Raw genomic sequence first — 52,189 nt, 5'->3', positions numbered from 1 at the left:
ATCCCGTAGGCCAAGCGGGATTCCTTGGCCTTATCATGGTCAATGTCCTCGTTGGACGTGAACGCCATCTCGTGGCACCGCTTCATACCGCCGAGGGCTTCCGAGACCTCTTCAGCCTCCTGGGCGATGTGCTCCGCCTGCTGCTCGCCCGTCAACTCGCCGAGCTTCGCCATGGCGGGGAACCTGTAGAATCCCGTCATTCAGCATCACCGTCCAATACGCCGTTTATGACGTCTATCATCGCCGTACCGCATGTTTTGCACAGGTCGTAGGTGCGCACGATATCGTCAGATGCGTAGGTCGATGTATGCCTCTTCACGCGCATGGACACGCCGTTTACGTGCTCCGACATGTCTCGACCGCACCTGTCGCACACGGTTATAAGCTTCTTAGTCATCTATCTCCCTTCTCGAACTTAGCGCCGCAGTTGCGGCAGTACCTGTCGGCATCGCCCGGAACGACCTCGTCGCAAAAAGAGCAGCACGGCAGCTCCCAGTAGGGGTCTTCGTCGCCGAGCACGTTCCTCATGACCACCTTGGCAGTGAGGTGCTGGCTGTCCTGAGGCTCCCACTGAATCAGGTCGTCCATCAGCCTGCCGCCTCGCTCTTCAGCCATTTGAGCGCCTCGCTTCCGACGCTGACCACCGACATCTTCAATCCTGCGAGCGGATACTCCTTGTCGGCCTTCTCTTGCAGGGCCATGACGTAAGCGTCTACGAACGCCTCGATCACCAGGGCGGCACCCTCGGGCGTTGCCATGCTCTTCTCGAAATTGGTGGCCATTAGTCCTCTTCCTCGCTTTTGGTTATGTTCCGTGCCGCCGATACGAGGCTCTCCCTCGTGCAGTGGCCCATCTCGCGGCAGTCGGCCCACCGCTCCCAGGGGACGCAGTAGCTCTTCTTGCCGTCGATGACGGTGCCCTCATCGGGGCAGTCGCCGGGGGCCATCCTCGTACCTCCACTTCCATCCGTAGGCGGACCAGCCGGTGCGGCAGGCGCGGCATATGTTCGTCTGGTCGCCCAGCACGTCGTCGGCTGCGGCCTCCACGGACTCGTAGCGCCTGCCGTCCTCGCGCACTACCGGGCGCTTGCGTCCCCTTGGCACGCCATCACCTCCCTTCCCGGCCATTCCCGGTGCTCGGCCCCGGGAACCTCCGCCACGTCGCTGCGCAGCCTCCGGTGGTTCGCGGTCATTCGCATGTTGCTCATCGCTCTCTCCTCTCTCCCAGGTGGCAGTACCCGTCGCACGGGACGCGCCTGTGCAGCTTCTCGCACCTCGGCATGCCGCCCTCGGGCGTCTCGTCGGCCCATCCGCAGTCGCGGCAGCGCACCAGAGGCTCGGGGAACTGCGTCAGGTAGGTTCCGTCCTCTTCGGGGCCGGCCTTGATGATGTAGTCGCTCATCGCTCCTCCTCCAGCCACTCGTCCACGGTCTTGCACGGTATGCCGCACGCCTCGGCCACGGCCTTCTCCAGGCGCGCGCCCTCCGACTGCTCCCAGCCGGGGAGGAGGGCAAGGCCGTCGTAGTATGGCGCGGGGTACCTGATGCCGGGTTTCTGGGTGCGCTCGGTAAGCTCGTTCATGCCCGGCCTCCTCTCAGGTCGCGCCCGCACATGGGGCAGTGGTTGACTGGAATGGAGCAAAAGTCGTAGGAGAGATCGCAGCTGCGCCCGCATTCGTGGTCGATGCCAAGACGGCCATCTCTGGGCATGAGCCGCACCGTGAAGCTGCCATTGTCGATCATCGCGTGGCCCTGCACTCCCTCGCAGTACTCGCACATGGCTACTCGCCTCCCTTCTCCGGGCAGTAGGCCGCGCAGCACTCCGGGTCGTAGTCGGGACAGCTCGCGTTGAACCGGTTGTGGCCGAACGGGGTCGCGAGCATCCACGCCCTCGGGGCAACCGCGCTCAGGCCGGAGGTATCGCACGCGACCGCGGTGCAGCCGGTGGTGAAGCACACGAACACCTTGCCGTCCCGCACGGACGCGACCCGCCCGTAGTCGCCGTCCCCATTGGCGTCTACGCAGATGACGTAGGCGCCCTTCTCGAATCCGCTCATTCCGCGCCTCCCGTCCGCTTGTCCAGCTCGCGCTGGCGGCGCAGCAGGTCGAAAATCATGGCCTCGCGGCAACCGATGAAACCGTTGCCGCTGTTGTACCGTTCGCTCGGAGTCGCCCCATCGACCTTGGAAGGGCATTCTGCGCACTTAAAATCGGAGCAGTCCCAGTACCCGGTCATCAACTTCAAGACGTCAGCGTCGATGCGCTCCTGGGTGTCGGGAGGGGTGTGGGCGAGGTAGCACCCATCGAATCGCTCGTTCCCGCCCCCTGGCACCGAAACGCGCACATTGTCCTGGTCGAGAACGGCGAGCACTTTGCATGGCTCGCCGATGTGCGATCCGTAAGTCGGGTACACCGTCTCGCACGTCACGATGGGCTTCCCGTCGGCTCCCAGCACCTCGGGGGCGGGGCGCTTGATGGTGTCGAACTCTCTGTTGTAGCGGTACTCGCGGGCGTGATCTACGCCAGTGAAGGAGAGCAGCCATACCGACCAGTTGTTAACCGTAACCTCCTGCAAACGGCCCTTGTCCATCCCTCCGCTGCGGTAGTGCAGCTCGATCTCGTCTCCGAACTGCACGGGCTCGTTGCAGTCGTCCACGGGCTTCTTGTACGCGCACCGTTCGAGCCATGCGCCGAAGGTCTCGCCCTCGCGGAAGCCGGGCCAACCATTGGTTACCGCCCATATCGCCGCGAGGTCTCTCAAATCGGCGGCGTGGACCTGGGCCAGCTCGGCGTCGATCTTGTCGGCGAGGGCGAGGCACCACCTTTCGCAGGAAACGTCGTCGCTGCATTCGAGCGAGAACGCTTCCTGGCATAAGGTGCATTCGGGAACTCGCCCCGTGGCGGAGTTCCTTTCGGCCGCCCACCGCAGCAGTTCCGATGCGGTCATGTCTACCACGTCCATGCCTCGGCCTCCTCCCGGGTGATGAAGAAGTGGATTCCGCTGGCGCACTCGTCGAAGCGGTCGTCGCAGAACGGCTCCTCGGGCTCGACCACGGCCCCCTGCTCGTAGGAGAACGATTGATCGCGCAGGGACGCGAACCGGCAGCCCTCCGGCACATCGCCCAGGGGCTCTATCACCAGAACCTCGGCCCTGGAGCAGCGGCACTTCCGCCCCGTGGAGTTGGAGCGCGCGGCGTCGGCGGGCACCCGCAGCTTCGCGATGGCCTCTCCGGCCTTATCGCCGTCATCGTCGAGCGCCACGACCTTCTTCCACCCGATCAGCTCTCCATCGGGGACGATCACCGTCATCGCCTGGGCGAGTTCGGCGCTCTTCGCACGGCTCAGGTCGGCACCGCTCAGGTCGGCACGGCGCAGGTCGGCACCGCTCAGGTCGGCACGGCGCAGGTCGGCACCGCTCAGGTCGGCACGGCGCAGGTCGGCACCGCTCAGGTCGGCACCGCTCAGGTCGGCACCGCTCAGGTCGGCACCGCTCAGGTCGGCACGGCGCAGGTCGGCACCGCTCAGGTCGGCACGGCGCAGGTCGGCACCGCTCAGGTCGGCACGGCGCAGGTCGGCACCGCTCAGGTCGGCACCGCTCAGGTCGGCACCGCTCAGGTCGGCACCGCTCAGGTCGGCACCGCTCAGGTCGGCACCGCTCAGGTCGGCACGGCGCAGGTCGGCACCGCTCAGGTCGGCACGGCGCAGGTCGGCACCGCTCAGGTCGGCACGGCGCAGGTCGGCACCGCTCAGGTCGGCACCGCTCAGGTCGGCACCGCTCAGGTCGGCACCGCTCAGGTCGGCACCGCTCAGGTCGGCACCGCTCAGGTCGGCACGGCGCAGGTCGGCACCGCTCAGGTCGGCACGGCGCAGGTCGGCACCGCTCAGGTCGGCACGGCGCAGGTCGGCACCGCTCAGGTCGGCACCGCTCAGGTCGGCACCGCTCAGGTCGGCACCGCTCAGGTCGGCACCGCTCAGGTCGGCACCGCTCAGGTCGGCACGGCGCAGGTCGGCACCGCTCAGGTCGGCACGGCGCAGGTCGGCACCGCTCAGGTCGGCACGGCGCAGGTCGGCACCGCTCAGGTCGGCACCGCTCAGGTCGGCACCGCTCAGGTCGGCACCGCTCAGGTCGGCACCGCTCAGGTCGGCACCGCTCAGGTCGGCACGGCGCAGGTCGGCACCGCTCAGGTCGGCACGGCGCAGGTCGGCACCGCTCAGGTCGGCACGTCTGCCGCCGTCCTCGTCGTAGAGCCATTTGCGGTGGAGGTCGAGGATGCTCTGAAGCTCCTCTGCCGTGTAGGTCTTTCGGTAGGTCATCGTCTATCCTTCCTCCCGCATCATGTCGACGCGGGGGTCGTCGTCCTCGTTCTGCTCCCAGGCTTCCGGGGCGTCGCCCTGGTTCCACGGGGCCGCAGGGTCGCCCTCCCAGGTGCTATCGGGGTAGTTGCCCATGCTGCCTCCTGTGGGCGCACACGGACTGGTGGTCGCAGAACACCGTCACCGCGACCTTTGCAGCGCCGCCGATGCCGCCGATAACGTCCTCCTCGACGCCGATTTTCGCGTAGGGGCACTCGTCGGGGCACCCCTCAAGGCAGTCGTCAAGCTCGACTATCATGCTTCCTCCCGTCACCAGAGCACCCGGGACAGGTCCCACAGGTACTCCCTCTTTCCGCTCCTCATGCGCACCAGGCGCGGGCACTCGGTGCCCATCTGGCGCGCCTCGTCCATAGGTATGGACTTCCTGCCGTGCTCGGCCTCGTAGACGGCCACCTTAGACACGGGGACCATCACGAGCGCCGACTCCATGGGGTGCCCCTTCGCCCTCCATCCGAGCGCCACCCAGCCCTCGAACTTGATTGACAGGCCGTCGAAGGCCGCGAGCCAGTCAATCTGATGGCCCGCGATGCGGCTCAACCTGAAGGGCTTCCCCTCGGCAGTCTCCTTGCACTCTATATAGCAGCAGCGCCCGGAGTTGCCGAAGAACGCGAAGTCCGCCGGCTGCACGTTCTTGGCGCTGCCGCCGCCGTCCTCGATTCGGTGGGCAAGCGCGCTGCAGTCAGCCGAAACGGCGGGCGCGAGCGCGTGGAGCGACCTCGCGAACTCGGTCTGAAGCCATTCGCCTTTTCTCACTGGCCGTCTCCTTCCTCTATGTAGTTCGCCCCGAACTCCCGCATGAACTCCTCGCGGGTGCCGCCGTTTGCCTCGAAGGCCCGTTGCGCCGCGATCTTCAGCGCGCTCTCCAACTTCTCCCACGGCGGGCAGTGGTCGTGCATCGCCATGTGCACGTCATGGCGCAGCCACACCCACAGGCCGTTGCGCTCGGAGGCGTTGCGGCGGCTGCCCTTGAACACGTGGTGCCGGTCGAGATGGATGCCCGCGCCCGTTGCGTAGCACTTCCTCTCGTCCTGCATGATGCTGGGTGTCATGGCCTCACCGCCCTGAAGCTCACGGCCCGCTCGTCGTCCATGACGCGGCGTATCACGGCCTGGGCCGTCTCCGGGTCGCCGCCCCCCGCCACCAGCCTCGCGGCCAGGGGGCCGCGGTCGTACTGGCACGTGAATATGGTCGGCCTCTTCGCCGAGTAGCGTCTGTTGATGAGACGCCACAGCATATCGAGCGCCCGCTGGTCGGGACAGCTCCTGCCCAGGTCGTCCAGCACGAGCAGCCACGGCGCTGCATAGCGACACATCACGTCGTCCTCGCGGTCGCGGCTCCCCCAGGTGTCACGCATCTCGCAGAGCGCATCGGGCTCGCTGGCGAACAGCGCCAGGGCGGGGCGCTTGGCGACCACAGCCTTGAGGGCGGCGCAGGCGGCGTGGGTCTTTCCCGCCCCAGCCTCGCCCACGATGACGAGGTTAAGGGCGTCGCCGACTGCGCAGCGCTCGGCGAACTCGGCCACCTTCGGGTGGCACTGCGAGGCATCCGCCATGCGGTACCGCTCTGGTATCCCGGCCCCGGCTATCCTGCGCCGCACGTCGGCCTCGCGCCGCTCGCGATTCCATGCCGCAACGGCCTCGTCGGACGCAGTGGCGCTAGAAGGCGGAATCGTCGGGCTTAGCCCATTTGCCGAGATCGACACCGGCACCACCCCCTATCTCGTTCACGTAGCTCTCGAAGTTGCCCGGGGCGAAGAGCGTCTTGGGCCTGAGGTAGGGCCTCATGTCCTTCTCGCCCGGCCTCGGCTCGCGGTTCCACTTGGCGCACTTGACGTCGATGACGTGGAAGAAGTCGTCGAGCGTGTACCCCTCGGCGAACCTGCCGTTTATCATCGAGCGGGTCTGGGCCGAGTCGGCGCGGAACTTGGTGCCCGCGGCCTCGTTGAGCCTCGCCACAATGGCCTCGTAGGGCAAGGCGTCGGCCTCCCCGGCCGACAAGAGGGTTTTTTCTCCCTTCATCTTCTCTTTCATCTTCATATTCATATTCCTAGGCTTTTGCTTGACCGTTTGCTTTTGCTTTGCTTCGCTTTTGCCAGAGGCTTGCTTGTCGGTTTTCTTTCGGCTTGCCTCGGATTTGGCAGCGTTCGCGGCCTTGGCCTCTCCCCCGTCCCTGCCCGCGCTCGCGCGCTTGCGGGACAGCTCCACGCTGGGCTTCGAGGCGGTGAAGGCAATGCGGGCCTCGGCGCTCGCTATGTCGGGCACCTCCCCCGTGTGGAAGAAGTGCACCAGAGCGCCCCAGTACTCGCACCGCGCCTCCCATGAGCCTATCTGCTGCCCTGTGTCGAAGTAGCCCTCGAAGAAGTTCATGGCGGCTCCTAGAATGGGATATCGTCGTCGTAGGGAGGCGGCGTCGGGCCAGGGTCGGGCGCGGGCGCGGCGGCGCGGGTCGCTGAATACCCGCCGCGTGATTCGCCCTGGCGGCTCATGAACTCGATCTCGTCCACGATGACGTCCAGCTTGCTGCGCTTCTGCCCGTCGCGCTCCCACTGGCTCCACCGCAGCTTGCCCTCGATGGCAACCTTGGTTCCCCTGGACAGGTACGGGGCCACGCTCGACGCGCGCTTCCCGAACATGGTGCAGTCCACGAAGTTGGGATAGTCCTCCCACTCGTTTGTCTGCGGGTTCTTGCGGCGGTCGTTCACCGCCACGCCGAAGCCGAGCACGTCCGTCCCGGACTGGGTGCAGCGAAGCTCCGGCTCGCGGGTCAAATTTCCGCTGATGATCACTCGGTTGATGCTCATGTCATCTCCTATCGGGTTCTGCGAACCTCATCTTTGCTATCTCCTCCGGGGTAGCCACGTCGATGCCCTGGGCCTCGCACTCCTCCCTCATGCCGTTGATGAGGCGGGAGAACTCGGCCGAGTCCATCTGGGACGACCCCTTGTAGACCTTCACGATGTTCCGCTCCATCAGGGGGTCGTGGCCCGCTATGTCGAAGTAGCGGAAGTAGTCGCCGCAGGGAACGCGGTCGTCCACGCTCACCACCTGGGAGACGCCCCACTCTCGGAGCATTCCCAGGTGCACCTCGGACTCGGGCATATTGAGCTTGGCGGCGAGCTGGCCCAGCATCGACCAGTAGTAGGCGTTCTGGGTGAGGCTGCGCGACTTGCGAACCTCCTTGACCTCGTAGGTCTTATCGGGGTCGGCCTCGCGCAGCCACGCCATCAGCTCGAAGGGCCTACCCCTCATCGGGTGCCTTCGCATCCAGCTTCGCCTTGTCTGCTATAAGCTGGCGCACATGGGCCTCGCATAGGTTCACGTCTCCTGGTGTGTAGCTCTTCATGTCCTTCTCGAACGTGGCGTCCATCCACTCTTTGATGGACTCCTCGCGGATACCCGCCGTCACGGCCTCGGCCTTGAGGCGCTTGAACTCGTCCCACTTGCCGGGGCGTTTCGGCTGTGGCGATGCCTGGCGGCGCTGGGTCGCTCCAACTGTGGCCGCCCCGTCGTCGTCCTCGCCCGCCAGCCCGAACGCGCTGCGGAGCGCGTATCGCCTCATGTACGTCTCCCAGCTGCCGGTGGCCTGGGCGTCGGGGCAGTCGTGGAGAGGGCGCGTGTCCATGACGATCTCCTCGTCCCCGTCGAACACGACGGTCTCTAGCGCGTAGCTGCTCGTGTGCTCGCTCCACACCTGGCGCTGGGTGAGCCCTATGCCGTTGTCCATAAGCGGCGGCCTGACGGCGGCGAGAACCTGGTCGAGGCTCTCGTAGTTGTACTGGTAGCTCCCGCCGCTCTTGGTGGGCACCTTCGCCGTATTGGACTTCTTCGGATTGACCATCTCGGCCATTGCGACGACGAGCCGCGCCTTGAGGCTCGTCGGCTCCTCGGCCTTCTTCTCTGCCATCTATACCTCCAATGCTCTTCCGTAGTTGCAGAACGGGCGGCAGTCGCAGTACTCGAGGCACTTCTGGTCTCTGCCGGGGCGGTGCTCCACATGGCACTTTCGGCCCGTGTCCTCTTGCAGCCGCGCCGCGTAGCGCACGGCGTCCTGCTCGTTGTCGAAGTTCTTGCTGGACTTCTTGTTGCCCTGCTTCATGACCGCCCAGGTGTCGGGCTTGGCCCACCGCTCCTTGGGGGTGCACAGGGGAAGCTCGTCGTCGGGAAGGGCCTCGCAGCGCTCGATCTCGCGGAACTTGGCCTCGACGCGCTCGCCGAACTCGGCCAGCTCCTCGTCCGAGAAGTCCCAGCCGATGACGTAGAAGGGGTGCTCGGGGTAGTTGGACTCGAACTTCGCCTTGGCCTTCGAGTGGTCCTTGAGAATCGCCACTATCTCGCCCCGGCGGGCGTCGAAGCCTATCCGGCGCAGCATCCAAACGTAGGAGAGCAGCTGCTCGCGGTAGTCGTCCCAGTCCCCGAAGATGACCTTCCACACCGTGGCCGACTTGTAGTCGGTGACGGTGCCGGTGGCGTCGTCGTACAGGTCGAAGATGCCCGACAGCACGTAGCCGTTGGGCATCTCGGCGGTGACGTAGTTCTCCTTGAGCTGGGTGGCGCTCTCCTGCGACTGCTCAAGCAGCAGGTGCATGGAGGAGCCGAAGATGGTCCACGCCATGTCGGCAACGTCGCTCTCGATCTCGTCCGAGTGCCGGCGGGCCAGGATGGCCTCGCGCGGCCCCTTGAGCATCTGGGTCACCGAGTAGCGCTTCGGCGTGTACTCGTGATCGCACGTGGCGGCGTCAACGATGGGCTGGGGAAGCCCGAGGCGGTTAGTCAGCTTCATGGCCGCGAAACCTCCCCTGCATCTCGTCCAGCAGGACGCGGATGGACTCGAAGTGGTAGTCCACGGCGAATCCGGACTTCTGGGCAAACTCTTCGGAGATTCGGTCGGTGCTCAGATTCAACATGGCCAAGTCGTCGGGGCCAAGCTCGCCTCCGACGCCGCAATAGCAAATTCCGTCGTCATCGAGGACGGCGACGAGATACGAAGACCCCCTGTAGCTGGCTTCCTCTCCGTTGCCGAACACCGTCACCGACACGCAGGGGCGATCCTCGTCCAGGGGTGCCGACTCGTCCTTAACGATCATTCCTCTCTCCAATCTCGGGCAGCCAGGAGACCGGCAGAAGCCCGTAGCAGTCGATATAGCTGTCGCCCATCTCGATCACCGTGCCCACGAGGGACGGGTCGTAGAGGGCCAGGTACCGCTCCATGGCGGCCCAGTTCGCGTTGGTGAGGCCCCGCTTGCTCCCGGCGAAGGATATGCCGTTGTCCAGGCAGAAGACGGACACGCGATCCCTCATGCGCCCCTTCGTCCCCGCGTCCCTAAGCCCCGCCAGGAAGCCGTGGACGGCCATGAACTCGTCTCGCGCGCCCTCCATCCACGCCTGGGCCTCAAGGGCCATCTGGCGGCCCTTGGCGATGGTCGCGCCGTTCTTGATGAGGCGCGTCCGCTTGTGCGGCGACGGGATCGGCCTCATGCGACACCCGCCATGTGCAGCAGCGCCGCGAGGTTGGGAACCCCGAGGCACAGGCCCAGCGCCGTGACGGCGAGGGCGATATCCGTTACAATCTCGTCGGATCGCTCGCGATCCGCAACCGTGGGACGCCGCGCGCTCCGCCAAGAACCGTCGCGGCGCTCCCCTCTTTTGGGAGGCATCGAGAACGGCCTCACAGGGCCAGAGAGAAAACCTCGCATACCTTCTCCTTCCATTCCACGAGGGCGGCGACGTCCCGCCGAAGCCTCGCTATCTCGGTCTCATCCTCGGAGGCCCTTCCTCCGGGCGGGTCGTCGGCGATGCGCCAGACTGACCCGACCTTCGAGGCGCGGAGCTTCCCGCGCTCGCACAGGCGGCGAACGGTCTGCACGTCGATTCCGTAGCGCTCGGCGTATTGGGCCGTCGTCAGGTACTCGGCCATGGGTCACCTCCCGTCTCTCGTTCAGTCTTTCCATTCCATGGAGTCGCTTTTCCGGCCAGCGTGTCCATCGGCCATTCGGTTTTCAAGGTGCTCGGGAGCTAGGCCCCGTCCAGCGCGCAGGGGACGGTGATTAGGAGTTCCGTGACACAGCAGCATGGTCGTGTCCGATGCGCGCTGGGCGCGGCCTGCTCCCACGGCCAGGCTCCGATTCCCGCGCACGGGCAGGGGGTAAAAGGGGAATTCACGCAGAAGAGAGAGGAGTAGGAGGTGAATGTCCCATGCGCGGGGGTCGGAAGCTGGTCGGGTGGTTGGCGCGCCGGGAGTCGAACCCGGGTCTGGCAGTTATAAGCTGCCGGCTCTTCCGTTGAGCTACGCGCCGTGTTGGCGCCCTCCCCGGGAGTCGAACCCGGATCGCCCGCTTAGGAGGCGGGAGCCCTGTCCATTGGGCCAGGAGGGCTGGTAGAATGTCGGAGTCGGATAGTTGCTTAGGAGGAAACGTGATCAGGCTCAACCACGACCTGCGCCGGACGCTCGCCGTCCTTCTGCCGTTGAACAACATCCACGGCGTGTTCGCCGCCATGGAGTCGGGCGATTACGACCTCCGCGGCATGAGCACCGAGGAGATAGCCCGTCACATGGAGGAGATGAAGCATCTCGGCCTGCTCGTCGTGGAAGAGGAGGACGACGGCAGCGATCTCTTCGTGCATCTGTCGAGCGATGCGTCGTCGTACTTCTACGACTCGAACGCAGAGAGGGCAAAGGCGGCGCTCAAGTTCGCCGGCCAGCTCCTCACGGGCGCGTCGGGCGGTGCCGTGGTGTACGCTCTCGGTCACCTCCTAGGCCAATAGCGCCGAGCAAGCCAGATACCCTAGCGCTCCACCGACGCCGCACAGGAAAGCCATCAGCAGGTCTTCCTTCCTTAGGCGCTTCACCTCTCACTTCCTCTCTGCGGGCTATGCCGCGCCGTCCTCTCCTGTCTCCTCTGGCGGTTGCCAGCCGACTATGGCATCGATGGAGATACCCATGGCCTCCGCGAGTTTGAACGCCTGGTCTAAGCCGGGCGTGGTTGCGCCCGTCTCGTAGCGGGCGATGCTGTTCTGCCCGACGCCGGACGCCTCGGCCAGCCTTTCCTGGCTCCAACCGCGCTTGACGCGCTCAACCTTCAAATTGCGCGCGACCTTCCCGTTGCTGTAGCTCACTTGCCGTCACCTCCTCTCCGCTTTCCAGCGATTCGCCAACCCGCAGTCACGCCGCAGCACATCAGGCACATACCGAACATGAGCGTCGCCGTGTGTGAGTCGCCCTGACTACAGAAGAACATCTGGAGCACGAGGAACACAGCAGATAGGAACGTCATAAGCGCGGTGACAAGCGTTTCCGTCGCGTCGCTCTGCATGTCTCTCCTTCCTTCGCGACCCCTTGTTCGAACCGAATGCCCTGCGGGGCGGCTGCCTGGTAGAATCACCTCGGAAAGGAGGTGATGGGTATGCTCAACGATTTCAGCAGCTTCGAGGCGCTGATCCGGCAGAGGAAGCCGGCCATCGTGACGAAGCTCATGGCTACCAAGTACGGGGCGAAGTCGGAGTCTGCCGCCGACGACGCCCAATACAAGCGCGAGATAGAGGTTGCCGTTGATGCGGCGGTCGAGGTCTTGCGCGAGTACCGTCAGTGGGCCTCGTCAAGATAGGCACCGTCGCCCAAGCGCCGCTGGTCTTGCTCGTACCGGAACTGGCTCATTCCCATGTACGACTTTGCGAGATCGGCGGCGAGCGCCATCTTCTCGGAGGCGGCTTCGCCAGTTAGGTTCTCGCAGATGAAGGCATCAATGGCCTCCATTGGGTTCTTCGCTGCCATTAGGCCTCCCTTCCGGCGGCCGCCTCGCAGGGTATTCGGTTGTCAACGTGCGGGGAACCTCCACGGGTTCTCCTTGAAAGTTACAGTAGCTCTGTAACTATTGGGCATGATATTCCATTAACTATGAATCTGTCAACCGAATTTGTTCAGAAATATTGAAACTTTTACATTCACGATGTACTATTTGGAACCATCGAGAGGAGGTATCCCAGTGGAACTGCAACTACAGCAAATACGTAAAAGGGCCGGATTGAGCCAGCAGCAAATGGCGGATGCCTTAGGAATCAAAAAGCGCACTTATGGGTCATGGGAAAGGCAAGAGGTTTCGCTTAGTCTTGAGCAGGCCTACGACTGCGCGGTGATCCTCGGCTGCTCCATCGATGCCATAGCGGGCTACACTCCTCCCGTCTCGTACGCAGACCCCGCCCAGGAGGCGCTGAACGGCTACTGGCAGTCCATGAACGACGACGGGCGCGAGCGGCTTTTGGGGATAGCCGAGCTTGCGGCGGACTCGGGCAAGGTCAGAGTTCAAAAAAATGCCGGGGATCTACGAGTACCGGCCGAGGTGGGAAGGAGCGCGTAGGTGAGGGTGGTGGAGTTTGTGCGAAACTGGGGAGGCTTCCTCTTCGGCCTCTGCGGCTTCCTGTGGTGGCTCGGCATAACGCCCGAGAACGTGGGCCAGGCCGTATACGATGCTAGCTACTGGATAGTGCCGCCGCTGCTCCTGGGGTGTGGAGTATGGATCGGCTGGTCGCTCAAGACGCGCCAGATGGAAAAGGAGGGCATCGCCTCGCGGAACATGGCCGCTAGGAAGCATTCGAGCAAAGAGATCGCGGCTTTCTGCTCGGTCATGTCGAAACGAAAGAAAGCCATTTTGCTCGAAGCCCTGGAAAATGGGGAGGTCGTTCTATCCCCGGTCGATCCCGATGCTTGCAGCCTCGGAGATATGGATCTGCTGAAGACAAGCCCTGTGGGATTCCGAACGCTCGGCACATCTTGGTTCGTCAATCCCGAGCACATCGCGACTCTCAAGAAGCACAGAGGCAAGTGGCTTGGCGATATTGAAAAATCGGATAGGCTGAAGGTCATCGGTATAGAGCAGGCAAACTATTAGTAATTTTGCAAACCTCTAGCAAAACCATAGCAAACCTGTAGCAAACCGATCAAAAGAGAACGAAAGAAAAGAAAGAAAGAACCAAAGAAAGAAAAGAAAGTAAGAGAAATGTCCCAGAGACTGTTTTCGCGAGGTTCCGGGACGGGTAGAATCGACCGGCGAATCCGTTTCAGGTCGTGACAGGAAAGGAAGGAACCATGAAGAAGATCGCAGCAATCGCCGCAGCGGGAGCGCTGGCCCTGGCGCTGGCCGGGTGCTCCGGCACGGAGGCGCAGGATGCCCAGGAGCAGCCCCAGGCGGCACCCGCCGAGCAGAGCGCCGCGCCGCAGCAGGAGGCCCCCGCTAAGGAGGAGCCGAAGGCCGAGGCGCTGAACCTCGACGGAACGTGGAAGTCCATCGACAACGAGTCCGACGACGCATGGCAGGAGGCCGTCATCGAGGGAGACGCGATCACCATCAACTGGGTGAGCGACGGAGGCGACACGAAGTCCCTCTACTGGGCCGGCACGGTCGACCCCACGGACGGAAAGACCGTGGAGGACGTGTTCGCGTGGGACTCGGCGAACGACACCGACCAGACGAGCAAGGCGCTCCTCGCCTCGGGCGACGAGACCAAGGCGTTCACCTACGAGGACGGTCAGATCAGCTACGAGGCGTCGGCCATGGGCACCACGAAGACGGTGCGGCTCGAACGCGTGAGCTAGCAAAAGAGAGAACCCCGCATCAGTTTGGCGACGGGCGCGGGGTTCCAAAGAAGTACCAACCGAATAAACGGAAGGCAAGGTGAATTCTACACCATGGCTGGGAGGAAAGTCCACGGCGACGGCGGCGTGTACCGGCTGGACAAGTCCGTGCCAGCGTCGAAGTGCCGCAGATGGCAGATCCGCATATCGCTCGGGAAGAACCTGGCGACGGGAAAATACGACCGCATAAGCCGCGACTTCGCGGGAACATACCGCGAGGCCCAGACCGAGAAGCGGCGCCTCATCGCCGAGATCGAGCGCGGCGACGTGCAGCGGCGAAGCGATATGACCTTCGAGCAGTACGCGGACGCTTGGCTGGAGGAGCGGAGGGAAAGCTGCGCCTACGGTACGTGGCGCAAGAACGGCGATCAGATGAAGTGCGCCAAGATGCACCTCTCTAAGGCCCGATTGGACGAGATACGGCCCCAGACACTCGAAAAGTGCTACAAGGCCCTCATGGACGGCCACAGCCCCTCAGGGCGGCCCTTGTCCGGCACCTACGTGAACAGCATCCACGTGGCGCTGCACCGGATGTTCCGGCAAGCGGTCAAGGACGGCCACATCGCATCGAACCCGTGCGACTTCGCCGACGCGCCGTCGGTGGACACGCGCGAGAAGAAGGCGCTGCGGCGCGATGGCATCGTGACGCTCATAGAGAAGCTCGATCCCAGCGACCCCATTCAGTTCGCGATACGGCTCATGGTGAAGACGGGCATCAGGCGCGGCGAGGCCCACGGGCTGTCGGTGGGCGACGTGGACAGGAAGTCCATGGTGCTGCACATCCGTCACAGCTACGACGACGGCGGCAACCTGAAGGAGCCGAAGACCAAGGCGGGGGCACGAGACCTCCCGCTCACCGAGAGCGCCCTGGCCGACATAGACGCCCGCATCGCCGACATCGAGCGCCGCTACCGCAACACCCGCAAGCGCCTGAAGACGGACGGCCCGGTGCTGGGGCCTGACACGCCACTAGTTGGCGACGGGCTGGGAAACCGGATGCTCCCCCACTCCTCCACGCGCTGGTGGACTCGCGAGCGCAAGGGGCTGGGCCTTGAGGGGTGGACGTTGCACGAGCTGCGGCACAGTTACATCACGGAGCTTGCGAGGAGGAAGGTTGACCCGAAAGTTCTCCAGACCATCGCCGGGCACGCCAAGTTCTCCACGACCATGGACATTTACACCCACGTCGATATGGAGGACAAGAAAGACGCCCTGAAGGTGGTGGATTGGTGAGTCCTCGGAATTATTTGGCGTTTTTTTGGCATTTCGGGTTTTCGAGACAAAAAAGAAGGTCGGAAGAAATGCCTTCCGACCTGGTGTTTCATGGTGCGCGATACAAGATTTGAACTTGTGACCCCTACCGTGTCAAGGTAGTGCTCTCCCCCTGAGCTAATCGCGCATTCAGGACTGCTGCGTCCGTAGCAGCGAGTTAGTAGTTTAACAGATTGCCTTTGGCTGTCAAAGGGTTTTTTAGGATTCCTTCGACTCGGCGGCAGACGGCGCGGAATTTCCCTTGGAAACCCCCTCGCCGGCATCGCCTCCGTCCGCGGGCAGCGCCAACGCCTCGCGGGGGGCAATTCTGTCGTAGTTCCAGCCGTTCACGTAATTGGGAGCCGGCGTGACCGCGTAACGGGCGCCGCATTTATCGCACACGACCACCTTGCCCTTTTTCGGACGGAACATCCACCACACCACGCACGCCGTGATAATAGTGACGGCCACAGCGAGCAGGATGAGCATATCCATGAAGCCCGCTTCGGCGATATCGCCCGTCGTGAGCGCTGCGAGGGCGACGAGAACCCAGAGGCCCACGATGTATATGGCGAACCCCGCCACCAGCACCTTGGCGATACCGCGCGTCGGCAGCATGCCCTCGTATTGGGTCGCGCGCGCCTTGCATTCGCGACATTTGACCTTGCTCGTTTCCATGGGCACCGCCTCTCACGGCCTGTTTGCTCGTCATTAGGCCCATGGTACCACAGGAGCGTCCCTGGTTTTGTGCAGGTGAGCAACAGATGAAACGGCTCATGAAGTGCCTACAGCGGGGAGCAGCCGCGACTCCGCCCGCAGCAGGCAACGAAAAAGCTCCCCGAAGGGAGCTGTAGATTCTGGAGCGGACAACGGGATTCGAACCCGCGACCCTCACCTTGGCAAGGTGATGCTCTACCAGCTGAGCCATGTCCGCAGTTAGGTTCCAGGTTGGAGGCGACGCCCGGATTCGAACCGGGGGTGAAGGCTTTGCAGGCCTCTGCCTTACCACTTGGCCACGTCGCCAATCCCTGGCGGCTGTCATTATAAAGGCCGGTCAAACAAGCGCCTGACCGGCCTTCTGATGACAATGGAGCGGACAACGGGATTCGAACCCGCGACCCTCACCTTGGCAAGGTGATGCTCTACCAGCTGAGCCATGTCCGCATCGCGAGGTCATATATTAGTGGAACCTCAACGGCGATGCAAGTACTAATTTGAGAAATTTCTCAGTTGTCCGCAAACGGCTGCAGCATGCCCCGCAACGACCCGGCGCTCGCCGCCGAAAGACCGGCCCTGCCACTGCTGGAAACCCGGCTTCCTCGTCGGAGGAATTCGCCGCTAGCCTACGCGCTCGGCGCTCTCGATGGCCGCATCCACGCGCGCCTTGGCCTGTTCCCCGACCTCTACGGGCGCCGCACCGCCCTCAGCCTCGCGCACCGCCGCATCGATGGCCTCGTCGGCAAGCTCCTTTTTCCACGCATTCAGACGGGAATTGAACGCCATCTGAATGAACTCGAGGACGACGGCAAAGATCATGGCGAAGTAAACCATGATCTTCTCCATGTGCATATCGAGCACTTCGATATCGGTGTGCAGACCGGCGGAATCGAGCACGAGCAGAATGCCGATGGCCGTGATGAACACGAGCGCCAGAATCTTCATCTCCGGATGCGTGTTGATGAAGTTCGAGATAGGATCGATGAACACCATCATAATAACGACGGCGATCATGACGGCGAGAATCATGACGATGAGATGCTCGGCCAGGCCCACGGCGGTGATGACCGAGTCGATGGAGAATACCAAATCCATCACCATAATGGTGCCCACGGCCTGGGGCAGCGTGATGAGGTGCTTGGCTTTGTGCTCCTCAGAGGTCTCGGCTTTGATCTCGGAAAGGGCGAGCACGTCCATAAGCTCGCGAATGCCTTTATAAATCAGATAGGCGCCGCCGACCAGCATGACGATATCGCGCACCGAGAAACCGTGGCTGTACACACCGAGGCTCACCGTGAAAAGCGGATTTACCATGTGCACCAGATACGATGCGAAGCACAGGAACAGGATGCGCATGACAAGCGCGCCGGCTAGACCGAGCTTGCGGCCGATGTGCTGCTTTTCCCTCGGCAGACGGTTGGTGGTGATGGAGATGAACACCAGATTGTCCACACCGAGCACGATTTCCAGGAAAATGAGCGTGAGAAGGCTGATCCAGGCCTCCGGTGTCAGAAATATCGAAACGTCCACGGCTTTCTCCTCTATCCGTGCGAGCCGGCTCATCCGACCCACAAAAAAAGACTCATAGTGCAGATCTGACCATTCGCCGTCAATTCTGCACCATGAGTCTCGCTATTTAAGGCTCGCCAGGCCCGGCGTCACCGCGCTTGCGGCCAACCGTGACCATGATGTTGAACGAGCCGCGCTGCGCATGCGCCAGCTACTCCCCCATGGAGTCCGTTCATCCTAACAGAGAGCCAGGAGGTTAGCAATGGTATAATCGGCAGCAATGCCGTGACGTTCAGGAGTACCGTTCATGACTCAAGAAGACAATCTGCGCGATGCCGACGAGGTGAACGAGGCCGCGCTCTCCCCTGCCGAAGAAGCCCGTCGACGCAAGGCGAGCCACAGCCACGGCCACGCGGCCGGCTTCGGCGAGCCCAAGGCGCGCCGCGTCAATTTCAACCCGCTTGCCCGCGAGCCGAAGAGCACGGTGCAAATCGGGGACGTGCGCTACTTCGACGGCGCCGAGCTCTCCCGGCCTTTGGAGATGCCCCCGCGGGTGAGGGCCATCATGCTCGCCGCCATGGCCGTGGCCGCTATCATCGGCTGCGTGTTTCTGGGCCAGTACCTTGACCAAATCATGAACGAGCCCATCCGCCAGCAGCAGGCGCTGCAAGAGAATCTCGCCCGCGAGTCCTCCTACGATTTCCCGTTGCTCGCCTCGCTCATGCCCCTTTCCGACGAAGAGGTCATGGGCGCCCTCACCGAGGCCGGCTACACCCTCTACGAGCGCACGCCCGTGGGCACCGACCCCGACGGCGGCTTCGAAGTCATCAAGCTGCCCGCCGATGTGTCCCTCGAAGAGGCGGGGCTCATGTACGTCAAGGGCATCGACAAGCTCTCGGCCGCCGATGCGGTGAAGTTGCTGAAGGGAGCCTGGACCCTTACTGTCTCGCGCAAGACCGGCGATGACATGCGCCTGCGCTACGCGGACTTCGCCTCTGGCACTATCGAGAAGGCCGTGCAGGGCGCCATGCAGGTAGAGGGCCTCGAGAATGCCGAGGTGACCGACAGCGGCGTGGACGATTCGGGCAACACCTACCAGACCGGCGTCATCTCCACCGACAACGGCACCTACAACTGGCGCGTCTCCGTGATCGAGCTGGACGAGGTCTACGATATCTCCGGTCTGCCGAACACCGCCTTCTACGTCGGCATCCGGTTCACCGCCCAGGCCTAAAGCGACCGCACCTTCTCCACGCGCACGCGCCCCGTCGGCTCGAGTCGGCGGGGCGCTTTGCCCTACCCCTCAGCGCGTTCGGCGGCCGTATCCGGCTCGATGTGCACGAGCACTTCTTTCACCTGGGGGAAAGCCTCAGCGATGGTCTTTTCCACCTCGTCGCCCAAATCGTGGGCGGCCATCACGGTCATCTGCGGGTCGACGAGCACGTGCAGGTCGCAGTAGACCTCGGCCTCGGTGCCCCGGGTGCGCACCGCATGCACCGAGCGCACGCTTAAGACCCCCTCCGCCACCGCAGCCACCTCTTCGGCCGGAATGCAGGCATGGTCGGAAAGGGTGCGGAAGCCCGTGCGGAACACTCCAACCGCCGAAGCGAGAATGGCCACGGTCACAAGCAGCGCCATGATGGGGTCGGCCATAGGGAAACCGGCCATCACGAAGCCCAGGCCCACGATGACGCCGATGGAGACGAAGGCGTCAGAGAGCGTGTGGGCCGCATCGGCCGCGAGGATCTCGCTCTTGAGACGCTTGCCCGCGCGGCGCTCGTACATCGTCACAAACAGATTAACCACGAGCGTGCCCGCCATGACCACAAAGGAGACCGGGGTCACCTGGGCGGTATAGGTACCGCTTGCGAGCTTCTCGATGGCCGAAGAGCCCACCTCGAAGGCCGCAAGCAGCAGCAGCACGCCGATGGCAAGGGACCCATAGGTCTCGAACTTGGAATGGCCGTAGGGGTGCCCCGCATCGGCCGGGCGCGCAGCAAGGCTGATGCCGATGATGCCGATGACGTTTCCCAGCGAATCGAACACCGAGTGAATGCCGTCAGCCTGCATGGACGCCGATCCCGAGGCCAACCCATAAAAATACTTAGAAGCCGCCACCACCAAGTTGAGCACGAGAACGATCCAGAGAACTCGTTCCACCTGGCGACCATGCGTTGTCTTACTGTCCGTCGTCATTGTGGCTCCTATACGAAAAAGGAGCCCGTTTGGGCTCCCTAACATTTTCTGGTGTCGGAGGCGGGATTTGAACCCGCACACCCGGTATATGGGCACTAGCACCTCAAGCTAGCGTGTCTGCCGTTCCACCACTCCGACATGCTTTTTGCAGCGACGAATATTCTAGCAGAACCCTTCCTCGTTGCAAGAAGAATTTTTCAATTACTGGGTAATGGTTCCGTGGGGGTAGATGACCATGAGAACCACCAGGGAGAGCAGGAACACGATGGCGCATCCGATGGTGATGCGATCAAGGTTCTTCTCGATGATGCTCGTGCCCGTCTGGGTGGAGTACATGGAGCTCGCGATCATGTCGGAGATGCCCGTGCCCTTGCCCGAGTGCATGAGAATGAAGATGATGAGGCCGATGCCGGACAGAACCAGCAGAACCAAGAAGACGATTACCAGGGGATTCAACGTGTCACGCTTCCTTTACGTTTCCAGTGTCTTGCGTACGCAAGTTGACTAGTATAGACGATGCTGCCAGGGCCTTCAAGAAGCATCTGGCAGCATCGCGACAAAATCAGCCCAAAAGGCTCTCGCCCGTCATGGCGGCGGGCTGGGACAGGCCGATCATCTCCAAGAGCGTGGGGGCGATGTCGGCCAGACGGCCCTCCTTGCCCGATAGCTCGAGGTGCGCGCCACTCGCATCCACGAGCACGAGCGGCACCGGATTGGTGGTATGAGCCGTGAACGCGCCGCCGTCCTCGGCGATCATGCAGTCGGCGTTGCCGTGGTCGGCCGTGACTAGGGCCACCCCGCCCTTGCGCTTGATAGCATCGAGCACCTTGCCGACGCCGGCATCCACCGCCTCCGTGGCCGCGCGGGCCGCATCCACGATGCCCGTATGCCCCACCATGTCGCAGTTGGCGAAGTTCACGATGTACACGTCGGCCTCATCGGCGTCGATGGCCGCCGCCAGGGTAACGGCCACCTCAGGCTCGCTCATCTCGGGCTGCATGTCGTAGGTGGCCACCTTGGGACTCGCGATGAGCTTACGGCTCTCCCCCGCCTTCTCCGCTTCACGGCCGCCGTTCAAGAAGAAGGTCACGTGAGCATACTTCTCCGTCTCGGCGATGTGGTACTGGGAAAGCCCCGCCTCGGCGAGCACGTCGGCGAGCACGTTTTCCGGAAACTCCTTGGCATAGGCCACGGCGGCGGGAATGCTCGGGTCGTACTCGGTGAGGCACACGAAGTGCACCTGGGGCCACTGGACACGCTCGAAACCCGCAAACGCCGGATCGGTGAGCGCGCGGGTGATCTCGCGGGCGCGGTCGGGGCGGAAATTGAAGAAGATGACCGCATCTCCGTCGCGCATGCCCCGCTCGTCTAAGGCCACCGGTTCCACGAACTCGTCGGTGATCTCGGCGGCATAGGAGGCCTCCATGGCCGCCACGGCGGAAAGCTCGCGGTAGGGCCTCGCCTCTACGATGGCCTCATAGGCGCGGTTCACGCGCTCCCAGCGGTTGTCGCGGTCCATGGCATAATAGCGCCCCTCCACCGAGGCGATGCGCAGATCGGGCATCGTTCCCTCGGGGGCCCGGACCGCGGCGCGCTCCAGATAATCTACGAGCTCGCGCATGTACTCGGCACCGCTGGCCGGCGGCACGTCGCGCCCGTCCATGAAGCAGTGCACCATGATGCGCGCCACTCCGGCAGCCACCGCCGCGTCGATGAGCCCGTAGAGGTGCTCGTTGGACGAGTGCACACCGCCATCGGAGAGCAGGCCCATGAGGTGCAGGGCCGCTCCCGGCTTCTTGGCCGCCTCAAAGGCGGCCACTATCTCGGGGTTCGTGGCGATGGACCCGTCGCGGCAGGCGCGGTTGATGCGGGTGAGCTCCTGGAAGACCACACGCCCCGCGCCGATGTTCAAATGCCCCACTTCCGAGTTGCCCATCTGGCCTTCGGGCAGGCCCACGGCCTCGCCGGAGGCCGCCAGGCGCGTCATGGGGGCCTCGGCGAAGAGGCAGTCGAGCACCGGGGTCTCCGCCAGCGATATGGCGTTGCCAGGACCCGGCTCGGCCAAACCGAAGCCGTCCATGATGATGAGGCAGGCGGGAAGGCGCAGGTTCTCGCGCAAGGCCGCCGTCGTTTCGCGGCACTCCATTTAGCAGGCTTCCTTCACGATCTGGATGAACGAGTCGGCCTTGAGCGCCGCGCCGCCGATAAGGCCGCCGTCGATATCGGCCTCACCGAGCAGCAGCGCCGCGTTGCCCTCGTTCATCGATCCGCCGTAGAGCACGCGCAGACCCTCGGCCACCTCGGCGCCGAAAAGCTCGGATGCGGTAGCGCGGATGGCGGCGCACACCTCCTCGGCCTGCTCCGGCGTGGCGGTGCGGCCCGTGCCGATGGCCCACACCGGCTCGTAGGCGATCACCGTCTTGGCGGCGTCGGCCTCATCCATGCCCGCGTAGGCGGCGCGCACCTGGGCCGTGACGAAATCGAGATAGGTGCCCGCGTCGCGCACGGAAAGCGACTCGCCCACGCAGATGATGGGCGTGATGTCGGCCTCCACCAGGGCGCGGGCCTTCAAGTTCACATCCTCGTTGGTCTCGCCGAACAAGTTGCGACGCTCGGAGTGGCCCACGATGCAGTACGTGCAGCCGATGTTGTCGATCATGGCGATGGAGATCTCGCCGGTAAAGGCGCCCTTCGGCTCCCAATAGACGTTCTGGGCGCCCACGGCGATATCTACGCGGTCGAACTCGAAGACGCTTTTCACGGGCTTGAGGTCCACGTAGGGCGGGCACACGGCCACGTCCACCAGCTCGAGCCAGTCGCGCTCGATGCGGTTGGAGATCTCCTGGGCGAGCACCACAGCCTCGGCGACCGTGTTGTTCATCTTCCAGTTGCCGGCAATGAGGTTCTTGCGGGACATAGCGGTTCCTTTCTAGCGAAGGGCCTCGACGCCGGGAAGCGCCTCGCCCTGAACAAGCTCCATGGAGGCGCCGCCGCCCGTGGAGATGAAGGTCATCTGGTCGGCGAGGTCGAACTTGTTGACGGCAGCCACCGAATCGCCGCCGCCGATGATGGTGTCGGCCTCGGTAGCAGCAGCCACGGCCTCGGCCACCGCCCGGGTGCCGGCCTCGAACGAGGGCATCTCGAAGACGCCCATAGGGCCGTTCCAGAACACGCTTTTCGCCAGGGCGATGGCCTCGGCGTACAGTTTCGCGGTCTCAGGGCCGATGTCTAAGCCCATCATGTCGTCGGGGATCTCGTCCACCGGCACCGTGGCCAGATTCGCGTCATTGGCGAAGGCGTCGGCGCAAACCACATCCACCGGAAGCAAAAGCGACACGCCGCGCTCTTCGGCCTTCTTCATCATGTCGCCGGCGCGCTCGACCCAATCGGCCTCCATGAGCGAGGTGCCCACGGACTTGCCCTGGGCCGCCAGGAAGGTGAAGCACATGCCGCCGCCGATGATGAGGGTGTCGGCCTTCTCCAGCAGCGCGTCGATGACCTTGATCTTGTCGGAGACCTTCGAGCCGCCGAGAATGGCGACGAAGGGGCGACGCGGGTCATCGAGCATACCCGTGAGCGTGGCCACCTCGCGCTCCATGAGGTAGCCCGCGTACGAGGGCAGAAACTCCGCCACACCCGCCGTGGAGGCATGGGCACGATGGGCCGTGCCGAAGGCGTCGTTCACGTAGGCATCAGCCAAATCGGCCAGGGCGCGAGCGAACTCGGGGTCGTTTTTCTTCTCGCGCTTATCGAAGCGGATATTCTCCAGAAGCAGCACGTCGCCGTTTTCCATCCCATCCACGACCTCGGCCACCTCAGGCCCTATGAGCTCGCGGGTGAGCACGATGTCGCGGTCGAGCAGCTCCTGCAGGCGGCGTGCAATGGGGCCGAGGCTGAAGGACTCCTCGAAGCCCTCCCCCGCCGGACGGCCGCGATGGCTCGCGAGGATCACCTTGGCGCCATCATCGATGAGCTTGTTGATGGTGGGCAGCGCCGCGCGGATGCGGGTGTCGTCGGTAACGTTGCCCGCACCGTCCACCGGCGCGTTGAAGTCGACGCGCACGAGCACGCGCTGGCCCGCGAAGTTCGCGTCGTCGATGGTCTTGATATCGGCCATGTCTCGTCCTTTCCTCTTATACGGGAAAACCCAGCCCGAAGTGAGCTGGGTTTCCAAAGGCAAATCTTAGGCAGGGTTACGGAAGGAGAATCTTCACCAGATCCTTCACGCGGTTGGAGTAGCCCCACTCGTTGTCGTACCAGCTGATGCACTTGACGAAGTTGCCCTCGCCGCCCAGGCACATGGTGAGCTGGGAGTCGAAGATGGAGCTGGCGGGGTTGCCCACGATGTCGATGGACACGATGGGGTCCTCGGTGTACTCCAGGATGCCCTTCAAGGGGCCCTCGGCCGCGGCCTTCATGGCGGCGTTGATCTCCTCGACGGTCACGGACTTCTCGAGCTCCACCGTAAGATCGACCATGGACCCGTCGGGGGTGGGAACGCGGGTGGCGAAACCGTCGAGACGGCCCTGCAGCTCGGGGAGCACGAGCGCCACCGCGCGGGCAGCACCGGTGGTGGTGGGGATCATGGACACGGCGGCCGCACGGGCGCGGCGCAGGTCGCTGTGGGGCAAATCCAGGATCTTCTGGTCGTTGGTGTAGGAGTGGATGGTATTCATATAGCCGCGACGGATACCGAAGTTCTCCAGCAGCACCTTGGCGAAGGGAGCCAGGCAGTTGGTGGTGCAGGAGGCGTTCGAGATGATGTTGTGCACCGCAGGGTCGTACTGGTCGTCGTTCACGCCCATGACGATAGTGATGTCCTCGCCCTTGGCCGGGCAGGTGATGACCACCTTCTTGGCGCCGGCATCCAGGTGTTTCTGGGCCAGCTCGCCGGTCTTGAAGATGCCCGTGGCCTCAACGACGACATCCACGCCCAGCTCGCCCCAGGGCAGGTTCGCCGGGTCGCGGTCGGAGAGCATGGTCACGTGCTTGCCGTCCACGATAAGGCCGTCGTCGACCACCTCGATATCGAAGTTGCGAATACCGTGCACGGAGTCGTACTTCAGCAGGTGAGCGGCGGTGGCTTTCTCGCCCAAGTCGTTAACGGCGACCACTTCGACCGCGGGATCGTCGGCCATGGCGCGGAACACGAGGCGACCGATGCGACCGAAACCGTTGATGCCTACCTTGGTTGTCATGCGTATCTCCTTTCACAAGATACTCGCGATGCCCGATGGGCACATACCAGCTGAATGAGCTTTGACAAGTTTACTACGAAGCTAACCATTTCCCCACGCAATCAAGCAGACGGCCCCGAAAACCGTTTCACCTGCACAAAAGAAGCGGCCGATGCCAGTGGATCGCTCACGAGACGGAGCGGCTCTCGCGCAGGCCGTTCGTTACCTGGCAGAAAAAATCCACCGACCAAAGGTCAAGGCTTCTCCGGTCGGCCAGAAAAGGCTCAACATCGCGGCGGGCCTCCTTGAAATCAATCACCGAGAAGCGATCTTGCAGCAGGGCCTGCAGGTCGCCGAGCTCCAAAACGCCATCGCTCAACGAGCCCGTTTGCTCCATCCGGGCGCGCAGGTGCGCCAAATTCACCGGCGTGCCTCGCCCCAGGTAGAAAAGGTAGTCGTACAAATCGCGGCCCTTCACGCGGTTTTTCCAACCGCGACACAGCACGGCATGGATTTTCCCCGCGAAAAGCGACGGCTCGTCGTAGAGGTTGATCTCGTAAGGCGCGGGCAGAAGCCGAAAGGCGCGACTGAATCCCGCCCCGGCAGGCGGGTTCACGTCAATCTCGAACTTTACCTTGAGCTTCTCATCTGCAGGAACTCCCGACCACGGCCCATCATGGGGATAGAACAAAAGCAGATGCTCCCGCGTGTTTCCCTTGAGGAAAGCCGATTGAATATCGGATTCCCCCGTCTTTTCCTTCATTCTCACCTCGGCATTTACGCCAAAAGAGCGCGCCTCGCTCTGCACCGCGTCGAGATAGCGTGCAAGATCGAAGCCCTCATCCGGCTCCATGAGCGAGAAATCCAGGTCTTCAGAAAAACGATCGAGACCGTAAAAGATGCGCAGGGCCGTGCCACCGTAGAACGCGGCCTTGTCGAAGAAGCCGGCGCGGGACAGCCCGCACAGCACAATCTCCTGGATGACTTCCTTGGCGGCGTTTTTGCGGTCGAAGGCATTAACGGGTTCATAAGAAGCGAGCATGTGCTCGATAGCGCTATTCATCTTGCAGTCCGTTCTTAAGATAGGCGGCGAGCTTCCTCACGTTGCGCGAGCGGTATTTCTCAGCTAAATAGGCAACGTCTTCAGCGCTCAGGTTGGCCATGTCTTCCCTATCCAGGCGCAGGTCCTCGTAAAGTAGCGCCTCGAGCTCGCCTCTGCTTGCCACCGGAGAGACCGCGTATAGCTTGTCGCAAAGGGCCTTTTCCGGCGTTGCGATGCGGAAAACGGCGCCGCCTTCTTCCTTGATTTCAATGCCGTAGGGAAAAGCCTCAGCTGGAACATCCCGGAACAGGAAGGCTCCGAAGACGGTGTCGTAGGCCTTCGACCTTCCCTTTTCGAACGTAGCGCTCGTGACAGCGCGCGTTGCCTCAGGAATAAGCCCGTAGTAGGAAAGCGCGCTTTCGAAAGATACGTACGAGGGCCCATAGATGCAACCGGCAAGCGCCCATGGGGAGGCTTGGGCGTCCGTTTCGTAGAGGCCCCGGACCACAGGTACGAGTTCGCTATCGCGCACCATACGGGCAATCTTGTTCGCACGGTCGCGATAGACGCCGAGTTCTTGGTTCAACATTTTCGTTGTCTTTACCATATTTCCTCCATTAAGTTGCATTATACACAACTTACTGGAGGAAATATGATACAGTTTTGCTTCAGCTCGGCAGCCATCGACTCGATGCGGCGGACAGGATAGCCGAACTGTCTACGAACCACAGCCTCAGCGCCAAAACAAAGAAGTCGGGCGGATTTTCCCGCCCGACTTCCTATCACGTGCCGGCACCCGTTAGGGAGGGGACGCGGGAGCTCGGCAACATCCTACCGTGCGGCGTTTAGTCCAAACGTCGCCGATTCGCTTTGAATGACAATCGACTCAGTCGGACAGTTCAACCAGCACTGGCCGCAGGTCATGCATTGGCTCACGTAGGCTATGACTGACTTTCCCGCAGCCTCATCGATGCGCATAACATCCATGGGGCAGATTTTCGCGCAACTGCCGCACCCGATGCATGCCGACAGGTCTTTTCTCTTTACGGACATTGTTCAACTCCTTCTTTGCAATCTAAAGAGACGTATGGCTACTTTTTGTCCTTCGGTGCGTACTTCTCGTACTCCTCTGGCGTATTGAACGTGGGGTAGCGCTCCTCGTGGGAGGCGCTTAGATCGCCCTTCCACGCCTCAGGGATATCAACGTGCTCGATTACGGGATTACCGTCATCACCCTTGGTCTGCGTGATATAAAACAGCCAGTTATCGTCATTGAAGGGATAGTCAGTGCGGTAGTGGTAGCCCCGCGACTCCTTGCGCTCCAAGCCCGCGCGAACCTTCAGCTCCATTGCGAGCAGCTGATGCTCGACCTCGTGGGCAAGGCGGAGGTCATGACCGTTTTGGGCCACCATCTTGCCAGATGCCTTCCGCTTGAGCTCGAGGATTTGAGCAAGTCCCGCCTGAAGCATGGTCTCGTTCTTTGCAATAGTCATCCAGCCCGGGGCCATGATTCCGTGCAGGGCCTCCCTGACCCAATTCGGCGTGAAGCCCTGGGTCACCTGGGTGGGAGCAAGCGTGTAGGCAACAAGCTGCTCGACCTCTGCGGAAGGCAACACAGGAGCGTCAACGCCATCGGCATAGTGAGCCGCAGCAGTGCCAGCGTGGTAACCCTGGAGCGACACAAAGCTCGAAGTGGAGCCGCGCTGACAACCATAGTTGGGACCGCCCACCATGCAGCCATTCGTTCCATCACCGGCCACGTACATTCCCGGTAACCCAGAAGCACCCTCCAAGTCGTCAGGACCGCACCATACACCGCCGCAAAGATGCGTCACCATGCCCACAGCGGCACCATAGACATGACCCTTGGGATTCGGGCTCGTCCACTTCCCCTTGCGAATATCGTCCACTTCGTCGAAATCGTGAATGCTCTCAGCTTTCTCGATGCCCTTCTGCTCCAGATAATCAGAGCACATCCGGGAGCAAGTCGCGGCTTTCTCGGCCCCGTCCATGAGCGTGTTGTCATTGTATTTGAGAATGTCGATGCCCTCGAGATAGCTCTTCACACGATCTTCCACACCAGCGCGCTTGGTCATGTGCTTGGCATCGACCGTACCTCCAGTGGGCCAGATGTTCTCAAGGTACTGCCAGCTGTTGTGCATAAGGGCGTTGGTGGGAGCATAGTTCGTTGTCATGTGGAAGTCGTCGAATTCCATGCCGGTGATGGGCAGTCCATGCTGATAGCCGATCCAGATGCCGTCGAAAGTATCTGCGCCGACAGGATAGCCCATGGGCTTGATAACGCCGTTGCCCGTGCAGAGCACCGTCGCCTTCGCGGCGATGGTGACGGGAGTTTGGCTTCTGTAATGAAGCGCGACGCCGCCGACGCACGTGCCCGCATCCTCGATAACGTCGATGAGCATCATGTGATCAAGAATCGTCACACCCGCCTCTTTCAAGACCTTCTCGAAAATGACATGGCGGTTGTTCGCGGCGAATTCTTGGCTGTAGCCGCGCAGGTCATCATGGAACATGATTCCGTCGACATAGTACGCAGTGTCCTCGCCGCGCTCGTGGCTCTCGATAAAGCCCCATTCCGTCAAGCGGTCGAACACTTCTTTAGATTCCTCGCACCAGAGCATCTCCCAATTAAGGTTCGCGAAATTGAAGCATGAGAGAACCATGGCCTTCTCCCAAGTCTCCAGGTCGCAATCGCGCTCCGGATCATAATAGGCGGTGCAGCTGGGCCAAGCAGACAGACCGGAGTAGCCCGGCGTCCCCTTATCGATGAGGATTACGTCCTTCCCCTCCTTTGCCGCAGCCATAGCGGCATTCAAGCCAGCCAAGCCGCCGCCGACTACGAGAACGTCGCAGGAGTACTCGGTTTGGGAGGGAGTCGGCTCGTCTGGAATAGGAAGCTCCTCATTCTGGGGGATGTAAGTAATATCCGTGCTGAGATCGGGGCTGTTGCCCGCCGAGTCTGCAACGAGACACTCTTCGTCAGAAGCCCCTGTTTCCGAGAGGCTCTCCTCAGGGCCCTTTTTAGCCTCGGATGGCGCGCAGCCACTGAGACCGAGCGCGACGCCTGCGGCTCCAAGCCCGCACAGGAAACCACGTCGAGACACGCCCTGCGCGACAGTGCTTTTTCCAGCATCTTTCATTTCCATCTCCTTCTTCGTTGACGGTTGCTTGCCGTTGCGGAAAAAACTCTAGCCACGACAGGGCCGCTCGAGAATCAATGAAACTGATAGTTAGAAGCTTATCGCCGAATATAGATGAAATTGATAGGGTGATTAAAAGCCGTGGAGCGGGTAGAATATCGATTCATGAGAGCAAGGAGGGCGAAGGTGCCTCAGGTAATTCGGGAATCCGATTCGACAGCGACGCGAAAGGGGCTCGCACGTCACTTCGGAAGAGACGAAATCGTCGGATGCCTCGGTTTGGCCGCCATGTGGCTGTGCCTGCAGGCGTCGGGCTACTACCCGCTTTCTCTGGCAGACTACGCAGGAGAAACCTCCTCGCAAACCATCGCTTTCTATCACCTGATCTACAACCTCGCCCTCATCGCAGTATCCGGAGCATTCGGCCTATCCCCCCTTCGAACGCTACAACTCATGGCTCGTCCTTGGCTTATGGGAGCGGTAGGAGGTGCCGCACTACTCGCCCACTTCCATCTCGCGCTGTATCCCATAGACGCTCAAGAAGGAGGCCTGCTCGCCGCCTCTATGCTTGCTATAGCCCTCTTCGCAGCCACTATGGTTGCGCTTTGGGCCATTTGGCTTTCTTCGCGCGCTGTCAATTCAGCTCTCACCCTCATCTCCCTTTCCTTTCTCGCAGCTCAAGTCGTTACGATGGTGTCTTCTTTGGCCGAAGTACCCCAAAACACCGTGCTGCTGGGGTGCGTGCTCCTCGAGACCCTCTGTATTGCGTTCGCTGCCCGGCAGCTCGGACCGCACGACAGCTATTCGTCCCAGAACGAGGCAAGCCTCTCCTTCGATAAGCAGCTCTGGGGAATGCTCATCCCGACGCTTTTTCTTATCTATTTCTGCGACATCTTCATTCGACTGAGAATCGGCGCTTATTCGGGATCGGTCGAGCCTCTTCGCCAATTCCTCACAGCCGCAATTTCCTTTTCAACGTTCGCCATCGTCGTATTTGTTCAGAAACGATTGGGGAAGAAGGATAGCGAAGGCGGCCTCATCATGACCTTCGCCTGGCTAATGCTCGCCTATCTAGGAGCTCTCATCGTCATGCTGCTTTTCGATGCAGAGAATCGCTTCATCACCAATCGCATACTCGTCTCGTGTTCTCATTGCAACGAGGTGTTCCTCTGGATGATGCTCATTCCGGCAGTGCGTGGCAAAGGTCAGCGCGCCGTCCGCTGTTTCTCGCTTCTCGCCATTGTGGCAATCGCCATCCCCTGGGCGCTCTCCTTCGATGCGTACTATCTCCTTGGGTTCGATCAGATCTTCTCCGGAAAAGATATTTTGGTATATGGCATCGCCCTTGCGGTGGCTGTAGCCGCAACCGGCACCATTGGCTTCCTCCTCATGTACGCCCTTCGCTCAAACAACCAAAAGGTGGCAGACAGCAGCGCTTCGGCCCATCCGCTTTCGGAGGAATCCATTGTGCGCATGTTAGAGCCCTTCTCCTTGACTCCGCGAGAAAGAGAAGTAGCTCAGTACCTCGCACGGGGTTACAGCGCCAAGAAAATCGCAGAGGAACTTTACCTATCGGAAGCGAGCATTCGCGCGCACACCATGCATATCTACAGGAAAATGGACATTCATTCCAAACAGGAGTTCATCTCCTACATTCATGAACATTAGCTCTGGGCGGCGCCCTGCAGCTCGGCAGCCATGGATTCGATGCGGCGGACGCGGTGGTAGACGGCACTTTTGGAAAGGGGCGGGTTGGCGCGCTCGCCGAGCTCCTTGAGCGACGCTTCCGGGTAGGTGACGCGCAGGCGGATGAAATCCTGCAGGGCCGGGGGCAAGTCCTCCATGCCGTAGTGCTCCACCACGGCGCGAATGGCGTAGATCTGCCCCACGGCGGCGTTGGAGGCTTTCTGCTGGTTGGCGAGCTCAGCGTTGATCTGGCGGTTCACGTCGTTGCGCACCGACTTCACCACGCGCTCTTCTTCCATGGAAAGAGCCGCTTGGTGGGCGCCGGTGAAGGCGAGGAACTCGGTGATGGCGTTGCCGCTCTTCAGATACACCATGTACGAGCTGCGCCGGTTCATGATGCGGGCCGTGATGTCCTTGCGCGCCATGAGCGCCACGAGGCCCTCGGCCAGCGCCTCGGACTCCACGGTGATCTCGAAGTGGAAGTCGCTTTTGGGATTGGACACGAAGCCGCTGCCGAGGAAGGCACCGCGCAGATAGGCCGCCGCGCAGCAGGGCTTGGCCACAAGCGCCTCCTTGATGCCCATCTCCAGGCCGCCCTCGGCCGAGAGCACCCCCATGTCGCGCAGGGCATCGGCCAGATGAGGCTGGGCCGGCACCTCGATGAGGTAGTTCGGGGTCTTGTGCAGCACGCTGCGGCGCATGGTGAGGTTGGTCTTCAGCTCGTAGATGGAATGGAGCAGGCGCACCACCAAACGCGCCACGGCCGGGGCGTCGGTGGCGATCTCCACGCGGTAGCGAGCCGGTCCACTCACGAACAGCGTGCCCTCGATGCGCACGAGCGCCGCAAGGGTCGCCTTCTCGCATTCGGGGCAGGCCGGCACCACGCGGGCCAGCTCGTCTTTCACCTCCGACGTGAACGACATGGGCTAGCTCCTGCGCGCCCGCGAGAGTTTGATGACGTTTTGGAAGGCGTCGCGCAGGGCGAAGGGCGAATGCCATGTGGGCTGCTCGGCATCCACGAGGTTGCGGCTGATGACGATGGGTCCCCGAGACTGAATGGCGAGCATGTCCGCATAGGAGATGGAGATGGGGCGCACCCCCTTGATGAGCTGGTCGTCGGTAAAGTCGCTCGTGGAGGCGTGCTCCAAATCGGCGCCGGATATGGCCGCGAAGCTGCCCGTGGCCGGGCTCTCGGCCCGCAGCGGCACCTTCGAGTGCACGAGCATGTAGTCGATGAGCCCCTCCATGCCGTGGGCAGCCAGCGCCTCGAAGTGCTCGCGGGCCGTCAGTCCCCAGGTCTCCCCCTGCACGTCGGCCAAAGCGCACACGAACAGCACCCGCCCCCGCGAGGCGCGGATGGCGTCCACAACACCGGGAATGAGCAGGTTCGGGATGATGGAGGTAAAGAGCGACCCCGGACCGAGCACGATGAGGTCGGCCTCGCGAATGGCCGCCAGGGCCGGCTCGAAGGGGCACGGCGCCCTGCCGTCCTCGGCAGAAAGCCACACCTTCGCGAGCGCCGTCTTCGAATGGCAGGCCACGGCCTGGCCGTCAAGGATGCGGCCGTCTTGGGTCTGGGCCGACAAAATCACATGGTCGAGCGTCGAGGGATACACATGCCCCTGGGCGTCGACAAGCTTCTCGCAGATGGCGATGGCCTCGGGGAACGAGCCCGTCGCATCTTCGAGCGCGGCCAGAAGCAGATTGCCAAGAGCGTGGTCGCGGGCCACGGCGAAACGGTACTTGAGCGCCCGCACGAGCGGGTCGGCCGGGTCCTTCGCGAAGGCCACGAGGCACTTGCGGATGTCGCCGGGGGGCGTCACATCGGCCTCCTCGCGCAAAACGCCCGTGCTGCCGCCGTCGTCGGCCATGGCCACCACGGCGCTGGTCTGCACGCCCAGGGAAAGCAGAGTGCGGATGGATACCGGCGCGCCGGTGCCGCCGCCGATGACCACGGCCTTTAAGGCCTTGTCGTCCTCGTCGAGCTTTCGCAAGTTCGGAAGCGCGCTGCGCAGCGCCGAGAAGGCGGCCGTGGCCGCCGGATCGACGCGGAACGCCTCGGCGCTCCTCTTGGGGCCGGCCACCTAGGCGTCCTTCCCGCCGCTGGCGCGCTCGTCCAGCACGTTGTCGCTCTCGCGCCGCACATCGTGCCCGCGCTCGGCCAGGCGCAAATCGCGATGGGCCACACTCACGCGGTAGCCCTTCGATTTCAGGTAATCGCCCGTGGCCTCGGCGAGGGCCACCGAGCGGTGCTGGCCGCCGGTGCAGCCCACGCCGATGGCGAGCTGCTGCTTGCCCTCGGCCACATACCCCGGCATGACGACGTCGAGCAGATCGTGCCACTTCTGCTCGAACTCGATGGTCTCCTCGCGCATGCGCACAAAGTCGCGCACCGGGGCATCGAGGCCCGTCAGCGGCCGCAGCTCGGGGTCGTAGTAGGGGTTCGGCAAAAAACGCACGTCCATGACGAGATCGGCGTCGTAGGGCGCACCGTGCTTGAAGCCGAAGGAGTACACGGTGACGGCCAGGCCCTTGCGCTCGCTGCCCGACGAGAACAGGCCGCGGATGGTGCTGCGCAGCTTCTGCGGCAGCATGTCGGTGGTATCGATGACGTAGTCGGCCCGATCGCGCAGCCCCATGAGCATATGGCGCTCGCGCTGGATGCCCTGCCAGATGGTGGTGCCGTCGGTGCACAGCGGATGGCGGCGGCGGCTCGACTTGTAGCGGGCGATGAGCTTGTCGTCGGCCGCGTCCAGAAACAGCGTCTTATAGGAGATGCCAGCCTCGGCCATGGCGGAGAGCTCCGCCTCCAAATCGCCGAAGAAGTCGCCGTTGCGCGAGTCGCAGACCACGGCCAGACGGCGCCGCCCGCCCTCGTGCTCGGTGTCCTCGTTCACGCGCACCAGCTCGCCGAGCAGGCTCGAGGGCAGGTTGTCCACGCAGTAGTAGCCCAGATCCTCGAACACATGCATGGCCTCGGTGCGCCCGGCACCGGACATGCCCGTCACAATGACGAAGTCCGGCATCGATTCCATCTCTTGGGTCTCATCGCTCATTGAGGCTCTCCTCTGTTTCGGTCTTGGTCTCATTATACTGCGCGAGGACGGCTACGAGCTCCTCGGCTACTTCTTCGGGAACGACCTTTGCCTCCTTGATCTCATCCAAGCTCGCGCTCTTCAAATGCTTGAAGGACTTGAAGTGCTTCAAAAGCGCCTTCTTGCGCACGGGCCCCAGACCCGCCACATCGTCCAGGATTGAGGCCGTCATGCCCTTGCCGCGCAGCTCGCGGTGGAACGTGATGGCGAACCGGTGGGCCTCGTCGCGCACCTGCTTCACCAGATACAGCGACGCCGAGCCGCTCGGCAGCACCACCGGGCCCGTGTCCTGCCAGGGCACGAACAGCTCCTCATCGCGCTTGGCCAAGCCACAGATGGCGATGTCACGCACGCCCATTTCCTCGAACATGTCCAAGGCCGCCGAGAGCTGCGGTTTGCCGCCGTCCAAGATGATGAGATCGGGCTTTGAGCCGAAGCGCGCGTCGGCCATGCGCTCGGGGGCATAGCGGCGCCGCATCACCTCCTGCATGCTCAGAAAGTCGTTGGCCTCGTCGAGCGGCGTCTTTATCTTGAAGCGCCGGTACTGGTTCTTGTCCGGCTTGCCGCCGGTGAACACCACCATGGAGGCCACGGTGTAGGAGCCGTGGATGGTGGAGATGTCGAAGCACTCGATGCGCATGGGCGGCGCGTCTAGGGCCAGCGCGCTTTCCAGCTGCAGAAGCGCGTTGTTGATGCGCTTGTCGTCGTAGTTCGTGCGCACCTTGTAGCGCATGAGCGCGTGGCGGGCGTTGGTCTCGGCCATGGCCACCAGATCGGCCTTCTCGCCGCGCTGTGGCTCGGTGAAGCGCACCTTAGCCCCGTGGACGCTCTCCAGCTTCTCGGTGAGCCACTCCCCCATGGCCTCGGCGTCTTCGGGCAAAACGCGCACGATGACCTCGTGGGGGATGGAGGTGGTGTTGTCGTAGTAGCGCATGAGGAAGTTGCGCAGAAGGTCCTGGTCGGGAACGTCGGTGCCGCGGTTCAACACGAAATCGTTCGAGTTCACGATGCGCCCCTCGCGGATAACGAGCACCTGCACGCCGGCCACGGTCTCCTCGCGGAAGAAACCCACCACATCGGCGTTCAGGTTGCGCGAGGACACGGCGTGCTGCTTGTCGGCGAGCGAATTGATGGTGTCGATGCGGCCTTTGAGGCGCCCGGCGCGCTCGAAGTCGAGCTCGGCGGCGGCCTCGGCCATCTCCTCGGAAAGCTCGTCGATGAACTCCCGGTGGTTGCCGGCAAGGAAGCGCTCGATGCGCCGCACATTCACCGCGTAGTCCTCGGGAGTTATCTGCCCGCAGCAGGCGCCGGGGCCGATGCCCACATGGCAGTCGAAGCACGGGCGGCTCTCGCGCTTCATGAAGGCGAGGGGGTCCTTTTCCAGGGCGCGCGAAAGGCCGCGCCAATCGGCGCAGGAGGCGGCGCACAAGGGAACCACCCGGCGCGCGATATCGATCATCTCGCGGGCAGCCCGGGCGTCGGTGAAGGGCCCGAAGTACTTCGTGTCGGCGCGGTGCTTCTCACGAGTGTACTTGATGGCCGGGAACGCATCGCCTTTGGTGAGCGCGATAAAGGGATAGCTCTTGTTGTCTTTGAAGTCCGCATTGAAAAACGGGCTGTACTGGTTGATGAGGTTCTTCTCCAGCACGAGCGCTTCGTGCTCGTTGTCCACGACGATGTAGTCGAACGAGTCGATGGCCTCCACGAGAAGCGGAATCTTCGCGCGATCGTCGGAGAAGTTCACGTACTGGCGCATGCGAGCCCGCAGCTGCTTGGCCTTGCCCACGTAGATGACCTCGCCGGCCGCATCCTTCCACAAATACACGCCGGGCTCGGTGGGCACCGCCTCCAGCTCCCGCTTAATGCGGGCGATCTTCTGCTGCTGGGTTTCCTCGCGACCAGAGGAACAAACCGCCTCCACCTCGGCCTCGCCCTGCTCGGCGAAATCAGCCTCAGTCACCCCAGCAGAATCGAGCTCGACCCGCTCGGCGAAATCAGCCTCGGCCTGCTCGACAGGGTCGACTTCGACTTCTCCGGCGGAATTGGCTTCGACCTCCTCGGCAGGGTCGACTTCGACCTCCTCGGAAGAGTCGGCCTCGGCCTGCTCGGCGGAATCGAAGCTGGCTCCTGCGCCGTGCTCCCGCACGGCGCGCTCCAGCGACGGGCGCATACGGCCCTCGCGCTCCAAGGCGTCGGGATAGGCGTTTTTCCAGAGTTTCTCGTCTTCGTTCATAAGCCCAGTATACCCGCCCTGCGTTTTTCCCTCCCATTTTTCGCAAGAAACGCGAGTTGTTTGCAGTTCGCTTCTTCGCCACAGCAGCTCATGCCGTAGTATTTTACTTATCTCGTTAAATTTGGCGCAAAATGCCCCCTATCGGACACTGTGAGCAAACGGGTATGTCTAACAACTCGCTTATTTGTGCAATTTTTCCCGGAAAACTTGACGGAGCACGTCCCTGCACCCCGTCCGACACATCCCGCTCATAGCGTCTTCCCCGCCGCGCTCCGCCCGCCGTGCGCTCCTTCAAATGAAGATTTCCCGCGTAAAGGCGGGGTATTTGCACTGAGACGACACCGACGGCCCGTTGTCGTGCTAATTTGTAAAGCTGCACAAAACGGGAGGGTTAACTTGATTGACGGCCAAAACAACAATCTGAAGAAGCAGGAAGGGCCCGGCGCATCTGATGTCCTCAAACGAGCAGCGTTCTTTGTCGCTACGGTGCTCATCGGCTTTCTGCTGCTCGAGCTGCCCTGGAATCCCGAGGTCTTCGCCATTCCGGGAAGCTATGTCGTAGCCAACCTGCTCATCCTCGGGCTCGGCTGCGCGATCTTCTACTTCGCCGGCCAGCGCACGCGCATCTCGCTCGCGATTTTCGCAGGCACCTGCCTTCTCGCGGGTACGGCTAATTTCTTCATCATCACCTTCAAGGGGCAGCCCATCGTGCCGGCCGACCTGTTCGCGCTGAACACGGCGGCCTCGGTGGCCGGAGGCTACAGCCTGTTCGTTACCGGGCAGCTTATCTTCTGCGCAGCCCTGTTCGCCGGCTTCTGCGTCGCTCTGGCGAAGCTCTGCCCCAAGCGACCCCTTGCAGGATGGGACGTTGCCGCGAACTGTACGGCGGCGCTGCTGCTCGCCTGCCTTGGCGTCATGCAGTTTAGCAACGTGGACATCAAGGAGGAGTGCGATGTCACCGTGGACGTCTGGGACGTGCGCGGCTCCTACGGGACCCAGGGGACGGCGCTGTGCTTCCTCTCTCGCGCCCAGGAGCTCACGCCCACCGAGCCCGACGGCTACTCGCCCGAGAGCCTCGACGCCATCCTCGGGCCCTTCAACCGTCCCGGTCCCGAGCTCATTCAGGCTTCCGACGAGGCCGGCGCGCAAGACGCCGCAAGTTCCACGCCCGAGCAGGCGCCTCCGGCCGAGCCCTTCGACGGTCCCAACGTCATCGCCATCATGAACGAGACCTTCTCCGATCTCTCGGAATACCCCGGCCTTGAGAACAGCAACGCGGCGCCGACGTTCTTCCGCGAGGTGGCCGCCGACGCTCTCGCTTCCGGCGACGTGTACGTCTCGGCCATGGGCGGGGGCACCTGCAACAGCGAGTTCGAGTTCCTCACCGGCGCCTCCATGGGCAACATGGGCGGCGGCGTGTACCCCTACGTGCTCTACGATTTGGAAGGCGTGGACAACCTGGCGTCCTACTTCCGCAACCTGGGCTACGGCACCCACGCCATCCACCCGGCCGAGGCCGCCAACTGGCGCCGCGACCGCATCTACGGGCAGCTCGGCTTCGAAACCTTCGACGACATCACCACTATGGAGGACGCTGACACGTTCCGCGACCTGACCACGGACAAGGCCACCTACGAGCGGGCGCTTCAAAAGATCGACGAGAACGACGGCCCGCAGTTCATCTTCGATGTCACCATTCAGAACCACGGCGGCTACGACACGGGACTCGTGCCCGCAGAAGATGCCGTGCGACTTGATTCCGATACCGTGGTGAATCCCGAGGTGGACGAGTTCCTCGCAGCGATAAAGCGCTCCGACGAGGATCTGCGCTGGCTCATCGACGAGCTGAACGCGCGCGAGGAGCCCACTATCGTCGTGTTCTTCGGCGACCACCAGCCCGGTTTCGCCGACTGGCTCTTCGAGGCCACCTACGGCACTTCGGTGGAGAGCGCCGAGCTGGAAGAGGTGCAGACGCGCTACCGAACGCCCTACTTCATCTGGGCCAATGCCGCCGCCCGCGCCGAGGATGCCCCGACGCGGCTGACGGAAATCGGCGACGCCTCGGTCACGAGCCTGAACTTTCTCGCGAGCCTGCTCGTCGACGCGGCGGGGCTTCCCTCCACGACCCATTCGCGCTACATGACCTCGCTGCGCCAGATGGTGCCCGCGGTGAACCTGAACGGCTATCGGGACGCCGAGGGGCTGTGGCACTGGTTCGGAGAAGAGACGGCAAGCGAGGCCCAGGAAAAGGCCCAGGAGGCCCTAAAATCCTATAGGATCGTCCAGTACGACAACCTCTTCAACCAGGATTCGGCGTTTCGCGAGGCGTAAGCGCTCTACAGGTTCTCACGCACCCAGGCGATGTTGGCCTGAACGGTGGCGATGAGCTCGTCGGCGGAATCAAAGGCGCGCATGGCCCGCAGCCACTCCACGAACTCGACCTCGATGGCCTGGCCGTAGATATCCTTATCGAAATCGAGGATGTGCACCTCGATGTTCTGGTTGGCCGTGTCGGCAAAGGTGGCGGGAATGCCCACGTTCACAGCGGCCCTGTAGCGCTCGCCTTCCACCACGGCGTAGCAGGCGTAGACGCCCTCGCCGATGGCGAGCAGCAGAGGGGGCACTTCCAAATTCGCCGTGGCGAAGCCGAAGTCGCGGCCCTCGCCGCGGCCCGGGCGCACGGTGCCCGCAAGCGTATAGGGGCGTCCGAGCAGACTTGCGGCCTCGCGGGCTTTGCCCTCGCTCAAAAGGCCGCGGATGCGCGTGGCCGTCACCGGCACGCCGCCTTCGGCCACAAGCTCGTGGCCGTGCACCGTCATGCCGCGCTTAGCGCCCCATGCCCGCAGGCTCTCCACGTTGCCGGCGGCCTTGCGCCCGAAGTGGAAGTCGCTGCCGATGTGGATATGGCTCGGCACGGCGCTGCCGAAGCAGGCGTTCAAAAAATCCTCGGGGCTTTGGGCCGCGAACTCGCGGGAGAACGGGAGCACCACCACCGCATCCACATCGATCTCGGCGAGCTTGGCGATGCGCGTCTCGTTGGTCATGAGCTTCTTCAAGCGATCGGCGGCGAATATCTCGTCGGGGTCGATGTCGAACGTGATGACCGCCGAGGGCACCTCCTCCTCGCGGGCCGTGTTGACCGCCTCGCCGATGATAAAGCGGTGCCCTTCGTGCACGCCGTCGAAGACGCCGAAGGCCACCGAGGCGCGATCGAGAATCGCGTCTTCGAAGGCGGGGTCGTTTCTAAAGATCACTGCAGCCACGGGACACTCCTATCGGAAAGACGCAGCGCGAGGCGAATTGCCTCTTGCCGCTGCGATACTCGTATAAGGCCACGATGCGATTGGCGGCCACAAGCGCCACCACCTCCCCGTCGCGGGGCGGCTCGCAGCTGGGGCGCACGCCGGCCGTGCAGGCGCACAGTTCCGCCGCCGGATCGGCGCTGCGGCGCTCGAAGAGCTCGACGGCATCGGCGCGAAGGGGATTCCCGTTGCGCACCCGTGCCGCGGTCTCGTCATCGAGATAGATAAAGCGCATGCCCAGCACCTTGAGCGGGTCGAGGGCGGCGCGCTCTCCCACCTCTTCCAAAGCCTCCAGGGTGACGCAATCGGCCAGACCGACGGCTCCGGCGCTCGTGCGGCGCAGCGCCCCCACATGGGCCGGGCAGCCCAGACTGTTGCCGATGTCGCGGGCCAGCGCGCGGATGTAGGTGCCCTTCGACACCGCAAACGCGATGTCCCACCGGGCCGGCTCGGTACCGTCAGCCCCCCAAATGCCCAAAAGCTCGGCAGAGTACACCTCGATATCGCGCGGGGCCAGATCGATCACGCGCCCCTTGCGGGCGGCGTCGCAGGCCTTGGTCCCCCCTACCTTGATAGCCGAGTACACCGGCGGCAGCTGCTTGGATTTGCCCACGAGCCCCGCCACGAAGACGCTGGCGAAGAAGGGGTCGAACACCTCGTCGGGCACCTCGCCCGTGCGGATGACCTCGCCGTCGCAATCGTCGGTATCGGTGGCGGCGCCGAAGACGACCGAGACCACATAGGATTTGTCGTGGCCCGTGAGGAACTGATCGAGCCGCGTAGCGGGCCCCACGCACAGCGGGAGCACCCCTGAGGCCAAAGGATCCAAGGTGCCCGTGTGCCCGATGCGGCGCTCGCCGAAGATGCGGCGGGCGCGATTCACCACGTCGTGGGAGGTCATGCCGCTCGGCTTGTCTACCGCGAGCACAAGGCACAGATCGGTCGTTCCCCGCTTCACCCTTAGGCCTCCGGAAGTTTCGGGGCCTCGATGCCGAGGCGCGCGGCCACGCGGGCGACGGCGCCCTCGAGACTGTCATGGATGGTGAAGCCAGCCGCGGCCCTATGCCCGCCGCCGCCGAACTCGCCGGCAATGGCTGCCACGTCGGTATCGTCCTTGGCCCGGAAGCTCCCGCGCACCTCGCCGTCCTGCTCGCGCAGCATGCAGGCGACGCGCACCCCGCGCAAGGAGCGCAGAAGGTCGATCATGGGCTCGGCGTCGGCCTTCACCGCACCGCAGTCGGCGAAATCGGCCAGCGACAGCCACGAGAGCGCCGCCTCGCCGTCGGCGCGCAGGCTCATATGAGCCACCGTGCGCTCCTCAAGCTCGACCGAGGCCAAGGTGCGGTTCTGGTAGAAGTCGCGGGCCACTTCGCCGGGGTTCGCCCCGGCCAACACCATTTCCCAGGCGCCCTTAAAGGCGGCGGCATCGGCGTTGCCGTGCTGGAAGCGGCCGGTGTCGGTCATGAGCCCCGTGTAGCAGCACGTGGCCACGAGCCTGTCGCCCGCCACCTGCAGGCACTTCGCCAGCTCCCAGACGAGCAACGTGGTGGAGGCGGAATCCGGATCGGTATAGCTCAGGTCGTTCATGGCCTGCGGCACCGCGTGGTGGTCGATGGTGACGGTAAGGGCGGCTTTGTCCTGCAGCGCCGCGCCATCGCCCAGACGCTCGACCGTGGGCACGTCAACAGCTATAAAGCAGTCGCAGGGGCCTTCGTAGCGCACGGCAGCCACCAGCGCATCGGCGCCCGGCAGAAAGCGCAGATCGCTCGGCGGCTCCTCGTCGCGAGCGAGCACGCACGTCACCTGCTTTCCCAGTTGGCGCAGGGCCCAGGCGAGGCCGAGGGCCGAGCCCAGACAGTCGCCGTCGGGGCTCACGTGCCCGCAGATAACGAAGTTGTCGCGCTCTTTGAGCGCCTCGGCGATCTTAGGCAGCGTCGTGTTGGTCTGGGGCGTCACCGTCATAGATTAGAACTCCCGATCCTCGGCCGTCGTCTCCTCCTCGATGCGCTTCTCCTGATGCTCGCGCTCGGAAGCCAAGGCGGCCCCGATGGCCTCGGCCTGGTCCACCGAGTGGTCGATGTAGAAGCGCAGCTCCGGCGCCACGCGCCAGGCGAGCTTCTTGGCCATCAGAGAGCGGATGTGTCCCGCCGCCGCCTCGAAGGCGGCCTGGGCGCCGGCGTAGCGCTCGGGATCGGTAGTGTAGTAGACGTTGCACACCGAGCGGTCGTAGCTGACTTCGCAGCCGGTAATGGTGACCAGGTGCAGACGCGGGTCGGACACGTCGAACAGAAGGATGCTCGCAATCACCTCGCGAGCCTGCTCGTTGACCTTGCGGTTAGATGCGCTCTGTTTCATAGCACCATCTCCTCAATCGAGGCTGATAGATAGTTTCAGTATAGAGAAAATCCGAAGGTTTTCGGAGAGATGGAAAAATCTAAGCAAAGTTGTTGAAGTTTGCGACCCCCCGCCAGTCGGGGCGCGGGGTAATGCTCAGTCGCTCAAACAGTCCTCGCTCGGCGAAACAGCCCACTGGGCTGTTTCGTTCGCTGCGGAACTCGCTTGGTGAGCACCACCCCACGCCCCTCTACGCTCAACCATGGCTGAAGACTTAAACAATTTCATCCCCATGCCACAGGTCGTTCGTAGTGTCAGCGAGGTTCCGACAGGTGCCTGCAATTGCCCCGCCTTTCGCCCAAGCGTACTTCGGTACGCGCCGTGGCGAAAACAAGGGGCAAGGGCAGGTGCCCGTCGGAACCGCAGCGTCGGCCCGTTCGTTCGTCCCGCAGGGCGAACGAAACAAAGTTACTCGGTGCGCTCGACTTCCTTGATCTGGTAGCCCTCGATGGTGTCGCCCACCTTCAGGTCCTGGAACTTCTCGATGCCGATGCCGCACTCGTAGCCCTGCTTCACGCTCTTCACGTCGTCCTTGAAGCGGCGCAAGCTGGCCATGGTGCCCTCGAAGATGACCGTGCCGTCGCGCACGATGCGCACCTTGTCGTCGCGGTGCATCTCGCCTTCCACGATATAGCAGCCGGCGATAGTGCCCACCTTCGGCACCTTGAAGGTCTCACGGACCTCGGCGATGCCGGTGTCCTCCTCCACGATGTCGGGCGACAGCAGGCCCACGCGGGCCGCATTGATGTCCTCGATGGCCTGGTAGATGACGCGGTACAGACGGATATCCACCTTCTCCTTCTCAGCTTGCACGCGGGACTTGCCCGTGGGGCGCACGTTGAAGCCGATGATGATGGCGTCGGAGGCGGCGGCCAGGGTGACGTCGGTCTCGGTGATGCCGCCCACAGCCGAGTGCACGATGTTGATGCGCACCTCGGACTGGTCCATCTTGTCGAAGGCGTCGCGCAGCGCCTCGATGGAGCCCTGGACGTCGGCCTTCACAATGAGGTTCAGGTCGGTGGTCTTGCCGTCCTCGATGCGGCTGAACAGGTCGTCGAGGCTCATGTGGCTCTTGGTCTCCTGGGCGGCGAGTCGTGCGCGCAGGGCGCGCTCCTCGGCCAGCTTGCGGGCATCGCGCTCGTCCTCGAACACGCGGAACTCGTCGCCGGCGGTGGGCACGGAGTTCAGGCCGAGGATCTCCACCGGGTCGGCGGGCAGCGCCTCGGCGACGTGCTCGCCGCGGGGGTTCACCAGGGCGCGGACGCGGCCATAGCTCGTGCCGGCCACCACCACGTCCCCGGTGTGCAGGGTGCCGCGCTGGATGAGCACCGTGGCCACGGGTCCTCGGCCCTTGTCCAGGTTCGCCTCGATGACGAAGCCGGAGGCCGAAGCGTCGGGATTGGCCCTAAGCTCCAGCACGTCGGCCTGCAAAAGGATGGTCTCCAGGAGGTCGTCGATGTGCTCGTTCTTCTTCGCGGACACCTCCACGAACATGTTCGAGCCGCCCCACTCCTCGGGGATGACGCCGTACTCGGTGAGCTCCTGGCGCACGCGGTCGGGGTTGGCGCCGGGCTTGTCGATCTTGTTCACGGCCACCACGATGGGCACCTCGGCGGCCTTGGCGTGGTTGATAGCCTCGATGGTCTGCGGCATGACGCCGTCATCGGCCGCTACCACGAGCACGATGACGTCGGTGACCTGGGCGCCGCGGGCGCGCATGGCGGTAAACGCCTCGTGACCCGGGGTGTCGATGAAGGTGATCTGGCGGCCGTCGATGTTCACGACCGAAGCGCCTATGTGCTGGGTGATGCCGCCGGCCTCGGAGGCCACCACGCCGGTGTGGCGGATGGCGTCGAGCAGCGAGGTCTTGCCGTGGTCGACGTGTCCCATGACGGTGACCACCGGCGGGCGCGGCTTCAAGTCGGCCTCGGAGTCGTTGTAGACGACGGCGTACTCCTCCTCGGGGGAGACGACGCGCACCTTGCGGCCCATGTCGTCGGCGATGAGCTCCATGGTCTCGTCACTCATGGTCTGGGTGAGGGTGAGCACCTGGCCGAGCATGAACAGGCGTTTGATGACGTCGTTGGGCTGCACGCCGAGCAGCTCGGCGAACTTGGCCACCGACGCGCCTTGGGGAATCTCCACCACGGAGTCGTCCAGCACCAGCGACGGGTCGAGCCCGCGCTCGATAGCCTCGAGCTCGGCACGCTCGCGGGCCTCGGCCTCGCGCTTCTCCTTGCGCTTCTTGCGACGACCCTCGCCCTCGTGGGTGTTGGCGGCGGCGACAGCGGCGCGGGCCTCGGCGAGCACCTTGTCGCGCTGCAGCTTCTCGGCCTGGACGGCCATCTGGGCGTAGCGGTCCTCGCCCGCAGCCACCTGAGCCTCGAGCTCGGGCACCACCTGGTGAGCGCCGCCCTTCTTGCCCTTCTTGCCGCCGCGGCCCGCACGAGCGTCGGGCGCGGCAGCCTTGGCGGCCTCCATGCGCTGCTTCTCGGCCTCGATCTGGGAGAGCAGCGAATCGAAGTTGTTCTTCGGGCGCGCAGGGGCCGGGGCCGGCGCGGCCTTGTGGGGCTCGGGCGTGGGAGCGGCGGCCTTGGCCGACTTCTTGTGGCCGCGGCGCAGGGCCTCTTCCACGGCACGCTTCTTGGCCACCTCGGCTGCGGCCTTCTCGGCGCGGGCGCGGGCCCGGGCCTCTTCGCGCTCGCGCTCGACGCGCTCCTTCTCGGCGGCGATCTGCTGCTCGAGGCTCGCGAAGGCGGAGGCGGGCTGCGGCGCCTTGCGCACGGCAGGCTCGCCGTCCTCGGAAGACTCGGCCTTGGCGCCCTCGCGCTTGGCACGGGCCGCCTCGCGCTCGGCGAGCTCCTTCTCGCGGGCCGCCTTGCGCTCGGCCTCCTCCTCGGCGCGCTTGCGCTCGGCCTCTTCCTGCTCGGCCTTCAGCGCCGCGGCCTCCTCGGCCTCCAAAGCGCCGGCGCGGGCGCGAATCTCCGGCTCCAGGTTCTTGCGAATCTTGTCAACGTAGGCGTCGTTGAGCATGCTCGCATGGGACTTCGCCGGTATCTTCATCTCTTTCAGGCGGTCGAGCAGCTCCGCGCTCGACATATCGAATTCTTTCGCCAACTCGTGTACGCGCATGCTGGCCATATATCACTCCTCATTCTTTCCTGGTGCCTCGGCGAGGGCAAGCTCGCGAAGAACGCGCTCGTAGTCTTCGTCGGTCACTTTGCAGCGCAGGGCGCGCTCAAGCTTCCTGGTCTTTCTCGCCGCGGCGAGGCAGTCCGTCGAGCAGACGTAGGCGCCCCGGCCGGAAATCCGGCCCGTCGGGTCGAAGGCCACTTCGCCCTCGCCCGTGCGCACGATGCGGTGCAGCGCGCCCTTTTGCTGGGTCGCGGCACAGCCGATGCAGGTGCGCTGGCGCTTTTTCGTCTGGACGGACACGGGCATCTTCCCCTAAGCCTCGATCTCGGCATCCGCATGGACGCCGCAATACTGGCTCATCGGCCGGGCGTGGTTGCGGCAACGGTTGCCCTCTTCGTCCACGAAGATGCAGAAGCCGTCGTCTTCCTCCATCTCGTCGGCAACCTCGTCATCGACCAGCGAGGCGCCCTGGAAGCTCTGGGGCTTGATGTCGATGTGCCAACCGGTCAGGCGGGCGGCCAGACGGGCGTTCTGCCCCTCCTTGCCGATGGCCAGCGACAGCTGGTCGTCGGGCACGATGACCGTGGCGTAGTTGTTGTCCTCGTCGATGGTCACATGGCTCACCTTCGCCGGCGACAGGGCGTTGGCCACATACACCGCCGGGTCGGGGCTCCACTGGATGACGTCGACGCGCTCGTTGCGCAGCTCCTCGACGACCATGCGCACGCGGGAGCCCTTGGGGCCCACGCAAGCGCCCACCGGATCGAGGTTCGCCTCGCGAGAGAACACGGCCACCTTGGAACGGGCGCCGGGCTCGCGGGCCACGGACTTGATCTCGACCACGCCCTCGTAGATCTCCGGCACCTCGATCTCGAAGAGGCGGCGGATGAGGTCGGGGTGAGTGCGGGAGACGACGATGGCCGGACGGGCCTGCTCGCCGCGGGCGCGGGGCGCGTCAGCATTGGGGTTGCGCACCTCGATGATGAGCACCTTCAGACGCTGGTTGTGGCGGTAGTGCTCGCTGGCCGGGCGCTCGTTGCGCTCGCCGGGGCTGCGCTTGGCATCGTAGTGCGGAAGCTCGGCCTCGACGCCCTCGCGAATCTTGATGATGGTGAAGTCCGGCGTGCCCTGGAGCACCGTGCCGGTGACCAAATCGCCCACGCGGCTGGAGAACTCCTCGTAGATGGACTGGCGGCCCGCCTCGCGCACGAGCGAGGAGATGACGCCCTTGGCGTTCTGGGCGGCGATGCGGCTCACGTCGTCGGGGGTGACATCGCGCTCCTCGAACTCGGCGTACTCGCCGGTCTCCTCATCGGGCTCGCCCACGGGCACGAGCTCGTAGACGTAGATCTTGCCGGTCTGGCGGTCGATGGTCACGCGGGCATCCCACTCAAGGTCCAAGATGCGCTCGTAGCTCTTCGCCAGGGACTGCTCCAAACGCTCGATGAGGTAAAACTCGTCGATCTTGCGCTCATGGGCCAGTGCCTGCAAGGCCTCGATCAGTTCTGAAGTTGCCACTTAGTTGCTTCCTTTCCCTAGGCGCTGAAATCAATGGTGCCCTTGACGCGGGCCTTTTTTATGCTGTCGTACGGAATGCGGTAGGTATCCGCGCCTTCCACGGCCACCACGACGCAGCCGTCGTCGTAGCCCAAAAGCTCGCCGGTAAACGAGCTGCGGCCCTCGACGGGCCCGTTGGTCTTCACGCTCACCTGCTCGCCGGCAGAGCGCGCGAAGTGCTCGGGGGTGCGCAGGGGCCTATCGATACCCGGCGAGGACACCTCCAGCATGTAGGCGCCGGGGAACGGGTCCAGCTCGTCCATGAGGTCGCCCACCCAGGCTTGGGTGCGGGCCAGCTCGTCGAAGCTGATGCCGCCCTCCGCGTCGATGTACACCCGGATGGTGGGCGCCTTTTTGGAACCCACGATCTCCACCGTGACGATCTCGACGCCCTCGGAGGCGGCGCGAGGCTCCATGGCGGTAAGAAGCGCCTTCTCTTTGGCGGTCAGCATCGGTCGTACCTCCTTTTTCGCATCGCGCATCTTCCATACCTTCCGGGGCGTTTGGGGCCCTACAACAAAAGAAAGCGGGAACGAGCCCACTTTCTCCATAAGCGAAAGTATGTCCGCGCAGACTCTCTGCGCAGCGTGAGTATTTATACCACAGCCGGCCGCTCATTGCCAGCCCTCACGGCCGCGTCTCCGCCCAAGGCCCAAAAAGGCCGCAGACGGCGCCTTGGCCCAAAGGTGCCAACCACCAGCTGCTAAGCAAGAGAAAAGGACCTGTGACCTAGACAAAGCCAGTATAGAGCAACCTCGGCTCTATACTAAAGGGGACGAACGCGAGTTACGGCGCCTGTCGCCACGAAAGGCTTATCAATGAGCACCTCGATGCACAGCAACTCAATCGAAGTTATTCCCGCAGGGCCAACCCTCACCTTTCTGGGAACCGGCGCCGGGTGCGGGGTACCGGCCTTTTTCTGTAACTGCGCCGCCTGCGAAGAGGCGCGGCGCGACCCGCGGGCGCGACGGGGCGACTGCGGCGTCATCGTGCGCAACACCGAGACGACGCTCATCGACACGCCGCCCGATCTGCGCCACCAGCTGGAGCGCGAATCGGCCCGCCATATCGACCGGGTGCTCTGGACCCACTGCCACTTCGATCACCTCGGAGGTTTGGGAGAGCTCGAGTACATGGTGCGACTGTCGGCCATGGAAAACCTCCCCTGCTTTTCAAGCCCTGCGGCCCGCGAGGGCATCTTGGCCGAGTTCCACTATATGGACGACATCCTCGCCTTCCACGACCTTGCCCCCTTCGACGCCGTTAGCTTCGACGGCGTGCGCTACACCGCCCTGCCCGTCACCCATGCTCCGGGCACCTACGGCTATCTCATGGAAACTGACCGTGGCCGCACTTTCTACGCCTCGGACACGGGGCGCTTGCCCGCAGAGACCGCCGAGCGCGTGCGCGGCTGCGACACAATCATCATGGACGCCACCTTCTGGGGCCGCAACTGGAGCCCGAATGCCCACCACAGCGTCAGGGAGTGCATCGAGGAGGGCCTTGAGCTGGAGGCGGGCACCCTCTACCTCACGCACCTGGCCATGCACTACGACACGCCCATCACCCTCGCCGAGCTCGAGGCCTACCTGGCCCCCTACGAGGGCCGCGTGAAAGTGGCCGCCGACGGGCTTTCCATCCCCATCTAGGCTAAAAGGGGCTTGCACGGCCTTTTCTGTCGTCGCTAAAGCGCGCTTACCCCTAGGGACGGGCGCGCTTCGTCTTCTCGGTGGCGATAACGAACAGCGCTAAAGCGGCGGCGATGGTAACGGCATTGAACAGGTACATCGCCTCGGGGCCCGAGCTTTGAAGAATGGCCCCGCCGAACACCGGGCCCAGACCCATGCCGATATCGGGTCCGATAAAGTAGGTATTCGCCGACCGCGCCAGACACTCCGGCGGCACATCGCGCACCGACTCGGCCTGAATGGCCGCATAAGCCGAACCTTGGCCAAGGCCCATGCACAAACCCCCCACGACGACGCCCGCGATGTTATCGAGAAAAGCGAGGGCGAGCATGCCCACGATGGCCACGACCATCATAGGCGGCACCACGCGACGTACTCCCAGCGTATCGGAGGCCCAGCCTGCCAAAGGCCTCGCGCCGACATTGGCCAGCGCATAGAAGACAAAGTAGAGGGAAACCGAGCTTATGCCCCGCATCTCGCCAGCCAAGATGACAAAGGACGAGGTAATGCCCTGGGAGATCATAAGCGTACCTCCGACAAGAGACAGAAGGACCGCCGGCGGGTAGAACAGCGTCCGCAGCACCGGGCGACGGCTCGGGGGACGGTCTGGACGGCGGCCCTCAACGCGGGTCGGCACCGGCGGGTCGAAGAGCACCGCGAGCACGAAAGCAGCGAGAAGCAGGCATCCCGATGCGGCGAAGGCGGCTGGGTAGCCGCCGATCTCGGAGACGGCCAGGCCCACCGAGGGACCCAGCGCGATGGCCACGGTGTAGGCGAGGCCGAGCCAGCCCACGCCGGCGCCGATGCGGTTGGCAGGCACGACCGCGGGCACAAAAGAGGTCACGAGCGCCGACTTGAAGGCGAAGGCGAAGCCCTGAAGGGCGAGAAAGGCGCCCATGAGCACGACCGAGCGGGCCAAAGCGCAGCCGAAGGCGCCCAGGGAGAACAGCGCGCAGGCCAAAACAAGCAGCGTCTTTTTGCTGAACCTGTCCGATACCATGCCGCTGACCGGCCGGATGCAGAGCGCCGCTGTAGCGAGCATGCCCGCCAAAAAGCCCGCCACAGGCACCGTAGCCCCCAAGGAGATGGCGTAATTGGAGATGATGGGGCGCGTCAGAAAGCCGCCCATCTGCAGCATGAGCTCGATAGCCACCAGCTGCGTGTATCGCCGATTCCACAATCTCTCAGGCTCCATGGCCACCCCTCCGGTTCCTCCCCTGAAATGAGGCGGCCGCAGCCGAACCGGCTGCGGCGCGACCTCGCCCGAATAAAGACGGCCCTGGCCTCCGATCAAAGCCAGGGCCGTCGACGCGAATGTCTGGCGTTAGCGCCCGCTTCCTACTTCCGCCTCTTAGGGCAGGAAGATGGAGCACTGGGCGCCGCGCTCGGCCATGCGGCCGGCGAGCTCCTCAACGGTGCCGTACTCGATGGCGTCGGCGAGGCAGTGCAGCTGGCAGGCCGGAACGCCGCCGGCAGCCACGCGATCCTCGCACAGCGTGCAATAGGTGGTCGGGACGGGCACGTACTTGCCCTCCCAGGAACCGTCCATCTTGCGCCAGGGACCCATTTCCAGAAGCTTGATGCCCCACTGGCCCATGGGCAGGTCAAGTTCGTTGCGGCAGGCGATCTCACAGGTATGACAGCCGGTGCAGTACTCGTTGTCGATCATCAGTGCGTAGGTGGCCATAAGATACCCCCTTTCTTGCGATTAACTAAACGTCGGAACGGTAGATCTTGCAGGGCAGGGCGCCGTAATGGGAGCCGAGGCCCAACTTGCCGATCTCTTTCCACGGCATGAGAGAGTTGATAGAGGACTTGCGAACGCTGAACAGCTCGGTGTCCTTGTCCTCGGGATACCACCAGCCGTGGTCGCAGCCGATGACGCCCTCTTTCACGATGGGGGTGATGTCGGCCTGCATCTGGCACTTGCCCCACGGGTTTTCGATGGTCACCCAATCGCCCTGGCCGATGCCGAACTTCTCGGCAGTCACCGGGTTGATCTCCACCGTGGCGGCCTTGCGAATCTCGCGCAGAGAGTCGATCTGGCGATGCTCGGTGTGGAAGGAGGTGGGACGGCGGGCGCCGGTCACGAAGTCGAGCGGGTACTCCTCGGTCCACTCCGGGCGGGAGCGCTTCGAGAAGCGCGGTTCCTCGTAGTAGGGCAGCGGATCCTCGCCGAGATGCTGCTTGACCGTGCTCCACAGCTCGACGCGGCCCGTGGGCGACTTGAAGCCGGGCTTGCCGTCGGCGCGCAGAAGGCCGAGCTCGTACTGGTAGTACGGGATCTCGTAGCGGCCGTAGACCCATTCGCGGAGCTTCTCGTAGGTCATGGGCTCGCCGGTCTCGGGATCGGCGGTGTAGGGGATGTTCTGAATCTTGTTGTCCAGGTAGTTGTGCTCGTTGGCCCACTTCTCGGGATCCTCGGTGCGGTCCGGATTGATGCGGTGGTCCAGATCGAGCATGATCTGCAGGTCGGACTTGCACTCGCCCAGAGGCTCGAGGACCTGGGTCAGGGCATGGAACTGGCCAGGCTGGTTGCAGCCGTGGAAGGTGACGATGCCCTCATGCTCGAGCGAGGTGGACACCGGCAGCACCACGTCGGCGAGCGCCTGGATGGTGGGATTCATGAAGATGTCGGTGGCGACCACGAACTCCTTGTGGCGGCAGGCCTCCATCCACTGCATCGGCTGCTGCGTGATGCAGGAGGAGATGAAGTTCGAGCTCTGAATGAACAGGAACTCGATGGGGTACGGGATGTTGGTGCGCAGCGTATCCAGAGTGCAGTCGGGCTGCGTGGTGTTGATGATGAAGTCCATGGCCGGATACTGGTCGTGGCCGGCAATCGGAATCGGGTTGGTGTCCTCTTCGTTCACCTGCATGCCCACGCCCTTGCGGCCCGTGGAGCCGCCGTTGAGCATCGTCTGGCCCAGCTTGATGCCGCCGGGATTGTCCAGGTTGCCGCAGATGGCGAAGATGCCCCAGATGGCGTGGCAGATCTGCAGGGTGTTGGGGTTCTGGTCGGTCTTCAGGCCGACGGAGGCCGTGGTGGGCTTCTGGGCCAGAAGGCGAGCGGCCTTGTAAATGTCCTCGACGGGCACCTCGCAGATTTCGGCAGCCATCTCCGGCGTCATGGTCTTGCAGCGCTCGGCGTACTCGTCAAAGCCATAGGTCCACTTCTCGACGAACTCGTGGTCGTAGAGATCCTCGTCGATGATGACCGTGTTCAGCGCCATGGCCAAAGCGGCATCGGTGCCGGGACGAATCTGGAAATGAATCTCGGCGTGGCGGGCGAGCCAGTTGGCGCGGGGGTCGACCACAATGGTCTTCATGCCGCGCTTCATCATGTCGACCGTGCTGTGGCCGAACAGGCCGTCGGGGTTGGACCACAGAGGATCGCGGCCCCAAATCAGCATGACCTTCGGAAGCTCGTAGCGCGGGTCGTCGTAGCGATCCTTGAAGCCGAAGGCGCCGTCGTACTCGACGTAAGCGCAGCCGAGCAGCCAGTCCATGGCCGTCTGGCGAGGAATGACGCAGGACCAGCCGCCGTTGGCGTGGATAGCCGTGCGGCTGTGGAAGACCTGGTTGCATGTCTGGAACTGATAGGCCGAAGCCTCGCGGCCGGTACCCGTCCACACGGACACGGTATCGGGGCCGTACTTCTCAGTGAGTTCATGGTACTTCTCGACGATGATGTCGTACGCCTCGTCCCACGAGATGCGCTCCCACTTGTCGGGCTGACCGCGGAACTTGCGGTCGCGCTTCATGGGGTACAGTAGACGATCCTCGTGGTAGATGTACTCGGGCATCGTCAGGCAGCGCACGCAAAGACGACCGTTGGTGATGGGCTGATCGGGATCGCCCTCCACCTTGACAAGCTTGCCGTCCTTGACGAAGCACTTCAGGCCGCAGCCGACGCCATGGCAGCCCGGGGGCGACCACTGTGCGGTGCGATAAACTTTGGTGCCGTCCTCAAGTTCCTCAACACGCGGGGTCTCGCTGACCCGTGTCAATTCACTCATTGCGACTCCTCTCCTCTCGACTTCTTTCTTA

At 63.4% G+C, this 52,189-nt stretch carries 64 protein-coding genes and 7 tRNA genes (1 of these 71 running past the window's edge); 10 read left to right on the top strand and 61 right to left on the bottom strand.

Translation table 11 applies throughout. The features are described from left to right. From VJ923_RS06130 to VJ923_RS06000, 27 genes are all read right to left on the bottom strand, one after another. Positions 1-200: the 5' portion of a hypothetical protein gene (locus tag VJ923_RS06130; protein WP_326439597.1), read on the bottom strand. 136 nt of this gene lie to the left of the window's left edge; the window shows 200 of its 336 coding nt (coding positions 1-200); the start codon lies at positions 198-200; the stop codon falls past the left edge of the window. Continuing rightward, the gene (locus tag VJ923_RS06125; RefSeq protein WP_326439595.1) at positions 197-397 is read right to left on the bottom strand and encodes a hypothetical protein; all 201 of its coding nucleotides are present in this window, start codon (positions 395-397) and stop codon (positions 197-199) included. The genes VJ923_RS06130 and VJ923_RS06125 overlap by 4 nt, the downstream gene beginning before the upstream one ends. Then, positions 394-615 (bottom strand): hypothetical protein, encoded by a 222-nt coding sequence (locus tag VJ923_RS06120; protein ID WP_326439593.1) that lies wholly within the window; start codon positions 613-615, stop codon positions 394-396. The genes VJ923_RS06125 and VJ923_RS06120 overlap by 4 nt, the downstream gene beginning before the upstream one ends. After that, a complete protein-coding gene (locus tag VJ923_RS06115) occupies positions 588-782 on the bottom strand; it encodes a hypothetical protein (RefSeq protein ID WP_326439591.1) in 195 nt (64 codons plus the stop codon). The genes VJ923_RS06120 and VJ923_RS06115 overlap by 28 nt, the downstream gene beginning before the upstream one ends. Further along, positions 782-946, bottom strand: coding sequence for a hypothetical protein (locus VJ923_RS06110; RefSeq protein ID WP_326439589.1), 165 nt, complete (start codon positions 944-946; stop codon positions 782-784). Before VJ923_RS06110 ends, VJ923_RS06115 begins: the two co-directional genes overlap by 1 nt. Continuing rightward, entirely contained in the window at positions 921-1,103 is a 183-nt protein-coding gene (locus VJ923_RS06105) for a hypothetical protein (protein WP_326439587.1), read from the bottom strand. The genes VJ923_RS06110 and VJ923_RS06105 overlap by 26 nt, the downstream gene beginning before the upstream one ends. 100 nt (positions 1,104-1,203) lie before the next feature. Beyond that, a complete protein-coding gene (locus VJ923_RS06100; protein ID WP_326439585.1) occupies positions 1,204-1,401 on the bottom strand; it encodes a hypothetical protein in 198 nt (65 codons plus the stop codon). After that, a complete protein-coding gene (locus VJ923_RS06095) occupies positions 1,398-1,580 on the bottom strand; it encodes a DUF4406 domain-containing protein (protein WP_326439583.1) in 183 nt (60 codons plus the stop codon). Before VJ923_RS06095 ends, VJ923_RS06100 begins: the two co-directional genes overlap by 4 nt. Then, a complete protein-coding gene (locus VJ923_RS06090; protein WP_326439581.1) occupies positions 1,577-1,777 on the bottom strand; it encodes a hypothetical protein in 201 nt (66 codons plus the stop codon). Before VJ923_RS06090 ends, VJ923_RS06095 begins: the two co-directional genes overlap by 4 nt. A gap of 2 nt (positions 1,778-1,779) precedes the next feature. Further along, the gene (locus VJ923_RS06085; protein ID WP_326439579.1) at positions 1,780-2,055 is read right to left on the bottom strand and encodes a hypothetical protein; all 276 of its coding nucleotides are present in this window, start codon (positions 2,053-2,055) and stop codon (positions 1,780-1,782) included. Beyond that, positions 2,052-2,960, bottom strand: a complete 909-nt coding sequence (locus tag VJ923_RS06080) for a hypothetical protein (protein ID WP_326439576.1) — start codon at positions 2,958-2,960, stop codon at positions 2,052-2,054. The genes VJ923_RS06085 and VJ923_RS06080 overlap by 4 nt, the downstream gene beginning before the upstream one ends. Then, positions 2,948-4,312 carry a pentapeptide repeat-containing protein gene (locus VJ923_RS06075; RefSeq protein WP_326439574.1) on the bottom strand — a complete coding sequence of 455 codons (1,365 nt, stop codon included), beginning with the start codon at positions 4,310-4,312 and terminating at the stop codon, positions 2,948-2,950. Before VJ923_RS06075 ends, VJ923_RS06080 begins: the two co-directional genes overlap by 13 nt. A 3-nt stretch (positions 4,313-4,315) precedes the next feature. Continuing rightward, entirely contained in the window at positions 4,316-4,447 is a 132-nt protein-coding gene (locus tag VJ923_RS06070) for a hypothetical protein (RefSeq protein WP_326439572.1), read from the bottom strand. After that, complete coding sequence (locus VJ923_RS06065) at positions 4,428-4,610, bottom strand: hypothetical protein (RefSeq protein WP_326439570.1); 183 nt, start codon at positions 4,608-4,610, stop codon at positions 4,428-4,430. Before VJ923_RS06065 ends, VJ923_RS06070 begins: the two co-directional genes overlap by 20 nt. An 11-nt stretch (positions 4,611-4,621) precedes the next feature. Beyond that, positions 4,622-5,125: a hypothetical protein gene (locus tag VJ923_RS06060; RefSeq protein ID WP_326439568.1), complete on the bottom strand. Its 504-nt coding sequence runs from the start codon at positions 5,123-5,125 to the stop codon at positions 4,622-4,624. Next, a complete protein-coding gene (locus VJ923_RS06055; RefSeq protein ID WP_326439566.1) occupies positions 5,122-5,421 on the bottom strand; it encodes a hypothetical protein in 300 nt (99 codons plus the stop codon). Before VJ923_RS06055 ends, VJ923_RS06060 begins: the two co-directional genes overlap by 4 nt. After that, positions 5,418-5,924: an ATP-binding protein gene (locus VJ923_RS06050; RefSeq protein ID WP_326439564.1), complete on the bottom strand. Its 507-nt coding sequence runs from the start codon at positions 5,922-5,924 to the stop codon at positions 5,418-5,420. Before VJ923_RS06050 ends, VJ923_RS06055 begins: the two co-directional genes overlap by 4 nt. Positions 5,925-6,027: 103 nt before the next feature. After that, positions 6,028-6,738 (bottom strand): conserved phage C-terminal domain-containing protein, encoded by a 711-nt coding sequence (locus tag VJ923_RS06045; protein WP_326439562.1) that lies wholly within the window; start codon positions 6,736-6,738, stop codon positions 6,028-6,030. Positions 6,739-6,746: 8 nt separating this feature from the next. Then, a complete protein-coding gene (locus VJ923_RS06040; protein WP_326439560.1) occupies positions 6,747-7,172 on the bottom strand; it encodes a single-stranded DNA-binding protein in 426 nt (141 codons plus the stop codon). Between the two features lies 1 nt (position 7,173). After that, positions 7,174-7,620, bottom strand: coding sequence for a hypothetical protein (locus VJ923_RS06035; protein ID WP_326439558.1), 447 nt, complete (start codon positions 7,618-7,620; stop codon positions 7,174-7,176). Then, on the bottom strand, positions 7,610-8,275 hold the full coding sequence (locus VJ923_RS06030) for an ERF family protein (protein WP_326439556.1): 666 nt from the start codon (positions 8,273-8,275) through the stop codon (positions 7,610-7,612). The genes VJ923_RS06035 and VJ923_RS06030 overlap by 11 nt, the downstream gene beginning before the upstream one ends. Continuing rightward, entirely contained in the window at positions 8,276-9,151 is an 876-nt protein-coding gene (locus VJ923_RS06025; protein WP_326439554.1) for a PD-(D/E)XK nuclease family protein, read from the bottom strand. It abuts the gene before it with no gap. Next, positions 9,138-9,455 (bottom strand): hypothetical protein, encoded by a 318-nt coding sequence (locus VJ923_RS06020; RefSeq protein WP_326439552.1) that lies wholly within the window; start codon positions 9,453-9,455, stop codon positions 9,138-9,140. The genes VJ923_RS06025 and VJ923_RS06020 overlap by 14 nt, the downstream gene beginning before the upstream one ends. Continuing rightward, positions 9,445-9,846: a hypothetical protein gene (locus VJ923_RS06015; protein ID WP_326439550.1), complete on the bottom strand. Its 402-nt coding sequence runs from the start codon at positions 9,844-9,846 to the stop codon at positions 9,445-9,447. Before VJ923_RS06015 ends, VJ923_RS06020 begins: the two co-directional genes overlap by 11 nt. A 190-nt stretch (positions 9,847-10,036) precedes the next feature. Beyond that, positions 10,037-10,285, bottom strand: coding sequence for a helix-turn-helix domain-containing protein (locus VJ923_RS06010; RefSeq protein ID WP_326439548.1), 249 nt, complete (start codon positions 10,283-10,285; stop codon positions 10,037-10,039). A 305-nt stretch (positions 10,286-10,590) separates the two neighbouring features. Further along, positions 10,591-10,664: transfer RNA gene (locus VJ923_RS06005), tRNA-Ile, on the bottom strand. 3 nt (positions 10,665-10,667) lie between these two features. Continuing rightward, a tRNA-Arg gene (locus VJ923_RS06000) sits at positions 10,668-10,742 on the bottom strand. Positions 10,743-10,782: 40 nt separating this feature from the next. Here VJ923_RS06000 and VJ923_RS05995 point away from each other — a divergent pair. Then, the gene (locus tag VJ923_RS05995; protein WP_326439546.1) at positions 10,783-11,133 is read left to right on the top strand and encodes an Iwr1 domain-containing protein; all 351 of its coding nucleotides are present in this window, start codon (positions 10,783-10,785) and stop codon (positions 11,131-11,133) included. A 105-nt stretch (positions 11,134-11,238) separates the two neighbouring features. On the opposite strand, the gene VJ923_RS05990 is transcribed toward VJ923_RS05995, so the two are convergent. After that, positions 11,239-11,484, bottom strand: a complete 246-nt coding sequence (locus VJ923_RS05990; protein WP_326439544.1) for a helix-turn-helix domain-containing protein — start codon at positions 11,482-11,484, stop codon at positions 11,239-11,241. 287 nt (positions 11,485-11,771) lie between these two features. Between VJ923_RS05990 and VJ923_RS05985 the strand changes: the two genes are divergently transcribed. Next, the gene (locus VJ923_RS05985; protein ID WP_326439542.1) at positions 11,772-11,972 is read left to right on the top strand and encodes a hypothetical protein; all 201 of its coding nucleotides are present in this window, start codon (positions 11,772-11,774) and stop codon (positions 11,970-11,972) included. On the opposite strand, the gene VJ923_RS05980 is transcribed toward VJ923_RS05985, so the two are convergent. Continuing rightward, complete coding sequence (locus VJ923_RS05980; protein WP_326439540.1) at positions 11,951-12,139, bottom strand: hypothetical protein; 189 nt, start codon at positions 12,137-12,139, stop codon at positions 11,951-11,953. The genes VJ923_RS05985 and VJ923_RS05980 overlap by 22 nt on opposite strands. Positions 12,140-12,350: 211 nt before the next feature. Between VJ923_RS05980 and VJ923_RS05975 the strand changes: the two genes are divergently transcribed. The 4 genes from VJ923_RS05975 (at position 12,351) to VJ923_RS05960 (ending at position 15,229) form a co-directional block, all read left to right on the top strand. Then, on the top strand, positions 12,351-12,722 hold the full coding sequence (locus VJ923_RS05975) for a helix-turn-helix transcriptional regulator (RefSeq protein ID WP_326439538.1): 372 nt from the start codon (positions 12,351-12,353) through the stop codon (positions 12,720-12,722). After that, positions 12,723-13,253 carry a hypothetical protein gene (locus VJ923_RS05970; RefSeq protein ID WP_326439536.1) on the top strand — a complete coding sequence of 177 codons (531 nt, stop codon included), beginning with the start codon at positions 12,723-12,725 and terminating at the stop codon, positions 13,251-13,253. Positions 13,254-13,450: 197 nt separating this feature from the next. Next, positions 13,451-13,957: a hypothetical protein gene (locus VJ923_RS05965; protein ID WP_326439534.1), complete on the top strand. Its 507-nt coding sequence runs from the start codon at positions 13,451-13,453 to the stop codon at positions 13,955-13,957. Between the two features lie 93 nt (positions 13,958-14,050). Further along, on the top strand, positions 14,051-15,229 hold the full coding sequence (locus VJ923_RS05960) for a tyrosine-type recombinase/integrase (RefSeq protein WP_326439532.1): 1,179 nt from the start codon (positions 14,051-14,053) through the stop codon (positions 15,227-15,229). Positions 15,230-15,320: 91 nt separating this feature from the next. Here the strand turns inward: VJ923_RS05960 and VJ923_RS05955 are convergent. The 6 genes from VJ923_RS05955 to VJ923_RS05930 all read right to left on the bottom strand — a co-directional run bounded on the left by VJ923_RS05955 (position 15,321) and on the right by VJ923_RS05930 (position 17,494). Beyond that, positions 15,321-15,395 (bottom strand) — tRNA-Val (locus VJ923_RS05955). A 71-nt stretch (positions 15,396-15,466) separates the two neighbouring features. Continuing rightward, positions 15,467-15,925 carry a hypothetical protein gene (locus VJ923_RS05950; RefSeq protein ID WP_326439530.1) on the bottom strand — a complete coding sequence of 153 codons (459 nt, stop codon included), beginning with the start codon at positions 15,923-15,925 and terminating at the stop codon, positions 15,467-15,469. A 180-nt stretch (positions 15,926-16,105) separates the two neighbouring features. After that, positions 16,106-16,181 (bottom strand) — tRNA-Gly (locus tag VJ923_RS05945). Between the two features lie 15 nt (positions 16,182-16,196). Then, a tRNA-Cys gene (locus VJ923_RS05940) sits at positions 16,197-16,270 on the bottom strand. Positions 16,271-16,335: 65 nt separating this feature from the next. Continuing rightward, positions 16,336-16,411, bottom strand: a tRNA-Gly gene (locus VJ923_RS05935). A gap of 174 nt (positions 16,412-16,585) precedes the next feature. Continuing rightward, complete coding sequence (locus VJ923_RS05930; RefSeq protein WP_326439528.1) at positions 16,586-17,494, bottom strand: TerC family protein; 909 nt, start codon at positions 17,492-17,494, stop codon at positions 16,586-16,588. Between the two features lie 286 nt (positions 17,495-17,780). On the opposite strand from VJ923_RS05930, the gene VJ923_RS05925 reads away from it, so the two are divergent. Beyond that, the gene (locus tag VJ923_RS05925) at positions 17,781-18,707 is read left to right on the top strand and encodes a teichoic acid transporter (protein ID WP_326439526.1); all 927 of its coding nucleotides are present in this window, start codon (positions 17,781-17,783) and stop codon (positions 18,705-18,707) included. Between the two features lie 62 nt (positions 18,708-18,769). Here the strand turns inward: VJ923_RS05925 and VJ923_RS05920 are convergent, their stop codons facing one another. From VJ923_RS05920 to VJ923_RS05870, 11 genes are all read right to left on the bottom strand, one after another. After that, positions 18,770-19,669 (bottom strand): cation diffusion facilitator family transporter, encoded by a 900-nt coding sequence (locus VJ923_RS05920; RefSeq protein WP_326439524.1) that lies wholly within the window; start codon positions 19,667-19,669, stop codon positions 18,770-18,772. A 49-nt stretch (positions 19,670-19,718) separates the two neighbouring features. Further along, positions 19,719-19,807: transfer RNA gene (locus VJ923_RS05915), tRNA-Leu, on the bottom strand. A gap of 63 nt (positions 19,808-19,870) precedes the next feature. Continuing rightward, positions 19,871-20,125 (bottom strand): preprotein translocase subunit SecG, encoded by a 255-nt coding sequence (gene secG / locus VJ923_RS05910; RefSeq protein WP_326439522.1) that lies wholly within the window; start codon positions 20,123-20,125, stop codon positions 19,871-19,873. A gap of 106 nt (positions 20,126-20,231) precedes the next feature. Continuing rightward, the gene (gene gpmI / locus VJ923_RS05905; protein ID WP_394355951.1) at positions 20,232-21,815 is read right to left on the bottom strand and encodes a 2,3-bisphosphoglycerate-independent phosphoglycerate mutase; all 1,584 of its coding nucleotides are present in this window, start codon (positions 21,813-21,815) and stop codon (positions 20,232-20,234) included. Next, positions 21,816-22,586: a triose-phosphate isomerase gene (gene tpiA / locus VJ923_RS05900; protein ID WP_326439520.1), complete on the bottom strand. Its 771-nt coding sequence runs from the start codon at positions 22,584-22,586 to the stop codon at positions 21,816-21,818. It abuts the gene before it with no gap. Between the two features lie 12 nt (positions 22,587-22,598). Beyond that, positions 22,599-23,786: a phosphoglycerate kinase gene (locus tag VJ923_RS05895; RefSeq protein ID WP_326439518.1), complete on the bottom strand. Its 1,188-nt coding sequence runs from the start codon at positions 23,784-23,786 to the stop codon at positions 22,599-22,601. Positions 23,787-23,862: 76 nt separating this feature from the next. Beyond that, the gene (gap, locus tag VJ923_RS05890) at positions 23,863-24,867 is read right to left on the bottom strand and encodes a type I glyceraldehyde-3-phosphate dehydrogenase (RefSeq protein ID WP_326439516.1); all 1,005 of its coding nucleotides are present in this window, start codon (positions 24,865-24,867) and stop codon (positions 23,863-23,865) included. Positions 24,868-25,033: 166 nt separating this feature from the next. Further along, positions 25,034-25,909: a nucleotidyl transferase AbiEii/AbiGii toxin family protein gene (locus VJ923_RS05885; protein ID WP_326439514.1), complete on the bottom strand. Its 876-nt coding sequence runs from the start codon at positions 25,907-25,909 to the stop codon at positions 25,034-25,036. Further along, positions 25,902-26,495 (bottom strand): type IV toxin-antitoxin system AbiEi family antitoxin domain-containing protein, encoded by a 594-nt coding sequence (locus VJ923_RS05880; RefSeq protein ID WP_326439512.1) that lies wholly within the window; start codon positions 26,493-26,495, stop codon positions 25,902-25,904. The genes VJ923_RS05885 and VJ923_RS05880 overlap by 8 nt, the downstream gene beginning before the upstream one ends. A 224-nt stretch (positions 26,496-26,719) precedes the next feature. After that, positions 26,720-26,941: a 4Fe-4S dicluster domain-containing protein gene (locus tag VJ923_RS05875; protein WP_326439510.1), complete on the bottom strand. Its 222-nt coding sequence runs from the start codon at positions 26,939-26,941 to the stop codon at positions 26,720-26,722. A gap of 38 nt (positions 26,942-26,979) precedes the next feature. Next, positions 26,980-29,049 carry an FAD-dependent oxidoreductase gene (locus VJ923_RS05870; RefSeq protein WP_326439508.1) on the bottom strand — a complete coding sequence of 690 codons (2,070 nt, stop codon included), beginning with the start codon at positions 29,047-29,049 and terminating at the stop codon, positions 26,980-26,982. Positions 29,050-29,235: 186 nt separating this feature from the next. Here VJ923_RS05870 and VJ923_RS05865 point away from each other — a divergent pair, with 186 nt between their 5' ends. After that, entirely contained in the window at positions 29,236-30,717 is a 1,482-nt protein-coding gene (locus tag VJ923_RS05865) for a helix-turn-helix transcriptional regulator (protein WP_326439506.1), read from the top strand. Here VJ923_RS05865 and whiA read toward each other — a convergent pair. From whiA to uvrC, 4 genes are read right to left on the bottom strand one after another with little or no spacing between them, the layout of a single operon-like run. After that, a complete protein-coding gene (gene whiA, locus VJ923_RS05860) occupies positions 30,714-31,658 on the bottom strand; it encodes a DNA-binding protein WhiA (RefSeq protein ID WP_326439504.1) in 945 nt (314 codons plus the stop codon). The two genes, VJ923_RS05865 and whiA, sit on opposite strands and share 4 nt — an antisense overlap. 3 nt (positions 31,659-31,661) lie before the next feature. After that, positions 31,662-32,819 carry a gluconeogenesis factor YvcK family protein gene (locus tag VJ923_RS05855; protein ID WP_326439502.1) on the bottom strand — a complete coding sequence of 386 codons (1,158 nt, stop codon included), beginning with the start codon at positions 32,817-32,819 and terminating at the stop codon, positions 31,662-31,664. Next, positions 32,820-33,791, bottom strand: a complete 972-nt coding sequence (rapZ, locus tag VJ923_RS05850; RefSeq protein WP_326439500.1) for an RNase adapter RapZ — start codon at positions 33,789-33,791, stop codon at positions 32,820-32,822. Then, positions 33,781-36,063 carry an excinuclease ABC subunit UvrC gene (gene uvrC, locus VJ923_RS05845; protein ID WP_326439498.1) on the bottom strand — a complete coding sequence of 761 codons (2,283 nt, stop codon included), beginning with the start codon at positions 36,061-36,063 and terminating at the stop codon, positions 33,781-33,783. Before uvrC ends, rapZ begins: the two co-directional genes overlap by 11 nt. Before the next feature lie 396 nt (positions 36,064-36,459). Here uvrC and VJ923_RS05840 point away from each other — a divergent pair, with 396 nt between their 5' ends. After that, on the top strand, positions 36,460-38,394 hold the full coding sequence (locus VJ923_RS05840) for an LTA synthase family protein (RefSeq protein ID WP_326439496.1): 1,935 nt from the start codon (positions 36,460-36,462) through the stop codon (positions 38,392-38,394). A gap of 5 nt (positions 38,395-38,399) precedes the next feature. On the opposite strand, the gene ribF is transcribed toward VJ923_RS05840, so the two are convergent. The 8 genes from ribF to VJ923_RS05800 form a co-directional block, all read right to left on the bottom strand. Further along, positions 38,400-39,326 (bottom strand): riboflavin biosynthesis protein RibF, encoded by a 927-nt coding sequence (ribF, locus tag VJ923_RS05835; protein ID WP_326439494.1) that lies wholly within the window; start codon positions 39,324-39,326, stop codon positions 38,400-38,402. Further along, complete coding sequence (truB, locus tag VJ923_RS05830; protein WP_326439492.1) at positions 39,307-40,323, bottom strand: tRNA pseudouridine(55) synthase TruB; 1,017 nt, start codon at positions 40,321-40,323, stop codon at positions 39,307-39,309. The genes ribF and truB overlap by 20 nt, the downstream gene beginning before the upstream one ends. Before the next feature lie 2 nt (positions 40,324-40,325). Continuing rightward, positions 40,326-41,327 (bottom strand): DHH family phosphoesterase, encoded by a 1,002-nt coding sequence (locus VJ923_RS05825; RefSeq protein WP_326439490.1) that lies wholly within the window; start codon positions 41,325-41,327, stop codon positions 40,326-40,328. A 3-nt stretch (positions 41,328-41,330) separates the two neighbouring features. Further along, on the bottom strand, positions 41,331-41,720 hold the full coding sequence (rbfA, locus tag VJ923_RS05820; RefSeq protein ID WP_326439488.1) for a 30S ribosome-binding factor RbfA: 390 nt from the start codon (positions 41,718-41,720) through the stop codon (positions 41,331-41,333). A 447-nt stretch (positions 41,721-42,167) separates the two neighbouring features. Further along, positions 42,168-44,900, bottom strand: a complete 2,733-nt coding sequence (gene infB / locus VJ923_RS05815; RefSeq protein WP_326439486.1) for a translation initiation factor IF-2 — start codon at positions 44,898-44,900, stop codon at positions 42,168-42,170. Positions 44,901-44,903: 3 nt separating this feature from the next. Next, a complete protein-coding gene (rnpM, locus tag VJ923_RS05810) occupies positions 44,904-45,194 on the bottom strand; it encodes an RNase P modulator RnpM (RefSeq protein ID WP_326439484.1) in 291 nt (96 codons plus the stop codon). A 12-nt stretch (positions 45,195-45,206) separates the two neighbouring features. Next, complete coding sequence (nusA, locus tag VJ923_RS05805; protein WP_326439482.1) at positions 45,207-46,412, bottom strand: transcription termination factor NusA; 1,206 nt, start codon at positions 46,410-46,412, stop codon at positions 45,207-45,209. Positions 46,413-46,429: 17 nt separating this feature from the next. Further along, positions 46,430-46,903, bottom strand: a complete 474-nt coding sequence (locus VJ923_RS05800; RefSeq protein WP_326439480.1) for a ribosome maturation factor RimP — start codon at positions 46,901-46,903, stop codon at positions 46,430-46,432. A gap of 378 nt (positions 46,904-47,281) precedes the next feature. Between VJ923_RS05800 and VJ923_RS05795 the strand changes: the two genes are divergently transcribed. Next, positions 47,282-48,100, top strand: a complete 819-nt coding sequence (locus tag VJ923_RS05795; protein WP_326439478.1) for an MBL fold metallo-hydrolase — start codon at positions 47,282-47,284, stop codon at positions 48,098-48,100. A gap of 52 nt (positions 48,101-48,152) precedes the next feature. On the opposite strand, the gene VJ923_RS05790 is transcribed toward VJ923_RS05795, so the two are convergent. The 3 genes from VJ923_RS05790 to VJ923_RS05780 form a co-directional block, all read right to left on the bottom strand. Continuing rightward, a complete protein-coding gene (locus tag VJ923_RS05790) occupies positions 48,153-49,334 on the bottom strand; it encodes an MFS transporter (RefSeq protein WP_326439476.1) in 1,182 nt (393 codons plus the stop codon). A gap of 156 nt (positions 49,335-49,490) precedes the next feature. Then, entirely contained in the window at positions 49,491-49,826 is a 336-nt protein-coding gene (locus VJ923_RS05785) for an oxidoreductase (RefSeq protein WP_326439474.1), read from the bottom strand. 25 nt (positions 49,827-49,851) lie between these two features. After that, the gene (locus VJ923_RS05780; RefSeq protein ID WP_326439472.1) at positions 49,852-52,158 is read right to left on the bottom strand and encodes a molybdopterin-dependent oxidoreductase; all 2,307 of its coding nucleotides are present in this window, start codon (positions 52,156-52,158) and stop codon (positions 49,852-49,854) included. Positions 52,159-52,189 lie beyond the last annotated feature (31 nt).

Origin of the sequence: Adlercreutzia shanghongiae (assembly GCF_035830635.1) — a bacterium.
GTDB classification, from domain to species: domain Bacteria; phylum Actinomycetota; class Coriobacteriia; order Coriobacteriales; family Eggerthellaceae; genus Adlercreutzia; species Adlercreutzia shanghongiae.
Note: the sequence above shows the minus strand (reverse complement) of the source record. Positions and strands in the feature narration are given on the sequence as shown.

Coding starts and splice junctions, on each gene's coding strand:
- VJ923_RS05795 (WP_326439478.1), top strand. CDS start 47,282: ATGCACAGCAACTCAATCGAAGTTATTCCCGCAGGGCCAACCCTCACC.
- VJ923_RS06125 (WP_326439595.1), bottom strand. CDS start 397: ATGACTAAGAAGCTTATAACCGTGTGCGACAGGTGCGGTCGAGACATG.
- tpiA (WP_326439520.1), bottom strand. CDS start 22,586: ATGTCCCGCAAGAACCTCATTGCCGGCAACTGGAAGATGAACAACACG.
- VJ923_RS05790 (WP_326439476.1), bottom strand. CDS start 49,334: ATGGAGCCTGAGAGATTGTGGAATCGGCGATACACGCAGCTGGTGGCT.
- VJ923_RS06110 (WP_326439589.1), bottom strand. CDS start 946: ATGGCCCCCGGCGACTGCCCCGATGAGGGCACCGTCATCGACGGCAAG.
- VJ923_RS05825 (WP_326439490.1), bottom strand. CDS start 41,327: ATGACGGTGACGCCCCAGACCAACACGACGCTGCCTAAGATCGCCGAG.
- VJ923_RS05895 (WP_326439518.1), bottom strand. CDS start 23,786: ATGGCCGATATCAAGACCATCGACGACGCGAACTTCGCGGGCCAGCGC.
- VJ923_RS06090 (WP_326439581.1), bottom strand. CDS start 1,777: ATGTGCGAGTACTGCGAGGGAGTGCAGGGCCACGCGATGATCGACAAT.
- VJ923_RS06080 (WP_326439576.1), bottom strand. CDS start 2,960: ATGGACGTGGTAGACATGACCGCATCGGAACTGCTGCGGTGGGCGGCC.
- VJ923_RS06030 (WP_326439556.1), bottom strand. CDS start 8,275: ATGGCAGAGAAGAAGGCCGAGGAGCCGACGAGCCTCAAGGCGCGGCTC.
- VJ923_RS06040 (WP_326439560.1), bottom strand. CDS start 7,172: ATGAGCATCAACCGAGTGATCATCAGCGGAAATTTGACCCGCGAGCCG.
- VJ923_RS05925 (WP_326439526.1), top strand. CDS start 17,781: ATGACTCAAGAAGACAATCTGCGCGATGCCGACGAGGTGAACGAGGCC.
- VJ923_RS06095 (WP_326439583.1), bottom strand. CDS start 1,580: ATGAACGAGCTTACCGAGCGCACCCAGAAACCCGGCATCAGGTACCCC.
- VJ923_RS06045 (WP_326439562.1), bottom strand. CDS start 6,738: ATGAACTTCTTCGAGGGCTACTTCGACACAGGGCAGCAGATAGGCTCA.
- VJ923_RS06050 (WP_326439564.1), bottom strand. CDS start 5,924: ATGGCGGATGCCTCGCAGTGCCACCCGAAGGTGGCCGAGTTCGCCGAG.
- VJ923_RS05985 (WP_326439542.1), top strand. CDS start 11,772: ATGCTCAACGATTTCAGCAGCTTCGAGGCGCTGATCCGGCAGAGGAAG.
- VJ923_RS06035 (WP_326439558.1), bottom strand. CDS start 7,620: ATGAGGGGTAGGCCCTTCGAGCTGATGGCGTGGCTGCGCGAGGCCGAC.
- VJ923_RS05920 (WP_326439524.1), bottom strand. CDS start 19,669: ATGACGACGGACAGTAAGACAACGCATGGTCGCCAGGTGGAACGAGTT.
- gpmI (WP_394355951.1), bottom strand. CDS start 21,815: ATGGAGTGCCGCGAAACGACGGCGGCCTTGCGCGAGAACCTGCGCCTT.
- VJ923_RS05785 (WP_326439474.1), bottom strand. CDS start 49,826: ATGGCCACCTACGCACTGATGATCGACAACGAGTACTGCACCGGCTGT.
- VJ923_RS06115 (WP_326439591.1), bottom strand. CDS start 782: ATGGCCACCAATTTCGAGAAGAGCATGGCAACGCCCGAGGGTGCCGCC.
- VJ923_RS06015 (WP_326439550.1), bottom strand. CDS start 9,846: ATGAGGCCGATCCCGTCGCCGCACAAGCGGACGCGCCTCATCAAGAAC.
- infB (WP_326439486.1), bottom strand. CDS start 44,900: ATGGCCAGCATGCGCGTACACGAGTTGGCGAAAGAATTCGATATGTCG.
- VJ923_RS06010 (WP_326439548.1), bottom strand. CDS start 10,285: ATGGCCGAGTACCTGACGACGGCCCAATACGCCGAGCGCTACGGAATC.
- VJ923_RS05885 (WP_326439514.1), bottom strand. CDS start 25,909: ATGAATAGCGCTATCGAGCACATGCTCGCTTCTTATGAACCCGTTAAT.
- VJ923_RS05780 (WP_326439472.1), bottom strand. CDS start 52,158: ATGAGTGAATTGACACGGGTCAGCGAGACCCCGCGTGTTGAGGAACTT.
- VJ923_RS06065 (WP_326439570.1), bottom strand. CDS start 4,610: ATGATAGTCGAGCTTGACGACTGCCTTGAGGGGTGCCCCGACGAGTGC.
- VJ923_RS06100 (WP_326439585.1), bottom strand. CDS start 1,401: ATGAGCGACTACATCATCAAGGCCGGCCCCGAAGAGGACGGAACCTAC.
- VJ923_RS06085 (WP_326439579.1), bottom strand. CDS start 2,055: ATGAGCGGATTCGAGAAGGGCGCCTACGTCATCTGCGTAGACGCCAAT.
- VJ923_RS06070 (WP_326439572.1), bottom strand. CDS start 4,447: ATGGGCAACTACCCCGATAGCACCTGGGAGGGCGACCCTGCGGCCCCG.
- VJ923_RS05980 (WP_326439540.1), bottom strand. CDS start 12,139: ATGGCAGCGAAGAACCCAATGGAGGCCATTGATGCCTTCATCTGCGAG.
- VJ923_RS06055 (WP_326439566.1), bottom strand. CDS start 5,421: ATGACACCCAGCATCATGCAGGACGAGAGGAAGTGCTACGCAACGGGC.
- rbfA (WP_326439488.1), bottom strand. CDS start 41,720: ATGAAACAGAGCGCATCTAACCGCAAGGTCAACGAGCAGGCTCGCGAG.
- gap (WP_326439516.1), bottom strand. CDS start 24,867: ATGACAACCAAGGTAGGCATCAACGGTTTCGGTCGCATCGGTCGCCTC.
- VJ923_RS05870 (WP_326439508.1), bottom strand. CDS start 29,049: ATGAAAGATGCTGGAAAAAGCACTGTCGCGCAGGGCGTGTCTCGACGT.
- VJ923_RS05875 (WP_326439510.1), bottom strand. CDS start 26,941: ATGTCCGTAAAGAGAAAAGACCTGTCGGCATGCATCGGGTGCGGCAGT.
- VJ923_RS05960 (WP_326439532.1), top strand. CDS start 14,051: ATGGCTGGGAGGAAAGTCCACGGCGACGGCGGCGTGTACCGGCTGGAC.
- VJ923_RS06020 (WP_326439552.1), bottom strand. CDS start 9,455: ATGATCGTTAAGGACGAGTCGGCACCCCTGGACGAGGATCGCCCCTGC.
- VJ923_RS06075 (WP_326439574.1), bottom strand. CDS start 4,312: ATGACCTACCGAAAGACCTACACGGCAGAGGAGCTTCAGAGCATCCTC.
- whiA (WP_326439504.1), bottom strand. CDS start 31,658: ATGTCGTTCACGTCGGAGGTGAAAGACGAGCTGGCCCGCGTGGTGCCG.
- VJ923_RS05880 (WP_326439512.1), bottom strand. CDS start 26,495: ATGGTAAAGACAACGAAAATGTTGAACCAAGAACTCGGCGTCTATCGC.
- VJ923_RS05965 (WP_326439534.1), top strand. CDS start 13,451: ATGAAGAAGATCGCAGCAATCGCCGCAGCGGGAGCGCTGGCCCTGGCG.
- VJ923_RS05800 (WP_326439480.1), bottom strand. CDS start 46,903: ATGCTGACCGCCAAAGAGAAGGCGCTTCTTACCGCCATGGAGCCTCGC.
- VJ923_RS06025 (WP_326439554.1), bottom strand. CDS start 9,151: ATGAAGCTGACTAACCGCCTCGGGCTTCCCCAGCCCATCGTTGACGCC.
- uvrC (WP_326439498.1), bottom strand. CDS start 36,063: ATGAACGAAGACGAGAAACTCTGGAAAAACGCCTATCCCGACGCCTTG.
- VJ923_RS06120 (WP_326439593.1), bottom strand. CDS start 615: ATGGCTGAAGAGCGAGGCGGCAGGCTGATGGACGACCTGATTCAGTGG.
- VJ923_RS05950 (WP_326439530.1), bottom strand. CDS start 15,925: ATGGAAACGAGCAAGGTCAAATGTCGCGAATGCAAGGCGCGCGCGACC.
- rapZ (WP_326439500.1), bottom strand. CDS start 33,791: ATGAGCGATGAGACCCAAGAGATGGAATCGATGCCGGACTTCGTCATT.